This is a genomic window from Vallitalea longa (genome assembly GCF_027923465.1).
GTDB classification, from domain to species: Bacteria; Bacillota; Clostridia; order Lachnospirales; family Vallitaleaceae; genus Vallitalea; species Vallitalea longa.
On sequence record NZ_BRLB01000003.1, the window covers coordinates 173,015 to 230,685 of the forward strand.

The window sequence follows — 57,671 nt, forward strand, 5'->3', positions numbered from 1 at the left end:
ATTGAAATATTTCTGCTGAATCCCAAACCCAAAATTCTACTTCTTTAGGTTCACCGTTATTAATTAAGATATTAGGATCAAACTTAACATTTTCACCAAGTACTGGTAAATTCTTTTCTTTGGTTGTATCCGTTTCTAATTTTTTAGAAGGTTTACTTTCTCCAGAAGAACAACCTACTAAAGATAATAATAAAGTAAATACTAAAATTGCACTAAATATTTTTTTCATGATATCCTCCTTAAGTAATTTAATGTTATTATGAGTTATTTCGAGTTTAACGGTAAACCGATTACTAAAACATAAACCGCTCTCTTGACATATGTAAGGTTTAGCGGTAAACTATATGCATAGTATAGCATTGATTCTTAAGTTTTGTCAAGAATTATTATATAATTTTTATACATGTTGTTAAATACTAACAAATGATAGTCATTGTTTACTATTAAAAAATACATATAGAATTGAGGAAAAATATATGACTATAAGAGATATCGCAAAAGTTGTTGGAGTAACACCTACAACAGTATCAAATGTTATTAATGGAAATTATAATAAAGTTTCACAAAAAACCATTGATAAAGTAAACAAAGTAATAGAAGAATCAGGATATATACCTAATAAAAATGCCAGGGCACTTGCAAACAATTCTTCTAAGATAATAGGAGTGATATTTCCAAAAACAAAAGAAGGATTTATGCAAAATCCATTTCATGCCCAGATTCTGACAGGTATAGAAAAGGTCATAAGTGCTAAGGAGTATTATCTTATGATAAAATCAATTGAAAAATATGAAGATATTTATCAGTTGATGCAAAATTGGAGTGTTGACGGTTTCATTATCCTTAGCCTTATAGGTTATCAACTACCGAAGCTGGAAAAATTCAAAAATGTTCCAGTTGTTTTTATAGATACCTATTATGAAGAACTCAAATACATCAATATTGGTTCGGATGACTATGGTGGTGAATACAAAGCTGCAAACCATTTATTGAAAATGGGACATGAATCAATAGGTTTCATATCTTATCATATAGATTACCCCAGTGTTATTAGTATGAGATTAAACGGGTTCAAAGATGCATTGGAAAATAAAGGGATACCTTTTGATTATTCAAAAGATGTACTAGAGATAGAAGAGTTCGATGCTCATGATGAAGAGTGTGTTAATAGAATCCTCGATTTTGCGAAAAATAAAACAGGAATATGTATCAGTGCCGATATATTGGCTATAGAGATAGTAGAAGTGTTAAAAGATAATGGATATATTATTCCTGATGATATGTCAATAATAGGCTTTGATAATGTATATTTATCTAGGTATGCCAATCCAAAACTTACAACCATAAATCAAGATATTATAGCAAAAGGGAATATAGCCGCAGAGAATTTAATTAACATGATTGAAAAAAATTATAGTAAAGAGCCAAATATAAAGATTCAAACAGATCTTGTTATAAGGGATTCAGTTAAAAAATTAGTGTAATAAATATTGTTGATTATTTCTTGTGTACAAAAAAAGGCAAACATAATGTTTGAAATTACCAACTTGAAAGCTTTGTTTTACTGTGATAAACTTTCCTATATATACACCAACCAACAAAATATTTTAGAAGTGGTGGTGTGTCAAAAGTCGTAATAAGGAAAAGGATAATAAAAATGGGTAAAAAACAAAAAAAGAAAAAGATTGTATGGCCGAAGTTCGTTGGAATAGTTCTTTTTATGGCCATCGGTGCTATATGTGGTTTATTAATAGCAAATTATATAGATTCCAACGCAGCAGAAGATATATCACTTGGAGAAGAGTTATTAACCTTTTTCTCTTTAATAATTGTAATGTATATTTCCATCTTTATTCATTTAATCATTCATGAGGCAGGACATCTGATATTTGGTTTAATGACCGGATACAGTTTTAGTTCTTTCCGCATTATGAGTTTTATGTGGGTTAAAGAAAATTATAAGATTAAATTTAAAAGACTTACTCTTGCTGGAACAGGGGGACAATGCCTTATGACTCCTCCCCAGCTGGTTGATGGGAAAATACCTGTTGTGCTCTATAATCTTGGTGGTTCATTTATGAATATCATCACAGGGCTTATTTTTCTCGGTATGTACTTTGTTTTTCAAAGTATACCATTTCTTTCTACGGTAATGTTGATGATGGTGGCTGTTGGTTTTGTTCTTGCTATTATGAATGGTGTGCCCATGCGAATGGGTATCATTGATAATGATGGCTATAACGCATACGCATTGAGTCGTAACCGTGATGCGCTACGTTCTTTTTGGGTACAAATGAAAGCAAATGAACAACTTACAAAAGGGATACGACTTAAAGATATGCCTGATGAATGGTTTACTACTCCGTCAGACGAGGAAATGAAAAACAGCATGGTTGCTGTAAGGGGTGTATTTGCTTGTAGCCGTATGATTGATACACAAAGTTTTGCTCAAGCATATAAACTCATGACTCATTTTCTTGAAATTGATAGTGCTATTGTAGGGCTTCACCGTAGACTTATGGTTTGTGACTGTGCTTATTGTGAACTAATCGGTGAAAACCGATCGGATGTTTTGAAACAGCTATTTACCAAAAAACAGATAAAATTTATGAAGTCAATGAAAAAATTTCCCTCTGTTTTGCGGACCGAATATTCATATGCCTTACTATCTGAAAAGGATTTGGTAAAAGCAGAAGGCATTAAAGTGAAGTTTGAAAAATGTGCAAAAACCTATCCCTATCCAAGTGAAATTCAGGCGGAACGAGAATTAATGGATATTGCGGAACAAAAAAGCAAGAATATATAATAAAGAAATTGATGAAATAAAAATCATTATTCTACAAATAATACCTTTTATTTAATTATTAAACTAGTCTGGATGCTAATAATCTGCATTCGGACTAGTTTTATTTATATTGTCTATATATATAAAAGGTAAAAGACTATAATTAGTGAAAATCCAAGTTTTTATTACATAAAGTATATTTAATTACAATGCTATTGTAGAAAAAAACACAAATAATTAAGAGAATTTTGGAATTAATTCTTGACATCAAAGTATAATGATGTTACTATACTTACATAATTAGATTTAACGTTAAACTAACAATATCATCAATGCAGACATCATGTTTTACATTAAAAATTACCAATAAAACATAACAACTTTTGAAAACAGTATATCTATTATTGCAATAATTTAGGTGTTTTCATCAAAAAAGGAAGGCATGATGAATAATGTATCAAAAACTATTTAAGTCTAATCATTTATGGAAAAGAATATCAAGAAATAGGGGTCTCTATCTATTGTTATTACCATCTTTAATAATATTGATCTGTTTTAGTTACATACCAATGTATGGGGTTCTGATTTCATTTAAGGACTACAAAGGTTCTCTTGGTATTATGGGTAGTCCATGGGCTGACCCTTGGTACAAATATTTTATTAAATATTTTAATTCTTATCAATTTGTCAGTACAATTAAAAATACTTTGGTCTTAACAGGTTATAATTTATTGGTCGGCTTTCCTATACCAATAATCTTTGCACTAGCAATTAACCAAATGAGAAATAACAAGTACAAAAAAACATTTCAGACTATTTCATATATGCCTCACTTTATTTCTACGGTAGTAATAGTCGGAATAATTAATCTGATTTTTTCACCTGGAACAGGATTAATTGGTCAGATATATGATTTGTTCGGGGCAAAGGCACCAAATCTATTGGGTAGTACTTCAGCTTTCAAACATCTGTATGTATGGTCGGATATATGGCAACATATGGGATGGGATTCCATAATCTATATTGCTGCGTTATCATCTGTAGATCCTAATCTATATGAAGCTGCTAGTATTGATGGTGCAAGTCAGTTCCAAAAAATATTGTATGTAGATATTCCAATGTTGATACCTACGGCTATGACATTATTGATACTGAGATGTGGTGGACTCATGGCTCTGGGCTTCGAAAAAGTATACCTTATGCAAAATGACCTTAATCTCTTGAATAGTGAAGTTATTTCTACATATGTCTATAAATTGGGAATGAAAAGTTCACAATACAGTTATTCCTCAGCAGTGAACTTGTTCAGTACAATAATTAACTTCATACTTCTGATATCTGTCAACAAATTTAGCAGAAAAGTATCTGATAACAGCTTATGGTAGAGGGGAGGCATAATAATGGGCTATACAAAAAAAAGAAAGAAATTCACTAAGTTCGATATTATATTATATTCGTTATCAATTATTGTACTAATACTTATTCTTTATCCAATATATTTTGTTGTTACTGCATCCTTCAGTAATCCTGCGGCTGTGGCAAGCGGTAATGTGTGGTTATGGCCGAAAGGATTTACTTTGGAAGGTTATACAGAACTTCTGAAGCACAAAGATATATGGATAGGATATAAAAATACAATTTTATATACAATAGCAGGAACTGCAATCGGTGTTTTCGTTAATGTAACTGCTGCTTATACATTATCCAGAAAAGATTTCGTAGGTAGAAAATTCTTCATGCTACTATTTGTATTTACCATGTTTTTTAATGGAGGATTGATACCAACATTTCTTACTATAAAGAATTTTGGACTCTATGACAAGTTCTGGGTTATTGTACTTCCATTTTCAGTATCTGCATTTAATATAATTGTAGCTAGAACGTTTTTTCAGAATTCCATTCCAGAAACTTTATGGGATCAAGCTAGAATTGATGGATGTGGTAATATAAGATATTTCGTTCAGATTGTATTACCTCTATCAAAAGCTATAGTATCAGTTTTGGGACTTTGGATAGCAGTTGGTCAATGGAACTCATATTTTAATGCATTAATTTATTTGAAGAGCAGTAGTCTGCATCCTCTTCAACTGATACTAAGGAATATTTTGATTACTAATAACATGCAGACTGCAATTGGTAGTGGTGAAGCAGCACAGATTGCACTACGAAGGGCTAATCTTATGAGGTATTCAGTGATAGTAGTATCTACACTTCCAATTATGTGTGTATACCCATTTGTTCAGAAATATTTTAACAAAGGTGTAATGATTGGAGCAGTGAAAGGGTGAGAGTTAGTTTTATAAATTTAAATAGAATACAATCAAAATTTATGATTTTCTATACTAAGGAGGAATTAACAATGAGAAATCAAACAACAAAGTTATCTATGAAAAAGACTATAAGTCTTTTAGTTGTAGCAGTATTAATGATTACATGTGTTACAGGATGTGGGTCCAAGAACGAGAAATCAAATGATGGTGGTGCAACAGAAGTTGCAGGAACTGCTGATAGCAATTTCAACAAAGAAGGATTACCTATAGTTAATGAACCTGTAACGTTAACCGTATTAACTACTAGATGGGGTAATATGGGAGATAGCTTCACACAAAATCAATTCTTGAAAGATCTGGAATCCAAGACAAATGTAAAAATAGAGTGGCAAGTTCAATCATTAAGTGATTGGGAAGAACAAAGAGGAATATTGTTAGCTGGAGGAGAACTACCTGATATTATTCTTGGAAACAAAACATTTGAAGATACTAACGTTCTAAATAATATAGAGATGTTTTTACCACTTGATGATATAGTAGATGAGTATATGCCTAATTACAAGAAGGCTTTAACAGATATGCCAGATCTAAAAAAGACAGTTACATATTTAGATGGGAAAATGTACTCAATGGGTAAGAATCTTCCATGTCGACCTGTTGTGTGTAACCAACCTATTATCAACAAAGTTTGGTTAGATAGATTGGGATTAGATGAACCAACTGATATTGATCAGTTACATTCAGTACTAAAAGCGTTCAAAGAAAAAGATGCTAATGGTAATGGTGACCCTGATGATGAAATACCTATAACAGGAAGTAAAGGTCTTTCCATGGACTTACTTAATCCTTTTGGTATAACTGATGTAAATGGAGCCATGATGCTTGTTGATGAAGATGACACACTAACATTTTATCCAACATGTGAACAATATAAAAAAGGTATAAAATGGCTTCATGAATTATATAATGAAGGTATTATCGATGCAGAAGCTTTTACACAAGATGATACTATGTCTCTAGGTAAGAACCAAGATCCTAATGTTTCAAGAGTAGGTTTTTCATATAACTGGATTCCAGATGCTGTATATGGACAATGGAAAGATGAATATATTGCATTAGCACCTATTGCTGGATCAGATGGAAAAAGATATGCTGGTGGAGATAAAAATGGTATTAGTGCTATAGAACGTAATGAAGCTTTAATATCAAAAGATTGTAAACATCCTGAAATAGCTGCTCGTTGGCTTGATGAATTCTATACAGGTGAAGCAAGTATCCAGAATTTCTGGGGAGCTATAGGAACAGTTATATCTAAAAATGATGATGATACTTATACTCTTAACAATCCTCCAGAGGGAACTAGTGCTGATGGTTGGTATTGGGACCAGAGCCTAAGAGATTTTGGACCAAAATATGTAAGCGAAGAATTCCAAGAGAAAATCAAATTATCACCTGAAAGTGGAGATGGATTGAAACTTGAATTAAGTAAATTAGGAGAAGATTATATCACTAAATCGTATCCAAAAGTATTATTGAGTTCAGAAGAAATAGAAGAATTGGCTTCGTTGGAAACAGATATCAATAAATTTATTGAAGTTACTAGAGCTGATTGGGTAATTAATGGTAATGTAGATGAAGGTTGGGATGAGTATGTCAATAAATTGAATGAAATGGGATTAGAACGTTTGATTCAAATTCGTACTGATGCAATGGAGCGTTATACAAAAGATGAATAATATTTATTTTACTATAGCTTAATGGATGATATGTTAATAAGGGGTTGTTCTGTAATATTTCGGTTTTATCCTAATATAGGCTTTCCTCTTAATGTAATAATATGAAATTGTGTAGCAACCCCTTTATTAATACAATTAATGCAGAAAGATAATTGATATGATACAAATATGAGGATTATAAAATGAAAACATATAAGTATGATTTAAATGATGTAACAGATATTAATGATTTGGATTCTGTATACTTGGAAAAAGAAAATAATGAATGTACAGTTGTCATTAATATGGATTATCAAGCAGCTTATGGTATGGGAGAAAGATTCAATCATATTAATCAGAAAGGTTTAACTGTACAATCACATGTATATGAAAAATTTTGTAATCAAGATAAAATCAGTTATTGTCCTATTCCTTTTTTCTTCACCAATACAGGATTAGGAGTTTATGTGGATTCATGGGTAATAAATGAATTTGAATTTGCTGATACAATAAAGATTACGATTAATAGAGATAGTTTAGATGTATTTCCAGAAATATATTTTTTCCTTGGCGAACCTAAAGATATCATCATGGAATATGTGAAGTTAACTGGCAAACCTTCAATTATACCAAAATGGAGTTTCGGTTCATGGATATCAGCCAATAGATGGAACAAATATGAATTAGTAGAAGAGCAGATCGGTTTACTAGAAAAATATAGGTTCCCTGCCAATGTCATGGTTCTTGAAGCATGGAGTGACGAAGCTACTTTTTATAGATGGAACGAAAATGGTGAATGGAAAAGCCCTAAAGAAATGATTGATAAACTTCATGAACGAGGGATCAAATTATTATTGTGGCAATGTCCAGTTATAAAAAAAATGTATGAGGGAGAATCACATAGAATCAATAATGAAGATTGGGAATATGTTAAGCAGAATAATTTATGCTTGAAAAATTCAGATGGAAGTCCATATATTATTCCAGAGGGACATTGGTTCAGTGGGTCAATGATTCCGGATTTCACTAATCCAGGAACAATAAAATGGTGGTTTTCTAAAAGACAACATCTATTAGATATAGGAGTAGATGGATTTAAAACAGATGGTGGAGAATTTGTCTATGATGATGATATACAAGCTCATAATGGTATGAAAGGTATTGAATTGAAAAATGCTTATGCATCTAGTTATGTACAAGCTTATCATGATTTTATAGGCAAAGACAGAATATTATTCAGCAGAGCTGGCTATAAAGGACAACAAAATTTTCCGATACAATGGGCTGGTGATCAGCAATCTACTTGGGATGAATTTCGTCATATTATAATTGCTGGAATATCATTAGGTATAAGTGGAGTTCCTTTTTGGGGTTTTGATATTGCTGGATTCGCAGGAGAACTTCCATCCATTGAACTGTATGAAAGAGCAACACAGTTAGCTGTATTCACACCTATAATGCAATGGCACTCAGAACCATTAGGTGGCCAATTTTCAGAAATAATGCCTAGTACAAAAGATAATAATGATAGAAGTCCGTGGAATATGGCTGCATGCTATCAAGATGAAGACTTGATAGATAGGTTAAGATATCATTATAATCTAAGAACGAATTTATTACCTTACATATATAATCAAGCAATAAACTCCTGTGATGATGGTGTTCCAATGATGAAACATCTAGTTTTAGAGTATCCAGACGATGAGTCGGTATATGATATTGAAGATTGTTTCATGCTTGGGGATATTTTAATTGCTCCTGTAATAACTGAAGGCAAGACAGATAGAGAGGTATATCTACCAGATGGTATATGGACTAATCTTTGGAGTGGTGAAATATTAAAAGGAAACAAAAAATATCAAATCCATTGTGGAAAAGAACGAATTCCGGTTTTTGCACGTAATGGAGCATGTATTGCCTTGAATTTAGGTGAAGACAGGAAATTAGGTAGTTATGTTGGTAATAGTACGAAAAGTTATAATCAATTATGTTTCTACATAGTTGGTAATGAAGGAGAATATTGTTTTCATGATGATCTAGGAAATAAAATAATTATAACTTGGAAAGATGATATCCATAAGGCAAAAGTTCTATCTGGAAATATTAGATTTGATATTATTAAGAATATATAATATATTTATAAAATATAGAAAGCATGAATTTAGAAACTCTATAGAATGTATCGGTTTGGTGAAAATCAAATCGATACATTTTTGATGTAATAATACAGAGACGTCATCAGCAAAATAACTACAAAACCCTTTTGTCATCTCTTGACATATGTAAGGTTTGGCGGTAGACTATATGCAAAGTATTTCGTTTTTTTGCATTTTGACAAAATTATTATTTATATATTATAATGATTGTTGATTATTAACAAACCTTGGATGCTGTGAATTGTTAATACCAAAATGTATGAATATCAATTGAAGGGGAAAAGATATATGACTATAAGAGATATTGCTAATGCTGTTGGAGTAACGCCTACTACAGTTTCCAATGTTATTAATGGAAATTATAAAAAAGTTTCACAAAAGACTATTGACAAAGTTCAAAAAGTCATAAAAGAAACAGGTTATATACCTAATAAAAATGCTAGAGCGCTTGTAAAGAATTCTTCTAAGATAATAGGTGTGATATTTCCAAAAACCATAGAGGGGTTTATGCAGAATCCATTTCATTCTCAGATTTTGACAGGCATTGAAAAAGTTATAAGTGCTAAAGAATATTACCTTATGATAAAATCTATAGATACATATGAAGATATGTATCAGCTAATGCAGAATTGGAGTGTTGATGGTTTCGTAATACTTAGCCTTATAGGGTATCAGCTTCCTAAGTTAGAAAAATTTAAAGACGTTCCAGTAGTTTTTATAGATACTTATTATGAAGAATTGAAATACATCAATATTGGGTCAGAAGACTACGAAGGTGAGTATAATGCAGCAGACTATTTGTTGGAGATGGGACACGAATCAATAGGTTTCATATCTTATCATATAGATTACCCCAGTGTTATTAGTATGAGACTGAATGGGTTCAAAGATGCATTAAAGAACAAAGGGATTCCTTTCAATCATTCAAATGATGTATTAGAAATAGAAGAAATCAATTTTGATGATGCTGAATGTAGTAATAGAATTCTTGATTTTGTAAAGAATAAAACAGGTATATGTGTCAGTGCTGATATTCTTGCTATAGAAATAATGGAAGTGTTAAAAGATAACGGATATAGTATTCCTGACGATATTTCTATTATTGGTTTTGATAATGTATATTTATCTAAACTTGTTAATCCTAAACTTACAACCATAAATCAAGATATCATAGAAAAAGGTAATATAGCAGCAGAGAAATTAATAAATATGATTGAAAAAAAGAATAATAAAGAGCCAAACATTAAGATTCCAACAAATCTTGTTATAAGAGATTCAGTAAAAAAAATTAATCAATAAATAATATTAACGATGAAAAATGATATTAAGGTAATCAAACTAGGAATTTACAAAATGAATTGGAGGATACAACAAGATGGAACGAATAAAAAATTTTTTTGATAAACATTGGAGAGCTGTAGTTATAGTTATTGCTGTAATATATATGGGAATAGGTTTATTTCAGCTTATTACAGGTAAAGAACTAGACCCATCTACCTCGAAAAGTGTAGGAACAGTCTTGATGATGTTGGCATTAGCAATATTCCTCTATGGAAAAAGAACAGAAAGAATGGAAATGGAAGAGAAAAAAGCACTAGAAGAAAAAGAAAGAGAAGAAGAAATAAAATAAGTCATTGACAAGGATAATATATCATTATATAATGAAAACAAAGTTACTAAAACGTTTACTCTAATATAACTTTAATCATTATTTAATGATATATTTTTGTGTTCAATTTATTTTAGGAGTTGGAATTATGAAAGTTACTATAAAAGATATAGCCGAGATAGCAAATGTATCTGTTGCTACTGTTTCAAGAGTTGTAAATAATAAAAGTAAAGGTGTAGGAGAAGAAACAAGAAAAAGAATTCTTGAACTTATTGACCAATATGATTTTCAACCAAGTGCAGTTGCAAGAGGATTAGTAACCAAAAAATCCAAAATAATAGGATTGATCATTCCAGATTTGACTAATCCATTTTATCCTAAGATGACAAAAGGAATAGAAGATGTAGCGCATGAACATGGATATAATATCATATTATGCGATGGTAATAATTCAAAAGAAAAAGAAGCTGCTTATTTAGATTTTCTTAATGAACATTATGTATGTGGAATAATATATAATAACTTTCATACCATAAGCAATACCATATTGAATAAGATAATGAAAAGTTCTCTACCATTAGTATTCATTGATTCCAAACCGGAAACAAAAAGATGCAAATGTGTTTATCTTGACAATAGAAAAGCTATGTATGAATTAGTTGAATATCTTATACTCAATGGGCATAGAAAAATCGCTTTTATAACGGGACCTTTAGACAGCTACTCCACTAATGAACGATACAAAGGATATATCAATGCTCTATCCGACTATGATATGCCTATTGATTCTGACCTAATAGTTCAAGGTGACTATATTATAAAAGATGGTTATAATGCAGTTGGAAAACTATTTAGTCAGACAAAAGATTTTACAGTAATAGCATGCTGCAATGATCTTATGGCTATAGGAGCAATGGAAAAATTAGAAGATATGGGAATTGATGTTCCAGAAGACATATCAGTTGTTGGATTCGATGATATAGATATCGCTAGTTTAGTTAGACCTAAGTTGACAACTGTTGCCCAACCGATACATGAAATGGGAAGAGAAGCGGCTAACATGATAATTAATATTATTGAAGGCAGAAGTAATAAAATACAAGATAATATTATATTCAAGCCTAATCTGGTAATTAGAGATTCCGTTAAAAAAATAAATTAAACATTGAAATAGTCTTTTAATAACAAGTAGTAAAGACCTTATTGAAAGATTTACTTATAGGCACAACTAAAACGTTTACTCTAAACCTATTATTTATTTTTTGGGGATAACGTAAACGTTTTCCCAATATAAATGTAACAAGTGAATTATTTTTTTATACTTAACGTAAACGTTTTAGTAGAAAATGATAAGGAGGATTATAATGAACAACTTGGTATTTCAAAAAAATAGAGATCTGGATTTAATAGCACTAGGGCGTCTTGCAGTAGATTTGAATGCTAATGAGATGGGTCCTATGGAAGAAACATCTACATTTTCTAAATATTTAGGAGGTTCTCCAGCTAATATATGTATAGCTGTATCAAGGTTGGGACTAAAATCAGGATTTATTGGAAGAGTCGCTGATGATCAATTCGGGCGTTTTATTATTAATTATCTAAAGGATAGTGGCATCGACTATTCTAATGTCACTGTAGATGAATCAGGTGCCAAAACTGGTCTTACATTCACGGAAATCAAATCACCAACAGATTGCAGTATTTTAATGTATCGTTATAATGCTGTTGATCTTAAATTTGATATATGTGATGTAAAAGAGGAGTATATCAAAAGGTCAAAAGCAATACTTATATCAGGAACCGCTCTAGCTGCTAGTCCATCTAGAGAAGCAGTATTTGCGGCAGTAGAACTTGCAAGAAAGCATAAGACAGTAGTCTTTTTTGATATAGATTATCGCCCATATACTTGGAAATCAGTTGAAGAAACTGCTATATATTATAGCTTGTTGGCTGAAAGATGTGATGTAATCATAGGAACTAGAGAAGAATTTGATATGCTTGAGATGATTTCTGATCCTGATAATGAAGATGATGATGTTACGGCTAACAAATGGTTCGATTACAATGCAAAAATAATGGTCATAAAACATGGAAAAGAAGGTTCATATGCTTATACAGCAGAAGGAAAAAAATATACAGGAGCAGTTTTTCCTGTAATACCTGTTAAGACATTTGGTGCAGGAGATTCTTATGCAGGTGGATTCATATATGGATTAATGCAAGGATATGATCCAGGAAAAGCTATGGAATTAGGTGCAGCTTCAGCTTCCATTGTTGTATCAAGTCACAGTTGTTCAGATGCTATGCCAGATATTAATAAGATACATAGATTCATAAAGCAATATGATGGTGAAAAATCTTATGATGTAAAGAATATATAATTAGGGAGGAATTACATAATGTCAGATGCAAAAAATGATATAAACAAATTAATAATTCGTGCTAGAGAGGCACAAAAAGTAGCAGAAAATTTTACACAAGAGAAGGTTAATGAATTAATAAAAGCGATAGCATGGGATATCGTTCAAGAAGAAACAGCTAAAGAGATAGCAGGAATGGCAGTAGAAGAATCACAACTTGGTAACTATGAAGGCAAATATTCTAAATTGATGAAAAAAGTCCGTGGATCTCTAAGAGACATGAAAGATGGTAAATCAGTGGGAGTTATAGAAAGAATACCAGAAAAAGGACTTATCAAATTTGCAAAACCTGTAGGAGTCATAGGAGCTTTAGTTCCATGTACTAACCCAGAGGCGACACCAGTAATTAAAGCAATGAATGCAATAAAAGGCAGAAATGCCATTGTATTTGCACCACATCCTCGTACTAAAAAAACCAATAAGCATATTGTGGATATCATGAGACAGACTCTCAAAAGATATAAAGTTCCAGAAGATTTGATTATCACAATAGAAGAACCTTCTTTGGAGTTGAGTAATGAACTTATGAAACAATGTGACTTAGTTGTCGCTACTGGAGGTTCGGGAATGGTTAAATCAGCTTATTCTTCAGGTACTCCAGCATATGGCGTTGGAGCAGGTAACGCAGTTGTAATAGTTGACGAAACAGCTGACTTGAAAGATGCGGCTCATAAAATCAAGTTAAGTAAAACTTATGATTATGCTACTAGCTGTTCATCTGAGAATTCTTTGGTAATCGTTGAAAGCGTATATGATGAAATGGTATCTAATCTAATAGATGAAGGAGGATACCTAGCTAAAAAAGAAGAAAAGGTTGAACTACAGAATGCCATGTGGCAGGAAGGAAAACTTAATCGTAAAATAGTTGCACAACCAGCAAATAAAATCGCTGATATTGCAGGTATCGACATAACTGATGATAAGGAATTCATTATGGTTGAAGAAAATGGTGTAGGAGCAGATTATCCATTTTCTGGAGAAAAAATGTCAGTAGTAGTTTCTCTATATAAAGTAAAAGATTTCAATGAAGCAGTTGACAAGGTAAATGAAATAACTGGTTATCAAGGAACAGGACATTCATGTGGTATACATACAAAAGAAGATAGTCGTATTGAGATATTGGGTAATAAAGTAAAAGTAAGCCGTATTATGGTTAGACAGCCACAATGTTATGCTAACAGTGGCAATTGGGAGAATGGAATGCCATTTACATTAACCCTAGGATGCGGTACTTGGGGAGGTAATATCGCTTCTGAAAATATAACTTGGAAACATTATATTAACGTAACGTGGGTATCCACACCAATAAAAGAAGTGATACCTACTGATTATGAGTTGTTTGGCGATTTGGCTAAATAAGGTGAAAAGGAGTACATAGATGTTAGTAAATATGAAGGAGATTTTAATGGGGGTAGCTGACAGCAATACAGCTGTTCCAGGATTCAATGTTTACGGTTATGAAGATGCAATGATGGTCATAGAGGTAGCAAATAAGTTAAATGCACCTGCAATATTAATGAGTAATAAAGATGCAGTTTTACATATGGATGTTAAATGTCAAGCCGCACTTTATAGAGCTATAAGTGAAAATCATAATATACCCATAAGTATTCATCTTGACCACGCTGGCAGTTACGAATTATGTGTTAAAGCTATAGCTGCAGGATTTACGTCAGTTATGTATGACGGTTCTCAATTGCCTATTGAAGAAAATATTACAAGAACAAAAGAAGTTGTTAGACTTGCTCATTCATGCGGTGTTTCAGTCGAAGCTGAAATAGGTTCAGTAGGTTATGATGACCCATCTATAAATGCAAAAGCAATTTACACCAATCCACAAGAAGCTAAAATATTTGCAGAAGAAACAGGTGTAGATGCTTTAGCGGTAGCGGTAGGAACACTACATAGAATGCAAAAACAAACAGCTGAAATTCAATATGAACTACTAGAAGAAATACAGAGTATAACCAGTGTACCACTAGTTATACATGGTTCAACAGGACTTGCTGATAGAGATCTAACTAAATTATCAACTTATCATGTGGGTAAAGTCAATATAGGAACAGCTCTTAGAATGGCATTTGGGAATACATTGAGAAAAGAAATAAATAATCATAAAAATGAAATTGACAGGATCAAACTTTTTGAAGAACCAATGAGACAAGTAAAAGAAGTAGTACTCAATAAATACAAACTTTTGGGATGGTAATTAGTAATAATTATTGTTAATACAAGAAGGGAATGTTATAGATGGTTGTTCGTAGGGAAAAAGAATATGAATACGGTTATAACCCTATTACTGAATTAGAAGGTAAACATAGTGAAATGAAAATGGATATGGGGATTATTAGAGTTAAAGAAGATTATGTATATGAAAATGCAGAACCAAAAGAAAGAGCGATTCTATTGATTAATGGGAATATCAAGTTTCAATGGGATGATAAAGAAGCAATTGTAAAAAGAGATAGTTGCTTTGATGAAAATCCCATATGCCTACACATGCCAAAAGATAAAAAAGTAATTATTACTGGATTATCAGAATCTGAGTTATGCTATGAAGCGGTTTGCAATGACAATGTTTTTGATACTAAGCTATACGAGGGTGAAGATTGTAATAGTGATGTTTTTGGTAAAGATACTCTTTCAAATACTTCAATCAGAACTGTTAGAACCATTATTGATGATGATATAGCTCCTTATTCTAACTTAGTTATAGGGGAAGTTATTAATCATCCTGGCAAATGGTCTTCTTATCCACCTCATTATCATGTACAGCCTGAAGTATATTACTACAAATTCTTACCTGATAGCGGATTCGGATTCAGTTTAATAGGAGATGAGGTCAGTAAAGTAGAAAATAGAAGTGTTTCTTTAGTTACTAGTAATGTAGTCCATCCACAATGTTCTGCCCCTGGTTATGCAATGTATTATGTATGGATGATACCACATTTAAAAGAAAAACGATGGCTGAAAGACAGAATTTTTGAAGATAAACATAAATGGTTATGTGAAAAAGATGCTAAAATCTGGTATCAAAAATAAATAAATGAGGAGGAAGGTAAATGGAAACTATTCGTTTAACTATGGCTCAAGCTATAGTTAGATTCCTTAATAATCAATATATAGTTTTTGATGGAAAAGAGCAAAAATTCATTAAAGGTTTTTTTACTATATTCGGTCATGGTAATGTATTAGGTCTTGGTCAGGCGCTTGAACAAGATAGGGGAGATTTAGAAGTTCATCAAGGTCGAAATGAACAAGGAATGGTGCATACGGCAATAGGCTATGCAAAACAGAAACATAGAAGACAAATCTATGCTTGTACTTCTTCCATAGGACCTGGTGCCGCTAACATGGTAACAGGAGCTGCTACTGCTACGGCTAATAGAATACCAGTATTATTATTTCCTGGTGATACATATGCTTGTAGACAACCTGACCCTGTTCTTCAACAGGTTGAACAATTTCATGATCTTACACTTACTACAAATGATGCTTATAAGGCAGTAAGTAAATATTTTGATAGGATATACAGACCTGAACAGATAATGTTTTCTTTGATTAACGCTATGCGTGTTTTGACAGACCCAGCTGAGACAGGTGCTGTAACTATAGCAATTCCTCAAGATGTTCAGGGAGAATCCTATGATTATCCAATTAGTTTTTTTAATAAGCGTATACATAGGATTGAAAGAAGAATTCCTACAGAAGGTATGATTAATGATGCATTCAATATCATAAAAAATAAGAAAAAACCATTTATCATATGCGGTGGAGGGGTTAGATATTCCGAAGCAGGTGATGCATTAAAAGAATTTGCCGAGAGATTTAACATACCTTTTGGAGAGACACAAGCAGGTAAAAGTACAGTTACATGGGATTATCCATTGAATATGGGAGGTATAGGAACAACAGGTAATCTTGCATCAAATGTTTTAGCGAAAGAAGCCGATCTGATTATTGGTGTTGGAACTAGATATACCGACTTTACAACTGCTTCCAAATGGTTGTTTCAGAATCCAGAAGTTGAATTCCTTAATATCAATGTAGCTTCATTTGATGCATGTAAGTTAGATGGAGTGAAAGTAGTTGCTGATGCAAAGACCTCTTTGGAGATATTGACAATAAGATTACAGAAGGAAAAGTATAAATCAGCTTATACCAATGAGATAAGAGATATCAAAGATAAATGGAATAATGAAGTGAATCGTTTATTTAATGTTAAGTATGAGGATAAATTTATACCTGAGATACGAGGACATCTTGATGACAAATTAGAAGAGTATAAGGATATACAACAATCTAGTTTGACACAAACAAGAGTATTAGGTGTACTGGATGATATTCTAGATGACAGTTCAATCATTGTGGGTGCATCAGGAAGTTTGCCAGGTGATTTACAAAGGGTATGGAGACCGAAAGAGCCTGACACTTATCATATGGAATATGGTTATTCCTGTATGGGTTATGAAGTCAACGCTTCACTTGGTGTGAAACTAGCTCAACCAGAAAGAGAAGTCTATGCAATGGTTGGAGACGGTTCATATATGATGCTTCATTCAGAACTTGTCACATCGATACAAGAAGGTGCTAAGATCAATATTCTACTATTTGATAATATGGAATTCGGTTGTATAAATAATCTACAGATGAGTAATGGAATGAGAAGTTTCGGTACAGAAATGCGTCATAGAAATGATAAGACAGGATTATTGGATGGAAAACTCATTAAAATTGATTTCGCTATGAATGCAGCCTCATATGGATGCAAAACATATACTGTCAGAACAGAGGAAGACTTAGTATCTGCTATAAATGATGCCAAGAAACAGGATGTATCAACTTTAATTGATATTAAAGTTCTACCAAAAACTATGACTGATGGTTATGAATCATTCTGGCGTGTGGGAAATGCTGAAGTTGCAGAAAAAGAAAGCATTATAAATGCTACAGAAGAATTAAAGAAAAGAATCGACGAAGCTAGAAGATATTAATCATATTCAATAAATAAATTATGAGAGAAGGCTGAAAAATTGGATAGAAATAAAGTGAAATTAGGCATAGCTCCCATTGCGTGGACTAATGACGATATGCCTGAACTTGGCTCAGAAAATACTTTTGAACAGTGTATAAGTGAAATGGCGTTAGCAGGGTTTACAGGTAGTGAAATAGGAAATAAATATCCAAAAGATCCGAAAATACTAAAACAATATCTTGACCCAAGAGGCATAAGCATATGTAATGCATGGTTTTCAACTCTTTTTACTTCAGAACCAGAAGAGGTTACAATTAATAATTTCATTAAACAAAGAGATTTCTTGTATGCTCTAGGAGCTAAAATGATTGGTTGTTCTGAACAAGGAAATAGTATTCAAGGAACAAAAAAAGCAATATTCTATGCTAAACCGGTATTTACAGAAGAAGAATGGATGAAAGTTACAAAAGGTATGAATAAACTAGCTGAATTAGCTGCTGAAAAAGGAATGAAAGTATCTTATCATCATCATATGGGAACAGGTGTACAAACTCCTGAAGAAGTTGACAAGTTCATGAATATGACTAATGATAATGTGTATTTATTATTTGATTCAGGGCATTTAGCTTATTCAGAGTTAAGTTCAAAAGCTTGTTATGACGTATTGGATAAACATATAAAAAGAGTGGCACATGTTCATCTGAAAGATGTTCGTATGGAAATAGTTAATGAAGTCAAGAAAAATAGATTGAGCTTTCTAGAAGGGGTCAAAATGGGAGTATTTACAGTACCAGGAGATGGAATAATTGATTTTCAGCCTATTTTTAAGATATTGGAAGATAGTGATTATGAAGGTTGGATGGTAGTTGAAGCTGAACAGGACCCTTCAAAAGCTAATCCTTTTGAATATGCATTAAAAGCTAGAAAATATATTAAGAAAAACACAGGGATTTAATTACTTATTATAATGGAGGATACATATATGGAAAAAATAAATGTCGGTATTATTGGTGTTGGGAGAATTGGAAGACTTCATGCAAAGAGTATAACTTACAATATACCTGATGCAGTTATCAAATCAGTATCAGATATCAAATTAGATGGTGTGAATGAGTGGGCTGAAAGTTTAGGTATTAAAAACGTATATGATGATTATCACAAAATAATTGAAGATAAGGAAATAGATGCAGTACTTGTATGTTCGTCAACAGATACTCATGCTCAGATTTCAATAGAAGCTATAGAAGCAGGGAAACATGTTTTCTGTGAAAAACCAATAGATTATGATTTGGATAGAATCTCAAAAGTATTAACAGCAGTAAAAAAATCAGGTGTTAAGTTTCAAGTTGGTTTCAATAGAAGATTTGACCATAACTTCAACAGGATAAATCAAATTACAAAAGATGGTGTTATAGGTGAACCTCATATCATTAAAATCACATCAAGAGATCCTGAACCACCACCAATTGAATATGTAAAAGTATCTGGAGGACTGTTCTTCGATATGACCATCCATGATTTTGATATGGCTAGATTTCAAGCAGGAAGTGAAGCTAGTGAAGTTTTTGCAGTGGGAGCAAGCTTAGTCGATAAGAAAATCGGAGAAGCAGGTGATGTTGATACAGCAGTAGTAACTATCAAATTTCAAAATGGTGCTATAGCAGTAATTGATAACAGTAGAAAAGCTGTTTATGGATACGACCAGAGAGTTGAAGTATTTGGTTCAAAAGGTTCTATTGAGGCAAAAAATGATACTGAAACCAATACAATATTAAGGACTGAGCAGGCAGTTTCAAAAGACAAGCCATTATACTTCTTTTTAGAAAGATATATGAAATCATTTATAAATGAAATGAAAGAGTTTTTTGAAGCTATAAAAAATGATACAGAAACACCTGTAAAAGGAATTGACGGATTAAATGCAGTTATAATTGCAATGGCAGCTAAGAAATCTCTGGAAGAAGGAAGACCTATCAAAATATCTGAAATAGTATAGTTGCTATGAATTTGATTACATGATATTTACTTCCAGGGAGGTGAAATAATGACAAATATGCAAATGAGTATACAGGAAATGTACAAGCGTAAAAACAAGCTACTAGAAGGTGGAGGGAGAACAAAAATAGAGAAACAGCATAATTCCGGGAAAATGACAGCAAGAGAAAGAATCGATATGCTTCTTGATGCTAATAGTTTTGTAGAAATAGGAGCTTATATGAAACATAGATCAACTGATTTTGGACTTGATGAAGTAGAAATACCGGGTGATGGTGTTGTAACTGGTTATGGTACTATCGACAGCAGTTTGGTATATGTATACGCACAAGATTTTACAGTAATGGGTGGTTCTCTAGGTGAGGTACATGCTCAAAAAATATGCAAAGTAATGGATATGGCTCTTAAAACAGGTGCTCCTATAATAGGAATCAATGATTCTGGTGGAGCTAGAGTTCAAGAAGGAATAGATGCTCTAGGAGGTTTTGGAGAGATATTTTATAGAAATACAAAAGCGTCAGGTATAATTCCACAAATATCAGTAATAATGGGGCCTTGTGCAGGAGGAGCTGTTTATTCACCAGCTATAACTGATTTTGTATTTATGGTGGATAATACAAGTCAAATGTTTATTACAGGACCGGAAGTAATAAAAACGGTAACAGGTGAAGAAATAACCAAGGAAGAGCTTGGAGGAGCAAATGTTCATGCAAGCAAAAGTGGTGTAGCACATTTCCATTATGCTGATGAATCAGAATGTATAAAGGAAATCAGAAAGTTAATCAATTATCTGCCTTCGAATTATTTAGAGGAACCTATAGAAACTAATGTAATAGATGATCCTAATAGAAAATCATCAAGAATTATGGATATCATACCTGAAACTCCAACTAAAGCTTATGATATGAAGTTAATTATTAATGAGATAATAGATAAAGATAGTTTTATAGAGGTACATAAAAATTACGCTCAGAATATAGTAGTAGGTTTTGCCAAAATGAATAATGAGACAGTTGGTATTATAGCCAATCAACCACAATTCCTTGCGGGAGCACTAGATGTTGATGCTTCTGATAAAGCGGCAAGATTTATTAGATTTCTTGATAGTTTTAATATACCTATTGTCACGTTGACAGATGTTCCCGGGTATTTTCCAGGGGTTAAACAGGAACATAATGGAATCATAAGGCATGGAGCTAAACTACTATATGCGTATTGTGAAGCAACAGTACCTAAGATTAATGTCATATTAAGAAAAGCATATGGGGGAGCTTATATAGCTATGAGCAGTAAACACCTTGGAGCAGATATAGTTTTCGCTTGGCCTACTGCTGAGATTGCTGTTATGGGGGCACAAGGTGCAGCTAATATCATTTTTAGGAAAGATATAAAAAAAGCAGAAGACCCTGATGGGATGCGACAACAAAAGGTTAATGAGTATAGAGAGAATTTTGCCAATCCATATGTTGCAGCTTCTAGGGGTTATGTTGATGCAGTTATCGAACCTATGATGACAAGACCTTATATAATATCGGCATTACAGTCATTTAGAAGTAAACGTGTAGAAAAGATTAATAAGAAACATGGGAATATACCTTTGTAAAATTATTCATTTCGTACCTATGTCTTATGTAACAATAAAAATGAATCATATTGTATTATTAGATTAGAAGTAAGAGATTTCATACTAATATATGTTTTTTGCGGCATTATTAGTATATCTCTTACTTCTTATATTTTATACTGTATATAAGTAGATATTATCAAAAAAGTTTTTGAAAGTTATTTGTTCTGTAATAGATTAATGGGTGGCATATATAAATTTATTTAAAAAATTAAGTTGAATAAATATATTAACATTAATTTTATAAGATGAATATTTGATATTATATATAAAAAAACAATTAATTTGCTGATATAACATAATATTATAAAAAATAAATTGATATTCTTGATAATAAGCTACTAATGTAATATAATTAACATATCATATGAAACAAGTGTAATATAATTATAGAAAGGCGGATATATTATGTCATTAAAACATGGACTTCTAGGATTATTACATTATGGATCAATGTCAGGATATGAACTGGATAAGTTCTTTAAAAGTTCTTTGAATTTTTTTTGGCAAGCAAATAGAAGTCAGATATATAGGGAATTAAATAAAATGGAAGATGAAGGATGGTTAACTTCCAAGATTGTTTTTCAAACAGAAAAACCTAATAAAAAGCTGTATACGATAACTGATGAAGGAAAAAATGAATTTGAAAAATGGTTGACTATTGATTGCGTTGATGATGCATTATTTACAAGAAACCCTTTATTATTAAAAACATTTTTCGCTGGGGAAAGAGGAGATGATGATAATATAAGAATGCTTGAAGATTTCAAGGAAAGATGTGAAAAAGAACTTATGAATATACAACAGGCTTGTAGAAGTAGATGCGAAAAGAATAAGGATGAAATTTATTGGAGTATCACTGCTGATTATGGAGAATATTATTATGACATGTGTATTAATTGGGCTAAGAATAGTATTAATAAATTGAAAGGAGAAAAAGAGTGAAAACATCAGTTTAAAATGGTAGTCCTAGAGGTAATAAGAGCAATACATTATTCTAATTTTGGGGGTGTAGCAATGAAAGTTATTGAAGTCAATAATTTAGTGAAAAAATATGGAGACCTAACAGCTGTAGATAATATTTCTTTTGCAGTTGATAAAGGAGATATATGTGCAATCCTTGGTCCCAACGGATCGGGAAAAACCACTACAATAAAAAGCATATGTAATTTGATTATCCCTGATTCAGGAGATATTAGACTTTATGGCAAGAGAAATGTAAAATCCATAGATAAAGTGGCAGCGCTTTTTGAAGGAACTAGAAATCTATATTGGAGATTGACGCCTAGAGAGAATTTAAGATATTTTGCAGGAATAAGAGGTTTAGGTGGCAAGAAAGTCGAAGATAAAATCGATAGTCTCCTTGATGACTTTGATTTATCAGATAAGAAAGATACGGTAGTCAATAATTTATCAAGAGGTATGAAGCAAAAAGTAGCAATAGCCATGGCATTAATATGTGATACAGAGATAGTCATTCTAGATGAACCTACTCTTGGGCTAGATGTCAAAAGCTTTATGGAAATAAAAAACATACTTAAGTATATAGCTAACAATATGAAGAAAACGGTACTTCTATGTACCCATGATATGAATTTGGTTGAAGAAGTATGTAATGATGTCGTCATATTGAATAATGGAAAAATAGTAGTTCATGATACGATGAGCAATCTTCTGGATATGTTTAAAAGCATGACTTACGAAATAAATTTACAACATACTATTAACGAACAAGAAAAAATCTGCTTATCTAAGTTAGATTATGAATTATATCTTGTCAACGAAGGAAACTCTTTAGAAATCGATATACTAGATATTAGGGATATATATGACATAATAGATAGCTTAAAGCAAAATAAAATATTGATAAAAGAATTTAAACAGAAAAACGTTAACTTCGAAAGAGTTTATTTGAATCTTACTAGTGAGGTGAATGATTGATTATGAAGATATTTTATTTAGTGAAAGTGTCCATAGAAAAATCTTTTAAAGAGCTGATTAGATATAAATTCAATACCATTGCTAACATATTGAGTCTATACGTACTTTTTATTGCCATGTTTTATGGAGTGAAAGTGTTTGGAAATTATATGAATGTAAGTCCTATAGAGTTGGGAGAAACAATGGAAGGCTTCGTTATTGGTTATTTCCTTTGGACCATAATGCTAATGGTTTATGAAAATATAGCCTACAGTATAAGTAAGGATGCCAATACAGGTACCTTAGAGCAAATTAGTATGACTGATATGGGGTTTAGAAAGATATTGATAGTTAGAAGTATTTGCGATTTGGTAATCAATCTGATAGTTTCTTTTATCATTTTAGTATTTATCATGGCAACAACAGGATATCAACTTAATATCAATGTGGGACCGTTGCTACTCTTAATTATTTTAGGTATATTCAGTATGTTTGGTATTAGTCTGATTTTTGGAGGGTTAGCTCTTATTTTTAAAAAGGTGCAATCATTCTTAAATATAATTCAATATTTTTTCATTGCTATATTAGTTCCAACTAAAAGCATGATAGGAGAGGTGGGGATATCATTGATTCCATTCAGACCAGCTATAGATAAAGTATATGATATAACTTTGGGTGGACAGAAGTTATACGATTTTCCTATTTCTGATTACATAATATTAATTGCTAATTCAGCTATTTATTTTATTATCGGGTTAATAGTTTTTGAAAAATGTAGTAAAGTTGCTAGAAAAAAAGGTTTATTAGGACAATATTAAAATTCTTATTATTATAAATCTAAGTATTTTATTTGTTGAATTTTATAATATAATCTAAAAGGTTTTCTTAATATATTGATAGAAAATAATGCATTAAGAAAACTTTTGTCGTAAAAAGAAGAAAATTCTAACTTGACAAACTATATATTATTAAGTTAGTATAATCATATATATAAGACAATAAACAAAATAATTATAAAATACATTGCAAATATATCTTATATAAGTATAAATTTTAAACATTTTAATTTGTTTTGCTTTTGGTTTATATAATAAATATGAATTGAATATGAAAAAAAAACATACAATTTAATAGCTACATATTTTTATATGTCTCAACGTAATTATTAACTTTCTATATAACAGCAATAATCTTATATTGGCATATCATTATACAATATATTTAATTAACCTATCATCAGGTTTGATTACTAAACTTAATCTAACATATTAACATATCAAAATATATCTTAATATAGTATATCTTAATACTTGAATTTCAGCTTAATAACATATCATAAAAAATAAAATACCCAATTTTTCTTAAAAGGCACATTAAAATACTTTTCGATTAAAATTTAATTTACTCCATAAGGTGACATTTATAGATCTTTATTTACAAATATATCTAATAATGTCGTTTTTTATCAGTATTAGAATGTTTTAACTTACGCTTGATATTTTTGGTTTTAATGTATAGGGTGATATTTAATATTCATCTTATTCTTAAAATAAAAATTATAAAAAAGGGGAAATTAAAATGAAAAAATTTTTAACGTTGTTTCTAGTTTTGACTCTAATTGTTTCATTTACAGCATGTAGTAAAAAAGCTGAAGAAACTGATACAGACCCAAATAATGATGTTGAAGTTGAAGAAAATGATGATGGTCAAGATGTTGAGGAGGAAGAAGAGGAAGAAGAAGAAGGATGGAATCCTTCAGGTCATGTAACTATTGGAACTCCTAACTATAATGGCTTTTTTATCAATGGTTGGGGTAATAATGCTTATGATGGTAACATACGTCAATTAGTATTTGGTGGTGCTAGTACTTCACCTGCAGGATTAATGACTAGTACTGAAGATGGACAGATTGTAGAAAATTCAATTGTTGAATCTAGAGAGAAAAGCGACGATGGAATAGTTCACACATTCAAACTTAAACCAGATTTAGTATATTCAGATGGTACTCCATTAACTGCTGATGATGTAATATTTACATATGATTTTTATATGAATGCCGAAGATATAACAGCTGCAGGTGGTACTTCTAGTCTACATGAATATGTTGATAAAGTAGAAAAAATTGATGATTTGACTGTTAAGTTCACCTTAAAAGCGAAATATTATGCTACTGATAGTCTCGTGTTTATTGTAAATATATTATGTGAAGAATGGGCTATGAAAGATAAACCAGCAGACAAAACAATTCAGCAACATGTAAAAGATAGTATAATTAGTAATCCTATAGGTTATGGTCCATATAAGATTGTTGAGTATAAAGAAGGGCAATATGTTAAACTTACAGTTAACGAGAATTATATTGGAAATTATGAAGGGATAAAACCTGAAATTAAAGACATTATTGCAAAAGTTGTTTCTGATGAAACACAGCTTGATGAACTACTTACTGGAAGTATAGATATATTGCCAGGTGTAGTTGAAGCTGAAGAGATTGAAGCAGTAAAAGCAGATGATAATTTTGATTATTGTAATTATCCAAGGCAAGGTTATGGTCATCTTACATTCCATGCTGATTTTGGACCAGTAAGACATAAAGAAGTTCGCCAAGCTATAGCATACACAATTGATAGAGTAGTATTTCGTGAAGCATTTTTAGGTAAATATTCTCTAAGTACAGATGGACCTTACACTACAAATTATTGGATGATAGACGAAAAATGGGTTGACGATAACTTAACTAAGTATACATCTGATAAAGAAAAGGTTAATGAAATTTTATCAGCAGCAGGTTGGGCTAAAGGTTCAGATGGTATTTGGGCAAAAGATGGTGAAAAACTTGAAATAAAAGTTGCAGCAGGTTCTCAAGATTGGGCAGATACACTTAATCTTACAATGGGTAAAGCTGGTAAGGAATTTGGAATTAAATTTGATGTATCTTTTGTTGACTTTGCAATATTATTAGATCATTATTATGGTCAAGGATTAGCTGAAAACGAAAGAAAATATCATATGTATGCTTTAGCTACGACTCTTGATATAGTATATGATGGTTATGATAACTGGCACTCAGATAAAATTGTTGATCCATGGGGAAGTGGTGTTGGTACAAATACTTCTCGTTTTAACAATGATAAATGTGATGAGTTACTTCTCACTATGAGAACTGCAGAGAGTGATGAAGTATATAAGAATGCATATAGAGAATGGGTAATATTAATGAATGATGAAATGCCAGTATTACCACTATATTCTAATGATTATCATGATTTATATAGTAAGAGATTAAAAGGATTTAATACTAATGCAATATGGGGCTGGGTACCTGCATTACTTAAAACAACACTTAAATAATTTATATTAGCAAATATTGTAAAAGTCCCTATTTGTTTTATTGAGTAGGGACTTTCAAGAAAAGGATGATAAATATTGGAAAACATAGATATAAAACATGAATCAGATTATAAAAAACCTTCTTTTTTAGAAAAATATTCACCACTCATTAAATACATACTTAAAAGATTATTACTGATCATCCCAGTTATCTTAATAATTTCATTTTTTATCTTTTCTATTGTAGAATTTATGCCAGGCGATCCTTTAAATGCGTTTTTAAATCCAGAGCAGCTTACTGGTACCCCTGAAGAAATTGAACAAAAACGTTTGTTTTTTACACAAAAACTCGGACTTAATGATCCTTTTATAGTTAGGTTTTTTAGATGGTGGAAACAATTATTAAGTGGAGAGTTTGGATATTCCGTAATTAAAAATAGACCTGTTAAAGAGTTTATTGGTGAGCATATTTTAAATTCATTTAAAGCTAATTTACTTGGCTTTGCGTTGGCTTTTGTGTTATCAATAGTTATAGGTATCAAATCAGCAGTTAAAAAGAATTCAATATTTGATAAATTTTTTACTGTATTTTCAATAGCTGGGATTTCATTGCCTAGATTTTTTCTAGCTATGTTATTAATATTTCTATTTTCAATCACTTTGAAATGGTTACCAATATCAGGTATGACGGATCCTATGGGTTATAGACCTGATTTTCAGTATTACATATTACCTGTATTAGTTATAACCTTAGCTGAATTAGCATTTCTATTGAAATATGTTCGTAATTCGATGTTAGAGGTCTTAAAACAAGATTATATAAGGACTGCAAGGGCAAAAGGACTTAGTGAAAAAGTTGTTATATATAGACATGCATTTAGAAATGCACTTATACCTATTGTAACATTATTAGGTGCTAATATACCTTTGTTATTTAGCGGTTCTATTATAGTTGAGAAAATTTTTGTGTGGCCAGGTATAGGGAACTTGATTAATGATTCATATAAATTTAGAGATAGAAGTGTATTAATAGTTGCACTTATATTTTTTGCGCTGTTAACATTGTTAGGAAATCTTATGCAGGATGTTGGCTATTCGCTAGTTGATCCAAGAATTAGAGAAGGAGGGAAAAAATAATGTCATTAAATAAAGAAATAAAACATGAAAGAATAATCTCTCCAACTCGGTTAATGTTTATTAAATTTAGAGCAAATAGATTAGCAATGTTCGGTTTCTGGATTTTCATTGCTATTGTAATATTTGTATTAGGGTTTAAGTTGTACACCGTTTTAATTAATTATGACTTTGCTAATTTATCAGAAATCGGAGAAGGTTCGTATACATCACCTAATAGTGAACATTGGTTTGGAACTGATAAATATGGTCGTGATTATTTTTACAGAGTAATTACAGGTGGATATATAGCTCTAAAAGTAGCAGTATTATCTACTTTGATGATTGTAGTTATCGGTGTGATTTTTGGTGCAATATCTGGATATTTTGGAGGATATGTGGATGTTGTTTTAATGCGTATTGCTGAGATAGTTATATCATTTCCATTTTTAGCATTAGCAATAGCTATATCTGCTATGTTTGCTGATTATCCAGATGAAACTAGATTATTTATTATGATATTTATTATTGGTCTATTAGGTTGGCCAAGTTTAGCTAGGATGGTTCGGGGGCAAATTTTATCACTAAAGGAACAAGAATTTATGACTGCAACAAAAGTACTTGGTATATCAACACGAAAACAAATAACTAAACACCTTATTCCCAATGTTATTGCTTATGTAATAGTAGCTGCAACTATAAATTTTGCTACTTCTATTATGCTTGAGGCATCTCTATCGTATTTAGGACTTTCGGTTAAAGAACCAGTTGCTACGTGGGGAGGATTGCTCCAAAGAGCGTCTACATCAGTTGTCATGAAAAATTATTGGTGGCTATGGGTATTTCCAGGGATATTATTGTTTTTACTTGTAATGAGTGTTAATTTAATTGGAGAAGGACTTAGAGATGCTGTTGATCCAAAGTCAGAAGTAATTAAAAAGATAAGTTTATTTAGTAGAATTGGCAGATTCTTTAGTAAAACATTTGGAGGTGCAAAAGGTGGGGAAAGTATTAGAAGTTAATAATCTGTGTACGTATTTTTTTACTGATAAAGGTATTGTAAAAGCTGTTAACGGTGTGGATTTTCACATTGAAGAAGGAAAAACACTTGGTATAGTAGGAGAATCAGGTAGCGGAAAATCAGTAACTGCATTAAGTATTCTAAATTTGTTGGATTATCCAGGGAAAATTGTAGAAGGAGAAATAGTTTTTAATGGTAAAAATCTTGTCAATTCAAGTATTAGTGAAATGAGAAAGATTAGAGGAAATAAGATATCTATGATATTTCAAGAACCTATGACATCCCTAAATCCTGTATTAAGAATTGGAAAACAGTTAACAGAACCTCTTATGCTTCATCAAAAGCTATCTAAAAAAGAGGCTTGGGTAAAGGCTATAGACCTTCTTAGAAATGTAAAAATACCTACACCTGAGAGGGTAATAAATTGTTATCCTCATGAATTTTCTGGAGGGATGCGACAAAGAGTTATGATAGCTATGGCATTAGCTTGTAGACCACAGTTACTTATTGCTGATGAACCTACAACAGCATTGGATGTAACAATTCAAGCACAGATTTTTAAGTTAATGAATGAATTAAAAGAAACGTTTAATACTGCTATTATGTTTATAACTCATGATTTAGGAGTTATAGCTGAGTTATCAGATGATGTTGTTGTTATGTATTGTGGACAAGTGGTGGAAAGGGCGCCAGTAAACAAGATATTTGGAACTAAGAAATTCGAACATCCATATACAGGAGGATTATTGAAATCTATTCCGAAACTAGATGAAGATTTGGAGAAACTTGAACAAATAGACGGGAGTGTTCCACACCCACTAAATTTACCAAAAGGATGTAGATTTGCACCTAGGTGTAAGTATGCAACTGAAAAGTGTAATAAAGAAATGCCAGAATTAATAAAGGTGGAAGAAGATCATTTTGTAAGATGTTTCTATCCGGAAATGGGGAAAGATTATGAATAAAAATATAATAGTAGAAACCAAAGGATTGAAACTATATTTTCCTACAGGTCAGAAAGATAAGAATAGGAAAGCTTTAGCAGTTAAAGCTGTAGATGGAATAGATTTACAAATATATGAGGGTGAAACATTAGGTTTGGTTGGAGAATCAGGATGTGGTAAATCTACGATTGGTAGAACAATACTTAAATTATATAAACCAACTGAAGGTACAATAAAGTATAAAAATGAGGATATAACAAGATGTTCTGTAAAAGAAATGGTACCATTACGAAAAGAAATTCAATTGATTTTTCAGGATCCATACTCTTCACTAAATCCTAGAATGACTGTAGGACAAATTATTGGAGAGGCAGTAGTTACTCACAACATGTTTAAGAAAAAATCAGAAGAACTAGAAAAATATGTTTTGGAAATTATGGAGACATGCGGACTTGATAGTTATATGATACATAGGTATCCACATGAATTTTCAGGAGGTCAGAGGCAAAGAATAGGAATTGCAAGAGCATTAGCATTAAAGCCAAAATTTATTGTATGTGATGAAGCAGTTTCTGCACTTGATGTATCTATACAGTCACAAATTATTAATTTATTGGATAGGTTACAAAAAAAATATGGAATGGCATATTTATTCATATCTCATGATTTAAGTGTTGTTAAACATATAAGTGATAGAATTGCAGTTATGTACTTAGGTAATTTTGTTGAACTAGCTACTAAGAATGAATTATATAATAATCCATTACATCCATATACAAAAGCTTTACTATCTGCAATACCTGTTACAAATCTGGAAATAATTAAAAACAAACAAAGAATTGTATTAGAAGGAGATATACCTTCCAATGTAACACCTCCAACAGGATGTAAGTTTCATACCCGTTGTCCTATTGCAACAGAAAAATGTGTAAAAGAAATTCCTATTTGGGAAGAAGTTTCTAAAGGACATTATGTAGCATGTCATTATAAAGGAGCTGAAGTTAAATAAATGAATAATAATATGTCACAAATTACAAATTTTGAAAAAAAGGAACATGGAAGCCTAAATGGGATTCAGCTAGAGAAAGGTGATACTTTAGCTATTATAATAGCAGCACTTACTACATTGCTTCCCTTTGTTCTTATAATATTTCTTATATGTTTTATAATTATTAAATTGATTTTTAGATTGTAGCTTATCATAAACATTAGGTTAATAATAAGAATCTTCTTTTTTAAAATAGGTTCTGTTTAGTATATCATTATAATACTAAACAGAATCTATTTTTTTGAAACTTTTTATTATGCGTAGCCTCTTTTGTTATTGCTGTTGTAAAAGATGATATACATAATAACTAGTAATTGATATGTTAATAAATACTAATATTCTTAACCATTCTATTGGGTGTATATGTATTTTTGCTTAACAGATATCAAAAATTAATTATAGAAAAAACTATTTTTTGTAGGGATTTTATAAAAAAATAAGGTTTTTTATTTTTAATAATCAATAAAGAAATGTATAATTAAGTAAATTATAAAAGTACTTTATAATAAATTAAGCCTATATTTATTCTAGCATCAGTTTTAATATTTAATTAGGAACAAGCAATAATAATAGTTAATAGTATTTTGGAGGTGGCATCTTTGAAAGTAGCCAAGAATAAGATTAAGCAATCAGGGAGGAAAACTATAATAATATGGACTATGTCTTTGGTTGTAATAATGTATTCTGTTTTCGTATTTTTTCCTATAATATATGGTTTAAGTACTAGTTTTTTTAATTGGAATCCATTTCAGAGTGTATTTAAGTTTGTAGGTGTTGATAATTATACATATGCTTTGAAAAACCCACTATTTTGGAAATCATTAGGTAATACAATTTATTTCACTATTGGTTCATTAATCTTAACAGTTGGATTCGGATTGCTTTTTGCAGCACTCATTCATTCAGTTAAGAGAGGTACTTCATTTTATAGAGGAATTTATTTTCTTCCTGTAATAAGTTCGATGGTGGCAGTATCAATGCTTTGGAAGTTTATGTATAATTATGATAATGGATTTTTCAACTCTGTTTTGATGGGAATGGGTTTGTCAAAAGTTCCATGGCTCCAAAACAGTTCTATAGCCTTGCCAGCAATCATGGTGGTTCAAGCTTGGAAAGATATTGGATATGCTCTTGTGTTGATTCTTGCGGGGATTAATAGTATAGATCCTAGTATATTTGAAAGTGCTGAGATTGATGGTGCAGGAAAATTTCGCAGATTTATAAGTATAACAATCCCTTTAATTAAGAATTCCATTACGATATTAGTTATTACTAAATTAATTGATTACATGCAGGTATATACTCCTATCAAGTTCATTACTGAAGGAGGACCTGGGACAGATACAAATACTATGTCATTCTATATATTCGAGGAAGCGTTTACCTACTATAACTTTGGTTCAGCCTCAGCTATATCGTTTATATTGTTTGCAATAATATTTATATTGTCAATGGTTCAATTAAAATTCAATAAAAATAATTAAAATGAGGTGTAATTTGTGAAAAAAAATAATTCTAAAATTTATGATGGAATAGTTCATATAATACTAATATTTTTTGCTGCTGTTATGTTGCTTCCTTTCATTTTCATGATATTAAGCTCTTTTAAAACAACAGCAGAAATAACAAAAATACCACCTGCATTTTTCCCTGAGAATTGGGGATACCTAAAAAACTTTACAGATGTACTTAGTAAATATAATTTTGGGATATTCTTTAAGAATAGTTTGTATTATGCAGTTGTAAAAACAGTAATTGTCATATATGTTTCATCTATTGTAGGTTATGTTCTTGCTAAATTTAAATTTAGAGGAAATAGGGTTATCTTTACTATGATTCTAGCTACAATGATGATACCTTGGCCAGCAACTCTTATACCTAATTATCAAATGATGGTCTGGTTTAATTGGTTAGGGAAAGATATATCTATTTTGTACTCTGCATTCATATCTGGATTTGGTGTTTTCCTTATGCATCAGTTTGCTCTTGGCATACCAGATTCATTTTTGGAAGCGGCTCGAATAGATGGTGCTTCAGAGATGAAAATATTTCATAAGATAGTTATGCCTATGATGCTGAATGCAGTTGGAGCACTTGCAATATTTACATTCCTATGGGAATGGGATAATTACTTATGGCCTTATCTAATGTTGGATGAAGTTGCGAAATATACTATACCGGTTGGATTATCCATGACACAAGGTCAGTTTGTCGCTAATTATGGACCTATGTTTGCTGGTATAACTATAGCGGTCATTCCAGTTGTTATTGTATATTTAATATTCCAGAAAACATTTATTCAAGGAATTGCCTTAGGTGGAGAAAAAGGATAAATAATATATATTTATATAAATTTTAAATGTTTCAAAGGAGGAAGAATAATGAAAAAATGTGTAACTGTAGCTATGGCAGGCTTCGGATTAAGAGGGCGAGATTATGCCAAATACCAAAAGAACAATCCTGATATTATGAAAATTGTAGCGATATCAGATCCTAATGAAAATAGATTAAATGATGCAGCGAAAGAGTATAATGTATCAAAAGAGCATTGTTATAAAACAGCGGAAGAAATGCTTGAACAACCTAGACTAGCAGATATTTTATTTGTTACGACTCAGGATAAGCAACATGTTAAACAAGCTATTGCAGGAATAGAAAAAGGTTATCATATAATGATGGAAAAACCTATATCTCCATATTTAGATGAGTGTATAGCCATTATGGAAAAGGCTCATGAATATAACAGAAATGTAACGGTTTGTCATGTTATGAGATATACTTATTTTTATCAAGAAATAAAAAAAGCAATAGAATCTGGAATCATAGGAGATGTTAAATCAATCCAAGCTATTGAGAATGTAGGGTATTTCCATCAGGCTCATAGTTTTGTAAGAGGCAATTGGAGACGATCAGATGAGACAAGTCCTATGATATTAGCAAAAAGTTGTCATGATCTAGATTTAATAGCTTGGTTAATGAATAAGAAATGTAAGAGAGTATCTTCATTCGGGGATTTGAGTTATTTCAAAAAAGAAAATGCTCCAGAGGGTGCTACAAAAAGATGTTTAGATGGTTGTAAAGTACAAAAGGATTGTCCATATGATGCAGAAAAAATATATGTAACAGATTCTATTACAGGTGTGAAAAATGGTATCTGGAAATGGCCATGTTCTGCAGTTGTACATGAACCTACTGTAGAGACTATATATGAAGCATTGAAAACAGGCCCTTATGGAAGATGTGTATATCATTGTGATAATAATGTGGTAGATCATCAAGTAGTAATTATGGAGTTTGAAGATAAATCCACAGCAGATTTTACAATGTGTGCTTTTACAACTAGCGATGGAAGACAAATAAAAGTTATGGGTACATTAGGAAACATAGTTGGTAATATTGATACTCATACTGTAGAGATTCTACCTTTTGGAAAAGAAGGTAAGAAGATAGATATATCAAAATTGGCAGGAGATCTAGATGGGCATGAAGGTGGAGATATGCTTCTTGTTGAAAGTGTAATGGAATTACATCAAAGTGAAGATAATATCAAGAATAATCTAACTTCTATAGATGCATCAATTCAAAGTCATGTAATGGCTTTTGCTGCTGAGTATTCTAGATTAAATGAGGGAGTTAGTGTTGATCTAGATAAATTTGTCAATGAACAACTTTAAAAAAGTAAATAATAAATATATTCTGGAATGATACATTTTATATGGTTTTAAATAAGAGAAAATAATAGAAAAGGAGAAAATCTGCCTATGAATAATTTTTATATTGATTTGAAAATGACTGATGATGATAAATTTTTAGATAAGTTACGTAATATCTCAGATGAAATTAAGGGAAAAAAAGATATCAGCATTACTTTTGAAAAAGGTACTTATGAGTTAAAAGATGATAATGCCATAAAAGAGTTTCAACAGTTAATGGAGGGAACTCTTGATTATGATACTCATTGGGGAAAATATGGTTTTCCTTATAATATTGGAGTATTATTTGAAAATGTCGATAATCTAGTCATAGATGGTAGAGGGTCTACTTTGATGATGCATGGTTTAATATCACCTTTTACTTTTAAAAAATGTAAAAATGTTGTTTTCAAAAATATAATTATCGATTGGGATAGACCACCATTCTCAGTTGGGGAAATAAAATCAATCAGCGGTGATGAAATAACAGTTAATATATTTGATGATTTCCCAGTTAAGGGGAAAGAACCTGTATGGGCTCTTATGGATTATGATCCTTTCAATAGACATTTTGGATTAATATGGAAATTTAGGAATATGTCACAGTTTGAACTCATTGAACCAGGTGTAATCAAATTCAATGCATCGGTAGCTAAGGATTTAACAATTGGAAATTATTTGGTTCTAAGACATGTGGGTAATTATAGACCTTGTATTCATATCCTAGAGAGCGAAAACTTATATTTTGATAGCATAACTTTATATAATAATCCTGGAATGGGTGTCGTAGGTCATTACAGTAAAACTATCACTTTTCGTAATTTACAGGTTAAACCGAAAGATAATAGGATTATGTCTACAACAACAGATGCAACTCACTTTATTAATTGCGAGGGACTTCTTGATTTCGAAAATTGTTATTTTGAAGGAATGGGCGATGATGCCATAAATGTTCATGGATTCTATAACTATATCACTGAAATTCTTGATGAACATACTGTTGAAGTAACAATCTTAAATGAAAATGGTACTCAAGACCAAGTTTTTGATGTTCCTAGAAAAGGAGATACTGTTGAATTTTCTAAAGTTTCCGATTTAAAGCCTTTTGAATCAAATACGGTTAGTGAAGTAACTGTGGATGATGAAAATTGGAAGGCTACTATAACTTTTACAGATTCTATTGATGAAAATATAGTTGTAGGAGATTTATTAACAAAAAGTAATGATGTTGCTGCTTTACGTTTTGTGAAATGCCATGTTAATAATATTAGAGCGAGAGCATGTCTAATACAAACAAGAAATGTTGTAATTGAAGATTGCCTTATAGAAAATTGTACTGGCACTGGTATTCATGTTGATACAGCTACTGGTTGGTGGGAATCAATAAGCTGTGAAAATGTAGTTCTCAGAAATAATACAATAAAAGATTGTGGTTATGGAGATGGAACTTATAACAATACTTCTGGAATTGTTGTAATCACAGAATGTGAAGAAAATGCAGTTGGTGTTCATAAGAATATAATTATAGAGAATAATAATATTTATGGTAATGAAAATACTGGTATAACACTTAGTTGTACTGATGGTAGTAAAATATTCAATAATATCATTAGAAACTGTGATATCGCTCTAGAAATAATGTCATGTGATAACATTGAATTATATAATAACTCTATCGGAAATCAAAAAATAATTTTTAGAAGAGATTGATGGATTATTGGTAATTATCTATTTTTTATAATAAAATAAGGTTTTTTATTTTACAAAAACAAGAAATGATAATATAATAATTTTAAATAAATTCCATTCTGTTATGAAACAAAAAGTATACAAAATAACTAAAAACCTAATTGGTTATTTGATGATACTGGGTAATGGAATGAATAAAATAGGTCTTATGCAATTGAATTATAGATATTTTTAATATATGCATACTATTGAAAATATATCTAGTTATTGATAAGACATATTAGTTCTAATAGTTGAGTGAATTTATTTTGACACACTTATAACATAATATATTGGAAGGTGGGAACAAAATGAAAAAAATAAGTTATATAATTAGTATGATGTTGGTTGTAGCTTTATTATTAGCTGGATGTGGTAATAAAGAAAAAGATGGTAATGATACAAACGATGGGAATCAAGATAAAGACAATAATGTTGTTGAAAATAAGGATCCAGAATATATTGGTAATAATTTGAAATATGATATTAATAGTGTAGTCAACAATGGTGAAAAAATTGATTTGGTATTATGGACAGACCAAGAGGTTGAAAGTTTTTATACAGCAGCAGCAGATTCATATATGAAGATTCATGACAATGTTAATATAAAAATTGTTGTTCAGCCTTGGGGAGATTATTGGACAAAACTTCCATTAGCATTAAATGCAGGAAATGGACCAGATCTTTATAGATCACACCCTTCATTTATCAATAACCTAAAAGAGAAAACATATGAATTACCAGAAGATGTTTTCCCAATGGAACAATTGAAACCAGATTTTCCAGAAGTTGAAAAAATTAAAGTTGATGATAAATTATATTCCATTCCACTAGGAACTACATTTGGAGGCGGTATCTACTATAATAAAGCTATGTGGACTGAAGCAGGCTTAACTGAAACAGATATACCTAAAACATGGGATGAATTTGCTGAAATTGGAAAGAAATTAACTAAGAAAGACAGTAAAGGTAATATTACTCAATATGGTTTCTCAATCGATCATACTTTCGAAAATATGATTATAGCTCTTAACTTACAAAAAGGAGAACCAATATTTAAAGAAGACCAATTCACTTGGAATTTCGATAATGAAACAACTTATAATAATATTGATTTGTTGAAAGACTTTAAAGAAGACGGATTCATGATGTATTCAGATGGTGATTGTGAAGACCAAATGGGTAATGGACAAGTAGCTATGATATACCAATGGAACTGGGTAGGCGGATACTTGAATAGTTCTTATCCAGATGTAGACTGGGGCTTTTTCATGATGCCAACAGAAGATGGTAGTGTACCACCAGCTTATGATACAAAAGTATTTGAATGGTTATTATCAGTTTCAGCAACTGATGAGAAAAAAAGAGAAGTAGCATTCGATTTCTTGAAATATTATGTGGCTGAAAACAAAAATCTAATTGATAATTCAATGCATATAGGTGTTATACCAGCAAAAAGTATTGATATATCAGATGATGAAAGATTGAAAGAATTACCAAATATTGGTATGGCTAATGAGTATAGTGACAGATTAGTATTCTTAGGGGTTATCCCAACTGATGAAGCAAAAGCAAAAGGATTACGAAGTGCTGGTAGCGATATTTTCATTAATAATAAGGAGCCAAAGGAAGTAATAAAGGCTTTCCAAAAGAAATTAATGGAAGATACTGAAAGAAACGGTATTGAATATAAATCCATAGAAAATCATTATGAATATTATTCTGAATTCAATAAATAATATTTTTGGTTAGTAGTATATTATAAATCTAAAAGACTCGTATTCATCTGTGAAAAGAGAGTACGAGCCTTTTTATATAAAAATGATCTATTAATATCTATAGTTTTTGCTGTTAAAAAGAATATTATAGCTAAAAAAAGTAACCATATCTAATTTTTATAACTAATTAATGTTTTTTATTTTTTAATGAAATAATTAAATGATAAACTATAAAAGTAAATATTTTAATTATTAGATTTGGCAGTAGATATAGAAATGATTTTAGAATGGAGTGAAGAGATGTTTCAACTTTCGAATTTTGATTGGAGTAATAATAATATATTATATAAAAATAGAAAACCTTCAAGAGCACATTTCTATCCTTATGGAGATGAAAATTCGGCTTTAGAATTTGATAGTAAATTATCAGATAGGATTGTTGATTTAAACGGAGAGTGGGATTTCAAATGGTTCAATTCTCCTTTAAAGGTTACTAATGACGAATTAAACAATCCCAGTTATGATGAATATAGTAAAATAAAAGTTCCGTTGAATTGGCAGTATGATGGTTATGGAAAATTTATTTATACTGATTTGTGGTATCCTTTCCCAGTAGACCCACCGAACATACCATCATTAGATAATGAGACAGGTATTTATAGAAGAAAAATAATGGTTGAAAATCATATGCTTGATAATTTGTCAATTAGATTTGAGGGAGTTGAAAGTGCTTTTCATCTATATATTAATGGTCAGAAAGTTGGTTATAGTCAAGGTAGCCGTATGCCAAGCGAATTTGATATAACAACTTATGTTCATGAAGGAGAAAATGATTTATATGTAGTGGTATATCAATATTCAGATGGTACATATCTAGAAGATCAGGATATGTGGTGGCTTGGTGGTATTATTAGAGATGTATACTTGATTATAAGAAAAAAATCATATATAAGTAATATTAATTTAGATACAGATTTTGATATTGAAAAATCAACCGGTATACTAAATATCAAAAGTAAAATAGTCGGTGAAAATACTAAATTAGATATTAATATTTATGAAAATGATAGATTGATCAAATCCATAAAGGATGCAGAACAAAATTTCAAAATGTATATTGATAATGTAAAAGCATGGAACGCAGAAGAACCATTTTTATATACGGTCATTGCTAATCTAAAAACAGCAGAGGGTATAACAATTGAATCAATTCCACAAAAAATAGGATTTAGAAGTTTAGCTATCATAGATGGTAATCTATTACTTAATGGTACCAAAATCCTAATGAAAGGTGTTAATAGACATGAATATTCACCTTTAAATGGAAGAGCAGTTACTTATGAGCAAACATTGAGAGAATTAAAATTAATTAAAGATAATGGCATGAATGCAATAAGAACTTCTCATTATCCCAACAATCCATTTTTTTATGATATATGTGATGAATTCGGTATATATGTTATTGACGAAGCTGATTTAGAGACACACGGTTTTGAAATAATTAAACAAGATACAAGGTTATGTAATGATGAGAAATGGTTACCTTCATATATTGACAGAATTGAAAGAGTAGTTGAAAGAGATAGAAATCATACATGTGTCATACTATGGTCGTTAGGAAATGAATCATCTTATGGAAATAATTTTAAGAAAATGTATGAATGGTGTAAAAAAAATGAACCTATCAGACCTGTACACTATGAGGGAGATTTTAAAAACGAATCTATTGATGTTAGTAGCACAATGTATTCTTCTGTAGGTTCGTTATATGAATTAGATACACAATTGTCACCTAAAAGACCTCATATATTATGTGAGTTTGCTCATGCAATGGGTAATGGTCCTGGAAGTCTAAAAGAATATTACACCTTAGTTGAAAAATCAAATCGTGTCCAAGGCATATTTGTATGGGAATTTAAAGATCAGGGAGTTTATCAAAAAGATAATAAAGGAAATGAACGTTATTATTTTGGAGGTGAATTTGGAGAGAAATTTCATAATGGGAATTTTTGTATGGATGGTCTGTTAATGGCAGACTCAACACCTACACCTGGTTTCTATGAGTATGCAAAAGTCATTGAAAATGTTCATGTAGTAGATTTTTCGTGGGATAAGCAGTATATCAAAGTAAAGAACAGATGGGATTTCTTGAACCTTGATTCTTTTGATTTAGTGTGTACTATAATTGAAAATGATAAAGAAATGAAAACTAAAACAATAAAAATGCCTGTTGCTAATCCTCATGAAACAGTTTATATTAAGATAGATGATGATTTATATATTTCAGATAATGAAGATGATGTGTGGTTAGATGTACAATTTGTATTAAATAAAGATCTAGTATGGGCTGAAAAAGGTTGGAAAGCCGGAAGCGAAAGACTTTTGATAAATAATTATAGACCTAAGAAAATATCTAATCTCAAACCAGCTGAAATAATTGAAAAAGAAAATGTTCTATCAATAAGTGGAAAAGGATTTAATTTTGATATATCTTTAATAGATGGCAGGATTTATAATTATACTGTTAATGATAAATTAATTATTGATAAAGGTCCAGAACTTAATTTCTATAGAGCATTTACAGATAATGACATTGAAAATAAAAAAGAATGGAACGAAAAACATATCCATTCTATGATAATGAGTGTTTACAATGTTAATCAAAATAGCGATGGTGATTTATTGGAACTAGTTTTAAAGGGTAAATTCGCACCAAAAGCATTAGAATGGAGTTCTTTTGTAACGATTACTTACAAAGTATCTTATGATGGCAATATTAATATTAACTATGATGGCTTTTTTAGTGGTGATAAACCTGGACATCTGCCAAAACTAGGTTCTCAAATGAAAATAAGTAAAGAATTTATCAACATCTTGTATCATGGTAAAGGTCCAGGAGAATGTTATTGTGACAGTAAATCTAATGCAAAAGATGGTATTTACAGCTTAACTTTTGAAGAAATGGAGTTTGGATATCTATCTCCTCAAGAAAATGGAAATAGGACAGACGTTAAATGGGCTGTATTAACAAATGATAATGAAGAAGGTTTTGCAGTAGGAACTGATAAGAGCATGGATTTTAGTGTTAGAGATGTTGAAGATGATAACCTTATAAAAGAAAAATATCATTGTGATTTAAATAGAGAAGATTATCTATTGGTGAATTGCGATATGAGAAATTCTGGTTTAGGCAGTCAGAGCTGTGGTCCAGATAGAATGAATCAATATAAAGTGTTTACTATACCATTTAACTGGAACTTATCTATTGTACCGATTAAGAATAATGTTAGTAAAATAGCTATTGGAAGAGAAGCTATTGATTATGTTAATACGGTCATAAATTAATATAGGAGGCTAATATGGCATATAAAAACAAGTTTACAAGTGAAATACAGAACATAATATCAGAAGATGAGTGGATTATAGAAGAGGATAATTATGATCCTAGAGAAAATCTCGTATATGAAACATTATTTGGATTAGCAAGTGGCTATATGGGAAATAGAGGTAGCCATGAAGAAGGAGATGTAAGAAGAACTCTTCCAGCAAATTACATTCATGGTATATTTGATAGGTCAGAAGCTTTTCAAAGAGAATTATGTAACACTCCTGATTGGAATAAATTGAAAATGTATTATGAGTGTGAACAGATTGGTATTGAGAGTGGTAAAGATGTTAAAGAATATGTAAGAATTCTTGATATGAAAAAAGGTCTTGTAGCTAAACATTATGTTTCAACTGCTTATGATGGTAGAGAGACAAGGATAGAGATTATTAAATTCCTCAGTAGAAAAAATCCAAGATGTGGAGCTTTTAAGGTATTTGTCACACCATTAAATTATGAGGGTGTTATAGAATTTGAAAATATAATTGATGGAACAGTAACTAACTTCATAGATTTTCCTAGATTCAGAGTTAAACATCTAAGTACAGAACAAGTATGTGAGTTTAGTGATTTCGGTTGTTATCTGGAAAGTAATACGAGAGATGATAAAACCCCTATAGGAACAGGAACTGCTGTTGAAATTAAAGATAATGATGGTAATGATAGATTGAAAAGCAGGACATTCAAGAAGTTTGGTGAAATAGCTTGTGAGTTTTTGGATGCTGATGTTAAGCAAGGTGAAACCATAGTTATAGAAAAATATGCTAATATTTGTACTGGTAGAGAATCGGACAATGTAAAAGATACAGTCCTAAATGATCTAGAAACTTTTGTAAAAAAAGGTTTTGATAATGAGTTGGAAGATCATATAAAAGAATATTATAAATTATGGGATATGGCAGATCTACAGATTACTGGGGATGAAAAAATGCAGAAAGCATTAAGATTCAATATTTTCCATGTAATGAGTACTCCTAATCCTAATGATCCTTCTACTAATATTGGAGCGAAACTTATTCATGGTGAAGAATATGGAGGACATGCTTTTTGGGATACAGAATTATTCATTCTCCCATTTTTCAATTATGTATTTCCAGAAGTAGCTCATAATCTAGTGGAATATAGATATCGTCTTCTTGATAAAGCAAGAGAAAATGCTAATAAAAATGGATATGAAGGTGCTAAATATCCATGGGAATCAGCTGATACAGGTGATGAGGAATGTCCAGAATGGACAATAGAACCAGATGGAACATGTTACAGATGTTATGTAGCAGATTACGAACACCATGTTACAGCTGCTGTTGCATATGGTGCCAATAGATATTATAAGTTCACTAAGGATAAAGAATTTTTAGATGGAATGGGTCTTGAATTAATAGTCGAAACTGGAAGATTCTGGGTTTCTAGATTAGAATATAATGAACAAGAGGACAGATATGAAATAACTAAAGTAACAGGACCAGATGAATGGCATGAACCAGTAGATAATAATGCTTATACTAATCATTTAGCAAAATGGAATATTAATCAAGCATTAAAATATTTGAAGTATTATAAAGAAAATGATAAAGTAATGTATAATAATCTTTTAAATAAAATCAAACTTGACGAAGATGAATTGATAATATGGAAAGATAAAGTCGATAAAATCTATATTAAAGATAAAGAAGGACTAATCGAACAGTACGATGGTTACTTTAATCTAGTTGATGCTGAGATTGATGAATGGGATAAAAATGGTATGCCGATTTTACCAAAATCACTTGAAGCAGTAAAAAAAGAAGATAGATGTATACTTAAGCAAGCTGATGTAGTGATGCTTATGTTTTTAATGGAATATGATTATGATATTGATACACAGAGAACCAATTTCGAGTATTATGAAAAAAGAACTTTACATCGTTCTTCATTAAGCCCAAGTATTCACTGTTTAATGGGTTTACGTGTTGGAGATTATGAAAGAGCGTATGAATATCTTTGTCGTTCAGCATATGTTGATATGACAAACAATCAAGGTAATACACGTGAAGGAATCCATGCAGCTTCTGCTGGAGGGTCTTGGCAGTGTGTCACACTAGGTTACTGCGGGATGTCTGTTGATAATAACGGTACTTTAGTGTTTAATCCTAAGTTGCCGGATAACTGGGAAAAAGTTAGTTATTCTATCAATTGGAGAGGTAGTATTCTCAGAATTTTAATTACGCAAGATGACGTAATAATAAATTCAGATAACTGTAATGGTTCTTTCAAATATATAGTTGATGGTGAAGAACGTATTTATGGAGGAGCATAAAATGAAAAACAAAATAGAATTAAAAGCTGATATACAACTTGTCGTTGTTGCAATCATATGGGGTAGCGGTTTTATAGCAACAGAATATGCTATTCAAGCAAATATGAGTGTATCATTGATTATGGTTATGCGTTTTAGTGTAGCAGCTTTGATTTTGATATTAACATCTATTAAACAATTGAAATTGATAAAAGGTAAAGAATTAAAGCATGGTATTATAGCTGGTTGTATACTATTTCTAGCATTTTATGCGCAGACTATAGGGCAGTCTCAAACAACTGTTTCTAATAGTGCATTTATTACTGCTACTAATGTAATTATGGTTCCATTTATTGTATGGATAATGACAAGAAAACGTCCTCCAGCGAAATCATTTATATTGGCTGTAGTTACTTTATTGGGAGTAGGAATTTTAACGATTTCACCTAAGAATGGATTATCTTCATTTAATTTTGGTGATTTAATGATTTTTGTGTGTGCTGTTGGTTTTGCATTACATATTGCTTATTTGGAAATTGCCGTAAAAAGTAGCAGTGCTAAGATAATTACATTAATTCAAATAACGACAGCTGCCATTTTATCAAGTATCGTATTAGTAATATTTGATTTGGATTCTTTTTATACAGTTAATTGGGAAAGTGCTTTACCTGCTGTTTTATATCTTGGTATTTTCAGTACTTGCATATGTTATTTTATGCAGACATCAGCTCAGAAGCATACTACTGCATCCAAAACAGGTATCATACTTTCCATGGAAGGTTTCTTTGGAACTTTATTTTCAGTAATTTTATCGCTAGAGCCATTAACTGCTAAAATTATAGTAGGTGGAGCTATTATACTAAGTGCTGTTATTCTTACTGAAGTGGATATAAAATCAAAACATAAGAATAAGGTATAAAATATCTTCCTTATTCTTATAATATTTATGTTATAATGTAATAGACTAAAACTGACTAGGTGATATTATGCATAAACAAAGAATACATTCATTTGATGAATTATGTCCATTCATACGTGAAGTAGGATTACAACATCAAGATTCTTGGAGACACAAGTCTAGAAAAATATACGATCATCAATTTTTATATTGTTTTAAAGGAACAGCTAATGTAAAAATATTAGATAGGTATTACAAAATTAAAAGAGGTGATTTGATTCTTATACAACCTAATACATCTCATGAATTTTGGGTTGATGAGGATTTATTAGGAGAATTATATTGGTTTCATTGTGATTTCTTCTATTATAACGATAAAGAATGGCATTATGATTTTTATAATGATGCAGAAAAGTATGTTACACTTTTTGGTGAAATCCTTAAATATACGGAACATATGAGAGAAAATCCAGTTTTTGAAGATGGATATATGCTACCGGAGTATATGAGATTCAATAATCCTGACGAAGTTGAATATTTGTTCAGAAGAATATATAATGCATATATTAAACAAGATGATTACTGGCAGATATCTGCAAAGATTTATTTCTTAGAGATTCTTAGACATGTAATTAAACAAACCAATAACAAAAAAGAAAACGGAAACAAAAAACTATATGTCGTTAACCAGATAAAAGCATATATAGCAAGGAATTATTACAAAAAATTATCTGTTGGTGATATTTGCAGAGATACAGGACTGAATTCAGAGTATGCCAGTAGAATATTCAAACAGCTTCAAGGGGAAAAGTTAGTAGAATATTTGAACAAATATAGAATAGCTCAAGCTAAAAAATTATTTTTGGAAATGGACCTGAATGTTGCTGATATAGCAGATATGGTAGGTTTCAATAATGAAAATTATTTTTGCAGTGTGTTTAAGAAATATGAAGGCAAAACACCTGTGAAGGCTAGAGAAGATTTATTGGAGCTATATTATTCTTTATAATCATAAAATCTTTTACAAAGAATAGTTTTTTATTCTAGTTTTGCGAGCTCAAATAAATAAACGATATAACCAAAACTCTTTAATTATTAATTAATTAAGGAGTTTTTTATTGTGTTAAAAAAGTTTTATGAGTACTTCACTTGAAGTTTTTGTTAGATATAGTTGGTAATATACTGCAAACAACTAGACTATTTGTTAAAAATATACATAATACTATGTCCAGTAAAATATATTATAGTAATAAAATAATTTACATTAACTTACTTAAAAAAACATTTTTTTTTACACAATATTTAGACAACTTGTTGCTGATTATATTTTTTCATAATATTGATAGTGTAATTATTAATTAAGTAAAAGATTGTGGGAGGTATTTTATGAAATCAGTAAGGAGATTATTTTCGATTTTTCTTGTTGTATCTATATGCATTTCATTATTTGCTGGATGTGACAAGAAATCTACAGGTGACTGGAAGATAGGTATCATCACAGGTACTGTATCTCAAAATGAGGAAGAATACAGAGCAGCACAGACAACTAAGCAAAAGTTTATTGATGAATATGGTGAAGATAAGGTTATTCTTCAGACTTACCCAGAGAAATTTATGGATGAGCAAGAAACAGTTATAGCTAATATAGCTGGTATTGCTGCTGATCCAAAAGTGAAAGCACTTGTTGTATGCCAAGGAGTTCCAGGTACATCGGCTGCAATAGATAAAGTTCTAGAGACAAGAGATGATCTATTAATTATTGTTGGTACATCAGGAGAAGATCCTAATATGATAGCAGATAGAGCAGATGTTTGTTTCCAAATGGATGAACTGGGAATGGGTACAGCAGTTATTGATCAAGCAAAAAAACAAGGTGCAGAAACATTTGTACATTATTCTTTCCCAAGACATATGTCTTATGCTTTACTTGCAGCAAGAAGAGATCTATTCAAAGAAAATTGTGAGAAATATGGTATAAAATTCGTTGATGCTACTGCTCCAGATCCAACAGGAGATGCGGGTCCTTCGGGTGCACAACAATTCATTATTGAAGACGTACCTAAAAAAGTTCAACAATATGGAGAAGATACAGCATTTTTCTCAACTAACTGTGCTATGCAGCCACCACTTATCAAATCAGTATTTCAGCAACATGCTATTTATCCACAACCATGTTGTCCATCACCATATCATGGATTTCCTGCAGCTCTAGAAATAGAAATACCAGAAGACAAAAAAGGTGACACAGGTTATGTTATAGATGAAATAAGAAGAATCAATGCGGAAAATGATATGACAGGTAGAATGTCCACATGGCCTGTTCCAGTAAATATGATGTTTATTGAAGCAGGGGCGCAATATGCGAAACAATGGATAGAGGGTAAGTTCAAAGAAAAAATTAATGAAGAAAAAATAAAAGAATGCTTTACTGATTATGCCAAGACAGATGATGGTGAGGAAATTGCTATTAATATATCACTATTAGAGGAAAATGGTAAACAATTTGATAATTATTTCTTAGTTTTAATTGATTTTATAGATCTATAGGTTTAAATATCATATAAGTAAGGGACTGTCTATAATACATTTTTTATGGTGGATAGATTGATTGATATATTATTAGGAAATGTATTATTAGGCAGTCCCTTATTATGATACTGGCAATATGTTCATTAAACATTTTGATTAATGAATAGTATATGAAATTAACTATGCACTATGATGAGGAGGAGATTCATGGAATATAATTATTTACTTGAAATGAATAATATTAACAAAAGTTATTCTGGGAATCAGGTTCTAAAGGATATAGAATTAAAAGTCAAACCAGGAGAAATTCACTGCTTAGTTGGTGAAAACGGTGCGGGGAAGTCAACCTTAATGAACATACTGTTTGGTATGGGAGTTATCCATAATACAGGAGGTTTTGAAGGAGAAGTTTATTTCGAAGGAGAAAAGGTTAATGTAAAATCCCCCAAAGAAGCAATGAAGTTAGGAATTGGTATGGTGCATCAAGAGTTTATGTTAATACCTGATTTCACTATTAGTGAAAATATAAAATTGAATAGAGAGATATTAAAGAATAATTTGGTCAGCAGAGTCTTAGGTGAAAAATTGAAAACTGTTGATTTTGATTCAATGAATAGAGATGCCAGAAAAGCATTAGACAAGTTGGAAATGAATATTGATGAATGGACAAAAGTAGCAGGATTACCTATAGGATATATGCAGTTTATAGAAATTGCCAGAGAGATAGATAAATTAAATGTTAAATTACTGGTTTTTGATGAACCTACAGCTGTTTTGGCTGAAAGTGAAGCTAATAATCTTTTGAGAGCAATGAGGAGAATTGCTGATACAGGTATCGCTATTTTATTTATTACACATAGACTTGATGAAGTAATAGAAATCGCTGATAATGTCACTATTTTACGTGATGGGGTAAGGGTATGTAATAAAAGAGCAGAAGAAACTGATGTAGTAGAATTAGCAGAACTGATGGTAGGGAGAAAAATCAATATACAGAATAAAGAAGAAATACAAGATGGGGCAAAAGAAGTTATTCTAGATATAAAAGATCTGTATGTCGATATGCCTGGTGAACAAGTAAAAGGTATTGATCTTCAAGTACATAAAGGTGAGATATTAGGAATAGGTGGACTTGCAGGTCAAGGTAAAATAGGTATCGCTAACGGAATAATGGGGTTATATCCATCAATAGGTAAAATTATATATAAAGGTAAAGAATTACTATTGAATGATACCAAAAGCGTATTGGAAAAAGATTTTGCATTTGTATCAGAAAATAGAAAAGATGTAGGTCTAATATTAGATGAATCTATAGAATTCAATACTATTTTTACTGCGTTAAATATAAGAGATGAATTTTTACTTGATCTTATACTATTTAAATTAAGAAATAGTATTAAAATAAAGAAATATACAATGCAAAAAATTAAAGAATTGGATATTAGGTGTACAAGTAGTAGACAGCATGTGGGAAGGTTAAGCGGTGGTAATCAGCAAAAAGTATGTATTGCTAGAGCTCTTGCGCAAGAACCTGATGTATTATTTGTCTCAGAACCCACAAGAGGTATTGATATAGGGGCTAAGAAATTAATATTGGATTTATTGTTAAGGTTAAATAAAGAGTTGGGAATGACAATCATAATGACTTCGTCTGAATTATCAGAAATTAGAAGTGTAGCTGATAGGATAGCAATTATTAGTAAGGGAAAATTAGCAGGAATTCTCAAACCTTCAGATTCTAATAAGAAATTCGGATTATTAATGTCTGGAATTGAGCTTAGAATTGCAGAAGGGGAGGTGGAGTAATGAAGGTATATATTGATAAAATTGGAATACCAAGATTAATCATAGCAATTTTATTTATTGTTGTTTTAGTAACAGCTAATTTTCAGGGCCTACCCATGAATATGTTACTTTCTGATGTAGTAAAGAGATTTGGTATGTATGGAATACTAGTTTTGGCTATGGTTCCATCAATTCAATCCGGAGTTGGTCCTAATTTTGCTTTACCTATTGGAATACTCTGCGGTCTAGTGGGAGCGGTTATAAGTATTGAATATGGATTTGTTGGATTCCCTGGTTTATTTATGGCTATGGTTTTTTCTTTACCCCTAGCACTATTAATAGGATATCTATATGGAAAATTGCTTAATGCAGTAAAAGGTTCTGAAATGACAATAGCAACATATACAGGATTTTCTATGGTGCAATTTATGTGTATAGCGTGGATAGTTTTACCTTTCAGAAGTACCAAAATGGTTTGGCCCATTGGGAAAGGATTAAGGAATGTTTTTACCATTGAAAAGACTTTTGGTAATGTATTAAATAACCTTTGGCACTTTGATATCTATGGTGTACATATTCCTACAGGGTTGATCTTACTATTTCTATTTACCTGTTTTTTAGTATTTTTATATACTAAAAGTAAAACGGGTACAGTTATTCTTGCTGCTGGTATGAATCCAGAATTCGCAAAGGCGTCGGGAGTGAATATTAATAGAGGAAGAATTATCGCCAATATGGTATCTACAGTTCTTGGTGCCATAGGTATAATTGTATATTCTTCCAGCTATGGATTTGTACAATTATATGGAGCACCATTATATATGGCATTTCCTGCTGTAGCAGCTATATTGATTGGAGGAGCTACTGCAAAAAGAGCTAAGATTTCTCATGTTATTATTGGAGTATTGTTGTTCCAGGGATTATTAGCAAGTTCAATGCCTGTGGCTAATGAACTTTTCCCAGAAGGTAATATTTCAGAAATGGCTAGAATGGTAATACAGAACGGGATAATCTTATATGCGTTAACTAAAGTGAAAGGAGGTAAATATGTTGACTAAATTCCTAAAAAAAGAATCTGTTAAGCAATTCGCGATTAGTAATATCGTATCTATCATTTTTATTGCACTTTCACTTATTGGTATGTTGTTATCAGAGCTTGGTTCAGTATATATTTTTAACGAACTGATAAACAGAATATCAAGAAATTCATTTTTGGTGTTATCATTATTAATACCTATTCTTGCAGGACTTGGTCTTAACTTCGGATTGGTTATTGGTGCTATGGCAGGTCAATTATCTATTATAGCTGTTACTTATTGGCAAGTAGATGGAATATTAGGATTCCTTTTATGTATAGTGTTGGCATTACCTATTGGTATTTTATTCGGATATCTGACTGGAAGATTGTTCAATGCAACAAAAGGACAAGAAATGATTGCTGGGCTTATAGTAAGCTTTTTTGCAAATGGATTGTATCAGTTTTTACTTCTTGTTATGGTAGGTACCGTTATCCCTATGAAGGATAGTATTATGATTAAGCCAGATGGGATAGGACTTAGGAATACTATAGCACTGAATGGAGTTAATGGTGATGGAGGCATTAAATATGCATTGGATGGTATCTTTAGATTGAATCTATTTTACTTCATTATCATTTTAGCTATATTATTGTTAATTTATTCTATATATCAGATAATGAATCTAAACAGAAATATAAAGCTAAAAAAACCAAGGGAAACTTATATAGGTTATACGGCAGTAAGTTTAGGTTTGATTGTTATCAGTGTAGTAACATTAGTGAGTGACAGTATGTTTAAAAATCTAAAAATACCTCTTGTAACATGGATTGTTATAGCTCTACTTTGCTTATTTAATAGACTCATCATGAAAACTAAGCTAGGGCAGAATTTTAGGACAGTAGGTCATAGTCAGCATATTGCCAAAGTTGCTGGTATTAATGTGAATAGAACAAGAATACAAGCGGTAATAATTTCAACTGTACTTGCTGCATGGGGGCAGATAATATTCTTACAGAACATAGGTACAATGAATACATATGGTAGTCATATGCAGGTGGCAATGTTCTCTATAGCTGCAATTCTAATAGGTGGAGCTTCCGTTAGCAATGCCAAGATTAGTCATGCGATTACAGGTGTCATATTGTTCCACATGATATTCATTGTATCACCTACAGCAGGTAAAGCAATATTTGGTGATGCGCAGATTGGAGAATTTTTCAGAGCATTTGTAGTATATGGTGTTATAGGTATATCACTTGCATTGCATGCTTGGAAAAAATATAAGTTGAGTAAGATGTGAAAATAAGACAAAAATAAATTGGAGAATTTTGATTTAATACTTTAATGATTGATATGATAAGACGGCTATGGTTTATAAGTATAGCCGTCTTAATTTTGGGTATTATAATCACATTTTTCGTCAGTATAATCAATGACTATTTTTTTGCATTCTCTGCAAAGATATGCAATAACTGCACAGCCTTTAATCATGGTTGATTCTGATAATACAATTGATTCTTTACGTCCATGAGCACTTCCGAAAAGATGTTTTTTCTTATCCCAAGATATTTCGTATGGACTTTGAATAACGCCTTGCTCCATTTCTTTACCACAATATGGACATTTCATAATTAAAATCATTCCTTATACTATATAAATTTTTATGTAGAATATATTTTATATTATAACAAATATTGGAGTGTAAATATATATTAAATTATAATAAACTACAATTAATCAATAGCTTAAAAACTAGATATAAAATCAATCAAAAGTAAAATGGTGACATGAAAAGAGCTGTCTTACTATAGTTCCTTACTCTAATGTAAGAAAATTATAAGACAGCTCTCATTTTAAAATCTATCTGATGTATAAAAATTAATACTCCCTGTTTCAAATTTTTTTAAAAAATATTTCTTTATGAAATTCACATAAATGGTTCTAGTTAATGGAAAGAGTAAGCTGAATCCGAATAGGTCTGTAATAATTCCTGGAGTAACCAATAATATTCCACCTATTAGAACACATAAACCATGCATTAATTCATTTCCAGGCATATGTCCGTTATTGCTCTCATATTGAATGTTTTTGATAACCGCTCTACCTTGATGTTTGGCAAAGTATGCACCGATTATACCAGTAATGACGATAATTAGTAATGTAATACCAGCAGATGTTACATTAGCTAGTTTCAGTAGTATATACAATTCAACGAATGGTACAATAGTAAATAGTAATAACAATTTTCCAAAAGTTAATTTCATTATGCACCCCTCTTTTCTTTAATAAGTATATCCTAAAATAATGAACATAATATGAATAAATATTGAATCCTTTATTAATTAAGGTAATATAATCAATTTCCTATATTCAGAAGGTGTAACTGATAATTTTTTTTTAAAAGATTTAGTAAAATAAAATTGATTACAAAAACCAAGTTTATCAGAAATCTCTTTAATGCTCAATTCTGTTCCCTTAAGTAAACTGCATGCTTCATCTAATCTTAATTTCAATATATACTGTCTAGGTGTTATATTGAAATTTTTTTTGAATAATCGTAAAAAATATGTAGGATTAAGATATACTTGTTCTGCAATCTCTTCAAGACTTATTGATTCGGTATAATTATTGTTGATAAAATCTATTGTGGGTTTTAATTTTTCATATTCACCAAATGAGATTTTACTTATTTTCTTTTTTTGATTTTCTATCATATCAGAGATCAATAATAGAATACAAGATGTTACATACATGGAAGTTGCAAGTGGAGCAGTTTTGATTATATTGTTTTTAACGTTATCATCATTATTAAATAAACTCAAAATATGTGTGAAATTAATATTATCAAGTAATTGATTATTATGTTTCCAGTTATATACAGGAGATATACAATCTAATATTTTATTAAAAAAAAGAGAATATGGTTGGAAGTGAATCCAATAAACGTCCATATGAGAATAACATATTTGTTCTTGTAATTTATATCCATTAATGAAATAGACATTATTTTCTTTTAATTCATATTGTTGATCATTTATGATAAGTTTAGCTTCGCCTTCTGTGGTAAAATAGATTTTATAACAATTATCATTTGTTACTTGCGAGCTCCAATCTGGCAGACAATTATTAAAACCTCCATTAAGTAATTTTATATTAAAATTATCCAATAATCTCAGCCCCTTAAGTAAAAGTAAATAATATATATATTTATGTCAATTTTATTAATACACATATGATGGTATATAAGATACTATTAGTATAGATAATAAATTAATTGATGTCAATATTATATATATTAATTAGGAGGAGATTTTATGTTACATGATCCAAGTCATCATACTATGCCACCTGTTGCAAAAGAAATTATATTAAACAAGAAAGATATTGAGATATTAAGAAGATTAGGTGCAAAGATTGCTGAAATAGCTTCTTTACCTATACATAAGGAGAAAGCAGATTTATGGACTAAATTGAATGATTTAAATTCTTCAAAACCTATGGTATGGATTAATGAGATACCTTGGCATGAAATGAATGTTAATGATGAATTAACATTACTATGTGAACATGAATGGGCAAGGGATCTTGAAGATACTCTTAGAAAAACTATTTATAAGTGGAATCATATGCCAGGAGATATGATTGTTAATCCATATATTGAATGTCCATTAGTCATTCACAGTACTGATTTCGGAATTAAAGAAGAAACAGATGTGGTTAAGACAGATGAAGACAGTGAAATATATTCAAGGCACTTCAAGATACAGATAAAAGAGCCTGCTGACATTGAAAAAATCAAATTGCCTAAGATAACACATAATGAAAAAGCTACTGAATACGCTTATCAAGCTATGTGTAATATATTTGAAGGTATAATCCCTGTCAAGAAAGTAGGACAGACTCATATATGGTTTACCCCTTGGGATTATCTAATTAGATGGTGGGGTGTGCAAGAAGCCATGATGGATCTGGTTATGAGACCTAATATGGTTCATGATGCAGTTGATAAGATGGTAGATGCATGGATGATTGAATTAGATCAATTTATAGAACAGAATCTGTTATCGCTTGATTGTAATAATACTAGAATAGGTTCAGGGGGGTATGGTTACATAAGCGATTTGCCAGGCAAGAATTATGACCCTGATTATATTAAGCCTCATAATATGTGGGGATGTTCTAATGCACAGATTTTTAGTGAAGTATCTCCTTCTATGCATTGGGAATTTGCTATAGAACATGATATGAGATGGTTAAAAAGATGGGGACACACTTATTATGGATGTTGTGAACCTCTTGATAGAAAAATGGACATATTAAGGAAAATTCCTAATCTAAGGAAAATATCTGTAAGTCCATGGTGCAACATAGAAAGAATCATTAATAACGTTCAAAGGGATTATGTTATGAGCAGAAAAGTTAATCCAGCTATATTTGTAGACAATAATTGGTCTGAAAAACAAGCTGAGAAGGAAATTAGAGAATTCATGGATATGACAGAAAGAAAATGTCATGTGGAATTGATAATGAAAGATATATCTACGGTCAACTATCATCCTGAAAGATTATGGAAATGGGAAAAAATTGCTATGAAGCTTGCAGAAGAATATTGTAACTAGAGCATTTGGTTGTTAGTAAAAGATAAAGTAAAGTTTTGTTATACCTATTGAAATGAATTATATTTTATAGGTATAACAATTTCAATTGGCTATTCAATTATCAATGGTAGATCAATATATACTTTTGTACCCACTGAAATGGTGCTTTCATATCTAAGACCATATTTGCTACCAAAATACAGTTTGATCCTTTCATTGACATTATGTACACCTATACCTGAACTAAGATGATTGTCATTAGTATATGATTTAGATAAAATTCTATCACATGTTTCATTATCCATACCTATACCGTCATCAGTAATAGTTATTAATAACTCGTTATTGATTATAGAACAATCAATATCAATATAGCCTTTTCCTCTTTTGTTTTTTATGCCATGATAAATAGAATTTTCTACTATAGGTTGTAAGATTAGTTTTATAGTTTTATAATTAAATAATTCTGGTTCTATAGAGATTGAATAATCAAATTTATCTACATATCTCATACTTTGAATGAATAAATAATTTTTTACATGTTCTATTTCTGAGGATAGAGATATGATATCTTTACCTTTGCTAAGACTTATACGAAAGAGTTTCGATAATGATTCAGTCATAGGTACAATATTTTCATTTTTACTTTCAGCCATCCAGATTATGGAATCTAAAGTATTATAGAGAAAATGAGGGTTAATCTGAGCTTGTAAAGTTTTTAATTCTAGTTTCCGTTTTTGTTCTTGATCGGATATTACTTGTTTCATCAATTTTTCGATTTGAGACAACATGCTGTTAAAACTAGATGACAATATACCTATTTCATCATTAGATTTAATATTTGATCGTATAGTTAAGTTACCTGCTGTAGCTTCAACCATACATTTTCGTAGACGCAATATAGGTCTGGTAATTGTAGTTGATAATATATAGGTAATTATAAGGGCTAATATTAGTGATAATATCCCCATGGAGACTATAATGTTTTTTATATGTTTAGCATCTTCTGTTATAGATTTATAAGGTGTTGCGGCAATTACATGCCAATTAGAGTTGTTCAAATGCTTTGATACGATTTGATATTTTTCGTTGTCAATTGTGTCAGTGAAAATATTCATTTTATCATCTATCAGCTTAGGCATTAATCTAGTGACATCATTTTGTAGAGAAAATGTTTCATTAGTGTGTGTAGCATTCTGTTCAGGTTGATATATTATTTCTCCTTTATCATTAACGATAAATACAAAACCATTTTTATACAAGACATCTGACTCGCAGAATTTATTTAGCTCTGATAGATTGACGGTTATATGGATTACACCTGTTTTTTTTAGTCCATCATATCTTTGAATTGTTCTGTTAACAGAAAATACTTGTGTTTCTGGGTTAGCGAGATATTCTTGTTTATGAGGACCGTAGATTTTTGGAGTAGTACCTGAATCTAAAATGTTTTTATACCAAATTTGATTTTTATAATTATAACTAGTATCAAGTTCTAAATGAGAGCTTTTAAAAACTGACAACTTATCGTTGTCGAAAATCAAAATAGAATCTATATCGCTTCTGGATGTCAATATATTGGATAAAAATTCTAATGTACGTTGAAAACTATCTGAAGAGTCAATAGTATAATAGGAGTCATGTTTATTTAGATATTTTTGAACATGTTGATTGTAGGCAATGATATTGGTTATATATTTTAACTGACTAATATATTCGTCTAAATTTACAACAAGAGATGAAGTCACTTTTTTTGAATAGTTTATATTATTATTTAGTAGTTTATAGTTATATTTGGTGAGAGCAAAAAATAAAGTTGAGCTAGTCAATAAAATTATTACTAGAGAAAAAGAGAAAAGTATTTTAGTACGTATACTAATGTATTTTAATCTACTTTCAATTCCATCTTTATGTAACATCAGAATTCCTCCATCGATTTTCTGTAGTCAGTAGGTGATTTCCCAGTATATTTCCTAAAGGATATACTGAAATAATGGGGATTAGAAAATCCTACAAGATGAGCTATTTCATATGTTTTGAAATTTGTCGTATTCAATAATTCAATAGCTTTATCCATCCGTTTGTTAATTAAGTATGTTTTGAAATTGATTCCAGTTTCCTTTTTAAAAAGGGAACTTAGATAAACAGCACTTACTGAAGCATATTCAGCAGCAGAATTAAGTGAAAGTTCTTCATGTTTATAGTTATTATTTATGTAGTTTTTTACTTTTGCGATTATATTATAATTACTATTGTTTCTGGTCAAAGCTAATTTTTCTGATGCTTCAATACAGAATGACTGTACATCTGTAATGATTTCATCTATAGTATCAGATTTTTCAATAGAATCATATAAAGATACACCTTCTGCCCAGGTTGTACAGGAAATGTCATTGGTTTTGACTAATACTTTCAATATACTGGTTATGATTTCGATGAATATCAGTTTGATGTTAACCCAAGATAGAGTATCCTTTCTTTTTAATATGTTAGTTATGCTTAGCAGGGTAGTTTTAATATTATTTATGTCACCAGCTTTAATAGCTTCTAATAAATACCCACTAGAATCGAAGGGATAAAAAAATTCCTGTTGAATATAATCGAGGTCATATATATCATATATATTATTTTTACCAATAGTATATTTACATTCAAGTGCTGATAGAGCTTCTGTATATGATGAATATAATTTATAGATCGTGTCAACTGTGATTCCTATTGAAGAGGTTAATGGTATGTTAAGATGATAGTTGACATTATTCTTGATTACTTGAAGTGTAAGGGATATTATATTTCGGTTTTCTGAAGAACTTATATATGGATTACTGTTGAAAACGATAATTATTCTATTATTGTTATCAGAGAAAACGTAGTAATTTTTCCCTATAGTATCATAAATTATATTTTTTACAGCAAAACAATATATCTCTGAATCTTTAGGAGGTATATTGTTCAGATCTGGTTCTACAACACATATGGTATAGGGGGCCAATTTAAATTCTATCTTCAACGAATTGAGTCTATCAATTATTCTATCATTATTCCCTGGCGTACATATCAACATATTTAAAAGCCTTTCTCTTAATAAAGGAATACTTTGATGTAGTTGGGTTTTCATT

General features: G+C 30.7%; 45 protein-coding genes (2 of these 45 running past the window's edge). 39 read left to right on the forward strand and 6 right to left on the reverse strand.

The window, feature by feature from the left end:
• Nucleotides 1-229 carry the start of an ABC transporter substrate-binding protein gene (locus QMG30_RS08750; protein ID WP_281814653.1) on the reverse strand. Its footprint begins 1,151 nt before the window's first position, so only the first 229 of its 1,380 coding nucleotides appear in the window; its start codon is at nt 227-229; its stop codon lies beyond the left edge, outside the window.
• Nucleotides 230-461: 232 nt separating this feature from the next.
• On the opposite strand from QMG30_RS08750, the gene QMG30_RS08755 reads away from it, so the two are divergent.
• From QMG30_RS08755 to QMG30_RS08940, 38 genes are all read left to right on the forward strand, one after another.
• Nucleotides 462-1,484 (forward strand): LacI family DNA-binding transcriptional regulator, encoded by a 1,023-nt coding sequence (locus tag QMG30_RS08755; RefSeq protein WP_281814839.1) that lies wholly within the window; start codon nt 462-464, stop codon nt 1,482-1,484.
• A 173-nt stretch (nt 1,485-1,657) separates the two neighbouring features.
• Nucleotides 1,658-2,806, forward strand: coding sequence for a M50 family metallopeptidase (locus QMG30_RS08760; protein WP_281814656.1), 1,149 nt, complete (start codon nt 1,658-1,660; stop codon nt 2,804-2,806).
• A 500-nt stretch (nt 2,807-3,306) separates the two neighbouring features.
• Nucleotides 3,307-4,170: an ABC transporter permease gene (locus QMG30_RS08765; RefSeq protein WP_281814659.1), complete on the forward strand. Its 864-nt coding sequence runs from the start codon at nt 3,307-3,309 to the stop codon at nt 4,168-4,170.
• A 15-nt stretch (nt 4,171-4,185) separates the two neighbouring features.
• Nucleotides 4,186-5,073 carry a carbohydrate ABC transporter permease gene (locus tag QMG30_RS08770; protein ID WP_281814664.1) on the forward strand — a complete coding sequence of 296 codons (888 nt, stop codon included), beginning with the start codon at nt 4,186-4,188 and terminating at the stop codon, nt 5,071-5,073.
• Between the two features lie 71 nt (nt 5,074-5,144).
• Entirely contained in the window at nt 5,145-6,791 is a 1,647-nt protein-coding gene (locus tag QMG30_RS08775) for a type 2 periplasmic-binding domain-containing protein (protein ID WP_281814667.1), read from the forward strand.
• Nucleotides 6,792-6,973: 182 nt separating this feature from the next.
• Entirely contained in the window at nt 6,974-8,902 is a 1,929-nt protein-coding gene (locus QMG30_RS08780) for a glycoside hydrolase family 31 protein (protein WP_281814671.1), read from the forward strand.
• 312 nt (nt 8,903-9,214) lie between these two features.
• Nucleotides 9,215-10,225, forward strand: coding sequence for a LacI family DNA-binding transcriptional regulator (locus QMG30_RS08785; RefSeq protein ID WP_330680704.1), 1,011 nt, complete (start codon nt 9,215-9,217; stop codon nt 10,223-10,225).
• 76 nt (nt 10,226-10,301) lie between these two features.
• Nucleotides 10,302-10,556: a hypothetical protein gene (locus QMG30_RS08790; RefSeq protein ID WP_281814676.1), complete on the forward strand. Its 255-nt coding sequence runs from the start codon at nt 10,302-10,304 to the stop codon at nt 10,554-10,556.
• Nucleotides 10,557-10,683: 127 nt separating this feature from the next.
• Complete coding sequence (locus QMG30_RS08795) at nt 10,684-11,697, forward strand: LacI family DNA-binding transcriptional regulator (protein ID WP_281814679.1); 1,014 nt, start codon at nt 10,684-10,686, stop codon at nt 11,695-11,697.
• Nucleotides 11,698-11,899: 202 nt separating this feature from the next.
• Nucleotides 11,900-12,916 (forward strand): 5-dehydro-2-deoxygluconokinase, encoded by a 1,017-nt coding sequence (gene iolC / locus QMG30_RS08800; RefSeq protein ID WP_281814681.1) that lies wholly within the window; start codon nt 11,900-11,902, stop codon nt 12,914-12,916.
• Between the two features lie 18 nt (nt 12,917-12,934).
• A complete protein-coding gene (locus QMG30_RS08805; protein ID WP_281814683.1) occupies nt 12,935-14,314 on the forward strand; it encodes an aldehyde dehydrogenase family protein in 1,380 nt (459 codons plus the stop codon).
• A 19-nt stretch (nt 14,315-14,333) separates the two neighbouring features.
• Entirely contained in the window at nt 14,334-15,164 is an 831-nt protein-coding gene (locus QMG30_RS08810; RefSeq protein WP_281814686.1) for a class II fructose-bisphosphate aldolase, read from the forward strand.
• A gap of 41 nt (nt 15,165-15,205) precedes the next feature.
• On the forward strand, nt 15,206-15,997 hold the full coding sequence (locus QMG30_RS08815; RefSeq protein ID WP_281814687.1) for a 5-deoxy-glucuronate isomerase: 792 nt from the start codon (nt 15,206-15,208) through the stop codon (nt 15,995-15,997).
• Between the two features lie 20 nt (nt 15,998-16,017).
• A complete protein-coding gene (gene iolD / locus QMG30_RS08820) occupies nt 16,018-17,949 on the forward strand; it encodes a 3D-(3,5/4)-trihydroxycyclohexane-1,2-dione acylhydrolase (decyclizing) (protein WP_281814690.1) in 1,932 nt (643 codons plus the stop codon).
• 39 nt (nt 17,950-17,988) lie between these two features.
• Nucleotides 17,989-18,885, forward strand: coding sequence for a myo-inosose-2 dehydratase (iolE, locus tag QMG30_RS08825; protein WP_281814692.1), 897 nt, complete (start codon nt 17,989-17,991; stop codon nt 18,883-18,885).
• A gap of 27 nt (nt 18,886-18,912) precedes the next feature.
• On the forward strand, nt 18,913-19,926 hold the full coding sequence (gene iolG, locus QMG30_RS08830; protein ID WP_281814695.1) for an inositol 2-dehydrogenase: 1,014 nt from the start codon (nt 18,913-18,915) through the stop codon (nt 19,924-19,926).
• A gap of 48 nt (nt 19,927-19,974) precedes the next feature.
• Entirely contained in the window at nt 19,975-21,528 is a 1,554-nt protein-coding gene (locus tag QMG30_RS08835; protein WP_281814698.1) for an acyl-CoA carboxylase subunit beta, read from the forward strand.
• Between the two features lie 429 nt (nt 21,529-21,957).
• On the forward strand, nt 21,958-22,494 hold the full coding sequence (locus tag QMG30_RS08840; RefSeq protein WP_281814701.1) for a PadR family transcriptional regulator: 537 nt from the start codon (nt 21,958-21,960) through the stop codon (nt 22,492-22,494).
• 72 nt (nt 22,495-22,566) lie between these two features.
• Entirely contained in the window at nt 22,567-23,490 is a 924-nt protein-coding gene (locus tag QMG30_RS08845) for an ABC transporter ATP-binding protein (RefSeq protein ID WP_281814704.1), read from the forward strand.
• 2 nt (nt 23,491-23,492) lie between these two features.
• A complete protein-coding gene (locus QMG30_RS08850) occupies nt 23,493-24,287 on the forward strand; it encodes an ABC transporter permease (protein WP_281814706.1) in 795 nt (264 codons plus the stop codon).
• A gap of 760 nt (nt 24,288-25,047) precedes the next feature.
• Complete coding sequence (locus tag QMG30_RS08855) at nt 25,048-26,820, forward strand: ABC transporter substrate-binding protein (protein WP_281814708.1); 1,773 nt, start codon at nt 25,048-25,050, stop codon at nt 26,818-26,820.
• 75 nt (nt 26,821-26,895) lie between these two features.
• A complete protein-coding gene (locus QMG30_RS08860; protein ID WP_281814710.1) occupies nt 26,896-27,936 on the forward strand; it encodes an ABC transporter permease in 1,041 nt (346 codons plus the stop codon).
• Nucleotides 27,936-28,934 (forward strand): ABC transporter permease, encoded by a 999-nt coding sequence (locus QMG30_RS08865; RefSeq protein WP_281814712.1) that lies wholly within the window; start codon nt 27,936-27,938, stop codon nt 28,932-28,934. Before QMG30_RS08860 ends, QMG30_RS08865 begins: the two co-directional genes overlap by 1 nt.
• Entirely contained in the window at nt 28,912-29,898 is a 987-nt protein-coding gene (locus QMG30_RS08870) for an ABC transporter ATP-binding protein (protein WP_281814713.1), read from the forward strand. The genes QMG30_RS08865 and QMG30_RS08870 overlap by 23 nt, the downstream gene beginning before the upstream one ends.
• Nucleotides 29,891-30,886, forward strand: coding sequence for an ABC transporter ATP-binding protein (locus tag QMG30_RS08875; RefSeq protein ID WP_281814714.1), 996 nt, complete (start codon nt 29,891-29,893; stop codon nt 30,884-30,886). The genes QMG30_RS08870 and QMG30_RS08875 overlap by 8 nt, the downstream gene beginning before the upstream one ends.
• Before the next feature lie 638 nt (nt 30,887-31,524).
• Nucleotides 31,525-32,409, forward strand: a complete 885-nt coding sequence (locus tag QMG30_RS08880) for a carbohydrate ABC transporter permease (RefSeq protein ID WP_281814715.1) — start codon at nt 31,525-31,527, stop codon at nt 32,407-32,409.
• A gap of 15 nt (nt 32,410-32,424) precedes the next feature.
• A complete protein-coding gene (locus QMG30_RS08885; RefSeq protein WP_281814716.1) occupies nt 32,425-33,258 on the forward strand; it encodes a carbohydrate ABC transporter permease in 834 nt (277 codons plus the stop codon).
• Between the two features lie 48 nt (nt 33,259-33,306).
• The gene (locus tag QMG30_RS08890) at nt 33,307-34,599 is read left to right on the forward strand and encodes a Gfo/Idh/MocA family protein (protein WP_281814717.1); all 1,293 of its coding nucleotides are present in this window, start codon (nt 33,307-33,309) and stop codon (nt 34,597-34,599) included.
• Nucleotides 34,600-34,686: 87 nt separating this feature from the next.
• Complete coding sequence (locus QMG30_RS08895; protein ID WP_281814718.1) at nt 34,687-36,327, forward strand: right-handed parallel beta-helix repeat-containing protein; 1,641 nt, start codon at nt 34,687-34,689, stop codon at nt 36,325-36,327.
• Nucleotides 36,328-36,656: 329 nt separating this feature from the next.
• Nucleotides 36,657-38,084: an ABC transporter substrate-binding protein gene (locus QMG30_RS08900; RefSeq protein WP_281814719.1), complete on the forward strand. Its 1,428-nt coding sequence runs from the start codon at nt 36,657-36,659 to the stop codon at nt 38,082-38,084.
• Between the two features lie 255 nt (nt 38,085-38,339).
• Nucleotides 38,340-41,408, forward strand: a complete 3,069-nt coding sequence (locus tag QMG30_RS08905; protein WP_281814720.1) for a glycoside hydrolase family 2 TIM barrel-domain containing protein — start codon at nt 38,340-38,342, stop codon at nt 41,406-41,408.
• 14 nt (nt 41,409-41,422) lie between these two features.
• Nucleotides 41,423-43,744 carry a glycoside hydrolase family 65 protein gene (locus QMG30_RS08910; protein WP_281814721.1) on the forward strand — a complete coding sequence of 774 codons (2,322 nt, stop codon included), beginning with the start codon at nt 41,423-41,425 and terminating at the stop codon, nt 43,742-43,744.
• 1 nt (nt 43,745) lies between these two features.
• Nucleotides 43,746-44,642 carry a DMT family transporter gene (locus QMG30_RS08915; RefSeq protein ID WP_281814722.1) on the forward strand — a complete coding sequence of 299 codons (897 nt, stop codon included), beginning with the start codon at nt 43,746-43,748 and terminating at the stop codon, nt 44,640-44,642.
• Between the two features lie 67 nt (nt 44,643-44,709).
• Complete coding sequence (locus QMG30_RS08920; RefSeq protein WP_281814723.1) at nt 44,710-45,630, forward strand: helix-turn-helix transcriptional regulator; 921 nt, start codon at nt 44,710-44,712, stop codon at nt 45,628-45,630.
• Between the two features lie 377 nt (nt 45,631-46,007).
• Nucleotides 46,008-47,168: a DUF3798 domain-containing protein gene (locus QMG30_RS08925; protein WP_281814724.1), complete on the forward strand. Its 1,161-nt coding sequence runs from the start codon at nt 46,008-46,010 to the stop codon at nt 47,166-47,168.
• 189 nt (nt 47,169-47,357) lie between these two features.
• Nucleotides 47,358-48,956, forward strand: coding sequence for a sugar ABC transporter ATP-binding protein (locus QMG30_RS08930; RefSeq protein ID WP_281814725.1), 1,599 nt, complete (start codon nt 47,358-47,360; stop codon nt 48,954-48,956).
• Entirely contained in the window at nt 48,956-49,993 is a 1,038-nt protein-coding gene (locus QMG30_RS08935) for an ABC transporter permease (RefSeq protein WP_281814726.1), read from the forward strand. The genes QMG30_RS08930 and QMG30_RS08935 overlap by 1 nt, the downstream gene beginning before the upstream one ends.
• Nucleotides 49,983-51,254: an ABC transporter permease subunit gene (locus QMG30_RS08940; RefSeq protein WP_281814727.1), complete on the forward strand. Its 1,272-nt coding sequence runs from the start codon at nt 49,983-49,985 to the stop codon at nt 51,252-51,254. The genes QMG30_RS08935 and QMG30_RS08940 overlap by 11 nt, the downstream gene beginning before the upstream one ends.
• An 89-nt stretch (nt 51,255-51,343) precedes the next feature.
• Here the strand turns inward: QMG30_RS08940 and QMG30_RS08945 are convergent, their stop codons facing one another.
• The 3 genes from QMG30_RS08945 to QMG30_RS08955 all read right to left on the reverse strand — a co-directional run bounded on the left by QMG30_RS08945 (nt 51,344) and on the right by QMG30_RS08955 (nt 53,121).
• Nucleotides 51,344-51,583 carry a PF20097 family protein gene (locus QMG30_RS08945; protein WP_281814729.1) on the reverse strand — a complete coding sequence of 80 codons (240 nt, stop codon included), beginning with the start codon at nt 51,581-51,583 and terminating at the stop codon, nt 51,344-51,346.
• 224 nt (nt 51,584-51,807) lie between these two features.
• The gene (locus tag QMG30_RS08950) at nt 51,808-52,218 is read right to left on the reverse strand and encodes an FxsA family protein (RefSeq protein WP_281814731.1); all 411 of its coding nucleotides are present in this window, start codon (nt 52,216-52,218) and stop codon (nt 51,808-51,810) included.
• 78 nt (nt 52,219-52,296) lie between these two features.
• Nucleotides 52,297-53,121 (reverse strand): AraC family transcriptional regulator, encoded by an 825-nt coding sequence (locus QMG30_RS08955; protein WP_281814732.1) that lies wholly within the window; start codon nt 53,119-53,121, stop codon nt 52,297-52,299.
• 147 nt (nt 53,122-53,268) lie between these two features.
• Here QMG30_RS08955 and QMG30_RS08960 point away from each other — a divergent pair, with 147 nt between their 5' ends.
• Nucleotides 53,269-54,573, forward strand: coding sequence for a hypothetical protein (locus tag QMG30_RS08960; protein ID WP_281814733.1), 1,305 nt, complete (start codon nt 53,269-53,271; stop codon nt 54,571-54,573).
• A gap of 89 nt (nt 54,574-54,662) precedes the next feature.
• On the opposite strand, the gene QMG30_RS08965 is transcribed toward QMG30_RS08960, so the two are convergent.
• A complete protein-coding gene (locus QMG30_RS08965; protein ID WP_281814734.1) occupies nt 54,663-56,471 on the reverse strand; it encodes a cache domain-containing sensor histidine kinase in 1,809 nt (602 codons plus the stop codon).
• On the reverse strand, nt 56,471-57,671 hold the 3' portion of the coding sequence (locus QMG30_RS08970; protein ID WP_281814735.1) for a response regulator transcription factor. 404 nt of this gene lie beyond the right edge of the window; only the last 1,201 of its 1,605 coding nucleotides appear in the window; its start codon lies beyond the right edge, outside the window; it ends in the stop codon at nt 56,471-56,473. The genes QMG30_RS08965 and QMG30_RS08970 overlap by 1 nt, the downstream gene beginning before the upstream one ends.

Excerpts from the sequence above, each read along its gene's own strand:
- QMG30_RS08760 (WP_281814656.1), top strand. The coding sequence starts at position 1,658 with ATGGGTAAAAAACAAAAAAAGAAAAAGATTGTATGGCCGAAGTTCGTT.
- QMG30_RS08770 (WP_281814664.1), top strand. The coding sequence starts at position 4,186 with ATGGGCTATACAAAAAAAAGAAAGAAATTCACTAAGTTCGATATTATA.
- QMG30_RS08775 (WP_281814667.1), top strand. The coding sequence starts at position 5,145 with ATGAGAAATCAAACAACAAAGTTATCTATGAAAAAGACTATAAGTCTT.
- QMG30_RS08780 (WP_281814671.1), top strand. The coding sequence starts at position 6,974 with ATGAAAACATATAAGTATGATTTAAATGATGTAACAGATATTAATGAT.
- QMG30_RS08785 (WP_330680704.1), top strand. The coding sequence starts at position 9,215 with ATGACTATAAGAGATATTGCTAATGCTGTTGGAGTAACGCCTACTACA.
- QMG30_RS08790 (WP_281814676.1), top strand. The coding sequence starts at position 10,302 with ATGGAACGAATAAAAAATTTTTTTGATAAACATTGGAGAGCTGTAGTT.
- QMG30_RS08795 (WP_281814679.1), top strand. The coding sequence starts at position 10,684 with ATGAAAGTTACTATAAAAGATATAGCCGAGATAGCAAATGTATCTGTT.
- iolC (WP_281814681.1), top strand. The coding sequence starts at position 11,900 with ATGAACAACTTGGTATTTCAAAAAAATAGAGATCTGGATTTAATAGCA.
- QMG30_RS08805 (WP_281814683.1), top strand. The coding sequence starts at position 12,935 with ATGTCAGATGCAAAAAATGATATAAACAAATTAATAATTCGTGCTAGA.
- QMG30_RS08810 (WP_281814686.1), top strand. The coding sequence starts at position 14,334 with ATGTTAGTAAATATGAAGGAGATTTTAATGGGGGTAGCTGACAGCAAT.
- QMG30_RS08815 (WP_281814687.1), top strand. The coding sequence starts at position 15,206 with ATGGTTGTTCGTAGGGAAAAAGAATATGAATACGGTTATAACCCTATT.
- iolD (WP_281814690.1), top strand. The coding sequence starts at position 16,018 with ATGGAAACTATTCGTTTAACTATGGCTCAAGCTATAGTTAGATTCCTT.
- iolG (WP_281814695.1), top strand. The coding sequence starts at position 18,913 with ATGGAAAAAATAAATGTCGGTATTATTGGTGTTGGGAGAATTGGAAGA.
- QMG30_RS08835 (WP_281814698.1), top strand. The coding sequence starts at position 19,975 with ATGACAAATATGCAAATGAGTATACAGGAAATGTACAAGCGTAAAAAC.
- QMG30_RS08840 (WP_281814701.1), top strand. The coding sequence starts at position 21,958 with ATGTCATTAAAACATGGACTTCTAGGATTATTACATTATGGATCAATG.
- QMG30_RS08845 (WP_281814704.1), top strand. The coding sequence starts at position 22,567 with ATGAAAGTTATTGAAGTCAATAATTTAGTGAAAAAATATGGAGACCTA.
- QMG30_RS08850 (WP_281814706.1), top strand. The coding sequence starts at position 23,493 with ATGAAGATATTTTATTTAGTGAAAGTGTCCATAGAAAAATCTTTTAAA.
- QMG30_RS08855 (WP_281814708.1), top strand. The coding sequence starts at position 25,048 with ATGAAAAAATTTTTAACGTTGTTTCTAGTTTTGACTCTAATTGTTTCA.
- QMG30_RS08865 (WP_281814712.1), top strand. The coding sequence starts at position 27,936 with ATGTCATTAAATAAAGAAATAAAACATGAAAGAATAATCTCTCCAACT.
- QMG30_RS08875 (WP_281814714.1), top strand. The coding sequence starts at position 29,891 with ATGAATAAAAATATAATAGTAGAAACCAAAGGATTGAAACTATATTTT.
- QMG30_RS08890 (WP_281814717.1), top strand. The coding sequence starts at position 33,307 with ATGAAAAAATGTGTAACTGTAGCTATGGCAGGCTTCGGATTAAGAGGG.
- QMG30_RS08895 (WP_281814718.1), top strand. The coding sequence starts at position 34,687 with ATGAATAATTTTTATATTGATTTGAAAATGACTGATGATGATAAATTT.
- QMG30_RS08900 (WP_281814719.1), top strand. The coding sequence starts at position 36,657 with ATGAAAAAAATAAGTTATATAATTAGTATGATGTTGGTTGTAGCTTTA.
- QMG30_RS08905 (WP_281814720.1), top strand. The coding sequence starts at position 38,340 with ATGATTTTAGAATGGAGTGAAGAGATGTTTCAACTTTCGAATTTTGAT.
- QMG30_RS08910 (WP_281814721.1), top strand. The coding sequence starts at position 41,423 with ATGGCATATAAAAACAAGTTTACAAGTGAAATACAGAACATAATATCA.
- QMG30_RS08915 (WP_281814722.1), top strand. The coding sequence starts at position 43,746 with ATGAAAAACAAAATAGAATTAAAAGCTGATATACAACTTGTCGTTGTT.
- QMG30_RS08920 (WP_281814723.1), top strand. The coding sequence starts at position 44,710 with ATGCATAAACAAAGAATACATTCATTTGATGAATTATGTCCATTCATA.
- QMG30_RS08925 (WP_281814724.1), top strand. The coding sequence starts at position 46,008 with ATGAAATCAGTAAGGAGATTATTTTCGATTTTTCTTGTTGTATCTATA.
- QMG30_RS08930 (WP_281814725.1), top strand. The coding sequence starts at position 47,358 with ATGGAATATAATTATTTACTTGAAATGAATAATATTAACAAAAGTTAT.
- QMG30_RS08935 (WP_281814726.1), top strand. The coding sequence starts at position 48,956 with ATGAAGGTATATATTGATAAAATTGGAATACCAAGATTAATCATAGCA.
- QMG30_RS08940 (WP_281814727.1), top strand. The coding sequence starts at position 49,983 with ATGTTGACTAAATTCCTAAAAAAAGAATCTGTTAAGCAATTCGCGATT.
- QMG30_RS08945 (WP_281814729.1), bottom strand. The coding sequence starts at position 51,583 with ATGAAATGTCCATATTGTGGTAAAGAAATGGAGCAAGGCGTTATTCAA.
- QMG30_RS08950 (WP_281814731.1), bottom strand. The coding sequence starts at position 52,218 with ATGAAATTAACTTTTGGAAAATTGTTATTACTATTTACTATTGTACCA.
- QMG30_RS08960 (WP_281814733.1), top strand. The coding sequence starts at position 53,269 with ATGTTACATGATCCAAGTCATCATACTATGCCACCTGTTGCAAAAGAA.
- QMG30_RS08965 (WP_281814734.1), bottom strand. The coding sequence starts at position 56,471 with ATGTTACATAAAGATGGAATTGAAAGTAGATTAAAATACATTAGTATA.